Origin of the sequence: Arthrobacter sp. (genome assembly GCF_031179985.1) — a bacterium.
Lineage (GTDB): Bacteria > Actinomycetota > Actinomycetes > Actinomycetales > Micrococcaceae > Arthrobacter.
Window position 1 is genome coordinate 57,139 of sequence record NZ_JAPSHJ010000010.1, and the last position, 55,795, is coordinate 112,933.

The following is a 55,795-nucleotide window of genomic DNA, read 5'->3' on the forward strand; positions in this document are numbered from 1 at the left end:
GTTCATCCAGCGGCTCGTCGGCACCTTGCTGGGCAAGCCTGTCGTCAGCTTCGTCGCGGTGGGAAACATGGAAAGCGACCCACTCGTCCCCCCTCTGTTTTTCGGCTTCTCACCCGCAAAAACACTTCCCCAGAAGATGCTCCAGGCCGCCGCAAGACTCGCGTCAACCCAAATCGTCCTCCGGCCCGCGTGGATAAGTTATGTCCGGCAGCTGAAACACTACGGGCTCTCAAGCCGTAAAGGACTTTTAGCCGACGAGACATACCGATGGTCTGATGCCGTGATTCAAACCGGAACTGCTTCCCTTGATTTCCCCCGCAGAAACGTCAATCCCAAAGTCCGGTACGTCGGTGCGCTTCTGCCCTACCGGGTGGCGGGGGATGGTTCCGAAGCAACCATCCCCGCTGGGCGCTACGCCCATACCGCCGTGGTAACGCAGGGAACCGTGGACAACAAGGACCCCAATAAGCTGATGATTCCTGCGATAGAGGCGCTGAAGGACCGGGACGTCCTGATTGTTGTGGCCACCGGAGGCGTGGGAACAGCGGAGCTCAGGCAACGCTATCCGCTGAACAATGTGGTGGTGGAAGACTTCGTTGATTTCGACCAGATCTTTCCGTTAGCTGACGTCTTTATCACCAATGGGGGCTTTGGGGGAGTGCTGCTGAGTCTGTCCCATGGTGTGCCGGTGGTGGCTGCCGGGATCAACGAGGGCAAGAGCGACGTCAACGCGAGGTTGGAGTACGCGGGGGCGGGTATCAACCTGAAGACTGAGTCTCCCACTCCGTCGGCGATAGCAAAAGCGGTAGATGCCATACTCATCGACTCGGGGTGGAAGTCCCGTGCCCGCGCCATTCAGGAGCAGTTCGAGGCAGAGGACGGGGCTGGTGGGGCTGTAGAGGTCATCGAAGAAGTTGTCCGCTCAGCCGGCAAGGCCAGTTCACCGCACGCCTAGTCCTCTCTCCATCAACAGGCACAGTCTGCTCACAGGCATAATGGGAGCCATGCGACGGACGTTTTTGGGGATACTGGCCGCCTTCCTGCTCTTGGCTGCCACCGGCTGCAGCTTTCAGGCGAAGGATCCGAACTACGTCCCCCCGCCGCCCCTCGCTGCCCTTGAGCAGCTGAAACAGGCTCCGCTGGCAGACCCTGCGCCGTTTTCCTCGGGTGGGGACGTCATCAGTTTCACCACTCCTGACAGGAACGCCGCGTGCTCCCTGACGTCCTCGAAGGGGGAACACATCAATCTGCCCTACGAGCAGAACGGCTACAGCGACAGCGCCAACAATAAGTTCCCCACCGTCCCCGTAGCCCACTGCGAACTGGCTGTTTATCCCAAACCCGAGTTAACTGACGTGAAGGACGACTGCGCCGGCACAGGAGTCGGATACCTCGGCGGGGTAGCCTTGCTCACGCCGGAGAAGGCCGTGTACGGCGAGTGCCGCTCGGGCGTGACCCAGCTGGAATCCGAAGCCGGCCCCAAGGGCATACGAAGCGGTCCCATTTCGCAGCTTCCAGTCCTGGCTGAGGGCCAGAACATTGAACGCAACGGTTTGCGCTGCTCTGCCTACAACGACGGTGTCGCCTGCGGTAATCTCTCGGCGGGGGTCGCTTTCTTCGTTTCACGGGACCGTTACGAACTTATTTTGGACGGCGGTAAAACAGCTTCACCAAGCCCCGCCGAAGCCGGAAAAACCCCGTAATCCCGGACTTTTTCTACGTTCCATAGAATAGTGTCCTTACTCACTTAACCGGTACTCTGGAACGGGCTGGTCCCCGCGAAGGACTAGAGTTCCGAGAGGAGCACTGCGCCGTGTGGCTCGTTTCCAAGCTTGTCCCAGGGTGCTTTCAATCCGCAGCCCGGTAACCGCGAGTACGTGGGGTCCGGCTGTACAGAAACTACTTCGACGTAGAAGGACACTAAACCGTGGACCTGTTTGAATATCAGGCGCGCGATATGTTCGAGGCGCACGGTGTACCCGTGCTTGCTGGCATCGTGGCGCACACCCCTGAAGAAGCAAAGGCAGCTGCCGAGAAAATCGGCGGCGTAACTGTTGTTAAAGCACAGGTTAAGGCCGGTGGCCGCGGTAAGGCCGGCGGCGTCAAGGTTGCCAAGTCCGCCGATGAGGCGTTTGAGCACTCCACCAACATCCTGGGCATGGACATCAAGGGCCACACCGTCAACAAGGTGATGATCGCCCAGGGTGCTGACATAGCCGAGGAGTACTACTTCTCCGTCCTTCTGGACCGGGCCAACCGCAACTACCTGGCCATGTGCTCGGTAGAAGGCGGCATGGAAATCGAGCAGCTCGCCGTCGAACGTCCGGAAGCCCTCGCCAAGATCTCCATCGATCCCTCCGTCGGAATCGATCAGGCCAAGGCTGATGAAATCGTTGCTGCAGCAGGCTTCGCTGAGGAATTGCGCGGCAAAGTCGCCGCCGTCATCCTGAAGCTCTGGGATGTTTTCAAGAAGGAAGACGCCACCCTGGTGGAGGTCAACCCGCTGGTCAAGACCGGAGCGGGCGAGATCGTTGCCTTGGACGGCAAGGTGTCCCTGGATGAAAACGCCGGGTTCCGCCACGCCAAGCACGCTCTCCTTGAGGACAAGGAAGACACCGATCCCCTCGAGGCGAAGGCCAAAGAGCAGGACCTGAACTACGTCAAGCTGGACGGCCAAGTCGGCATCATCGGTAACGGTGCAGGCCTGGTGATGTCCACTCTGGACGTCGTAGCTTACGCCGGCGAAAACCACGGCAACGTCAAGCCCGCCAACTTCCTGGACATCGGCGGCGGAGCCTCCGCTGAGGTCATGGCTGCAGGCCTCGACGTCATCCTGGGCGACGAGCAGGTCAAGTCCGTGTTCGTGAACGTCTTCGGCGGCATTACAGCCTGTGACGCAGTTGCCAAGGGCATCGTCGGGGCACTCGCCGAACTGGGACACTCAGCCAACAAGCCGCTGGTAGTCCGCCTTGACGGCAACAACGTTGAGGAAGGCCGCCGCATCCTGGCCGAGGCCAACCACCCGCTGGTTACGCTGGCCGCCACCATGGACGAGGGCGCCGACAAGGCCGCCGAGCTCGCCTACGCAGCTAAGTAAGGGACTGACATGTCTATTTATCTGAACAAGGACTCCAAGGTCATCGTCCAGGGCATCACCGGCGGCGAAGGCACCAAGCACACCGCCCTGATGCTCAAGGCGGGCACCAACATCGTGGGCGGCGTCAACGCTCGTAAGGCCGGCACCACCGTGCTGCACGGCGACAACGAAATCACCGTGTTCGGCACCGTCAAGGAAGCCATGGCCGAGACCGGCGCTGACGTTTCCATCGTCTTCGTCCCGCCGGCATTCACCAAGAACGCCGTCGTCGAAGCCATCGAAGCAGGCATCGGCCTCGTCGTCGTCATTACCGAAGGCGTTCCTGTACAGGACTCCGCCGAGTTCTGGGCACTGGCACAGTCCAAGGTTGACGCCGAAGGAAACCAGGTCACGCGCATCATCGGCCCGAACTGCCCCGGCATCATCACCCCGGGTGAGGCTCTCGTCGGCATCACCCCGGCCAACATCACGGGCAAGGGTCCCATCGGCCTCGTGTCCAAGTCCGGCACCCTGACCTACCAGATGATGTACGAGCTCCGCGACCTCGGCTTCTCCACTGCTATCGGCATTGGCGGAGACCCGGTCATCGGCACCACCCACATCGATGCTCTGGCTGCTTTCGAAGCTGACCCCGAAACCAAGGCGATCGTCATGATCGGCGAAATCGGTGGCGACGCTGAAGAGCGCGCAGCTGACTTCATCAAGGCCAACGTCACCAAGCCGGTAGTCGGCTATGTCGCTGGCTTCACCGCTCCGGAAGGCAAGACCATGGGCCACGCAGGTGCCATCGTCTCCGGCTCAGCCGGAACCGCCCAGGCCAAGAAGGAAGCCCTTGAGGCCGCAGGCGTAAAGGTCGGCAAGACGCCGTCCGAAACCGCCAAGCTGTTGCGCGAGGTCTACGCAGCCCTCTAGGCACTCAAACCAGGCCCCACAGGCGCGAGGGACCCGTTGCGAGCTTGCGAGCGGTGGGAGCGCCTGGGGACACGACGGCGTCCGGCCGCCTTCCATGGGAAGGTGACGGACGCCGTCGTGCTTTAACTCCTGGTTCTTATCCGCCCAGGAGCCCGTCGAGCTGTTCGTAGCCTGCGGCGATGCCCGCTTCCATGCCGTCCTTGAGATAGCGCTCCCGGGACTCAAAGCTCGGATAGAGCGAGCGGCCGGTGAGCCGTGAACGCCCGTCCGGGAGGTCCTCGAAGGTGGAGTACTCCAGCGTCACGATGTCCCCGGGGTAGCCCTCGAATTCAAAGGTCTGCAGTACGAACTCATTCTTGCGGACAGTGTGGAAGACACCCCGGAAGGCGTACTCAATGCCGTCATCGCCGCTTTGGATGAAGCGGTAGCCTCCTCCGGACCGGCAGTCGAAGGCGTCAATCCTGGTATTCAAGCCACGTGGCCCGATCCACTGAACGAAGATCTTGGGATCGGAATGTGCCCGGAAGACAGCAGCTGCGGGGAAATCGAACTCGCGCTCATAGTCAACGTACGGGGAGTCCTCCGGGACAGTGAGCTTCAGCTGGTTGGTCATGCCCGAACCCTCCCTGAACCGGTGTTTCCGGCTGCCTCTGAACTGCCGAGGAGTTCATCCAGACGCTCGTAACCGTCGGACATACCGCCTTCCATTCCGGAGGCGGCCACGCCGTCACGGGCCTCCTGGCTGGGATATACCAAATGGCCCTTCAGCCGGCACCTGTTGCCGACCAGGTCCTCAAAAGTGAGGAACTCGATGCTGACTACGTCCGGATACCCGTCGAACTCGAAGGTCTGGATGGCGAACTCGTTCGCCCGCACCGTGTGGAAGATGCCGCTGAAGGCGTAGCTCACGCCGTCAGGCCCGGTGTGGTGGTACTTGTAGCTGCCTCCACTTCGAAAATCGTAGTGGTCAATCTCCACGCTGGTGCCCCGCGGACCGAGCCACTGAGCGATTAGCTCAGGGTCCCTGTGGGCCCGGAAGACGTCGGCCACCTGGAAATCAAACTCGCGTTCAAAGTCGATAAAGGGCACACCGTCCGGGACGGTGAGTTTCAGGGCATTACTCATGATCAATCCTTTGCCTGGTTGCCGCTCTCGGCGGCATTGGAGCGGAGCACGGCATCGAGGTTTCGGAACTGCCCTTCCCGGACCAGGCGGTACTGGTCAATCCATGCGGTAAGGGCCTCAAGCTGTGCGGGATTCAGGTGCACGGGCCGGCGCTGGGCATCACGGGTCCGGGTGACCAGCTGCGCCTGTTCGAGAACCTGGATGTGTTTGGAGATTGCCTGCTTGGTGATCTCAAATGGTTCGGCCAGTTCGTTGACCGTGGCAGGCCCCCGGCTGAGCCGGGAAATGATGCGGCGGCGCACCGGATCAGCCAAGGCGAGGAATGCCGAGTTGAGGAGTGCGTCGTCGCCGTCCATTCCGGTTTCCCACCTCCTTCCGTTCGCTCCTTCCGAAGCGTAATCAACTAATCGTTTTATCAACGTTGAGGTTGATTAAGCGTATGCAAAGAACGGGGGAACCGCAAGGCCGTTCATTCATTTTCTGTGAAAAAACAAGTTGTAAATATGTCAGTACAAACCTTTGACAGGACATTGGACATAGGGCAAAGTAGAGCGTGTAGTTCCGCTTCGGACGGGGCTGAAATTGCCGGAACCCTGGCTGCTGGAGGTACAGAGTTGAAACCAGAAAGGTCCGCGATTACCGTGACCCACGAACTGCTCACGATCGGGCGAATCAGCGTAGACATTTACCCGAACGACATTGGCGTTGACCTGGAGGATGTGACGTCCTTCGGGAAGTACCTCGGGGGCTCCCCTTCCAACGTTGCCGTTGCTGCGGCCCGCCACGGACGGCGCACTGCAGTGATCACGCGGACCGGCAACGATGCCTTCGGCAACTACCTCCACAGGGAACTCCGGAAGTTCAACGTTGATGATTCCTTTGTCCTCCCCGTCAACGAATGGCCGACGCCGGTAACCTTCTGTGCCATCAAGCCCCCGGACGACTTTCCCCTCTATTTTTACCGCTTTCCAACCGCACCGGACCTGCAGATCAAGGGTGATGAGCTGGACTTCGCCGCCATACAGGAAGCCGGGATTTTCTGGTCCACCGTGACGGGTCTCTGCCAGGAGCCCAGCAGGGAAGCTCACCTTCGGGCTCACGGGGCCAGGCCCCGCGCCGGGCTGAAAGCGGGACAGCACACCATCCTTGATCTCGATTACCGCCCGATGTTCTGGCCGGACGAGGCGACTGCCCGTGCGGAAATTGCCAAGGTGCTGCCCCACGTCACTGTAGCCATCGGCAATGACAAGGAATGCGCGGTTGCTGTTGGCGAGGGAACGCCGGACGAGCAGGCGGACCGCCTGCTGGCCGCCGGCGTCGAAATCGCCGTTGTGAAACTCGGCCCGGAGGGTGTGATGGCCAAGACACGGACTGAACGTGTGGTGTCCGCACCCGTGCCTGTTGTCACGGTTAATGGCCTGGGGGCCGGTGACTCTTTTGGAGGTGCCTTCTGCCACGGACTCCTCGCCGGCTGGCCCCTCCCTCAGATCCTGGACTACGCCAATGCGGCAGGAGCCATCGTGGCTTCCCGCCTCTCCTGCGCAGATGCGATGCCCACACCTGCCGAGGTGACCTCTCTGCTGTCGGAACGCGGCCGCCTCATCCCTGCAGAGTACGCAGAGAGCACCTACGCCTCAGAAGGAGTGTCACTGTGACTGTGGCTGCCGGAAACGTCACCGGGGCGGTCAACGACGATCCCCGCCGCTATGAGCACTTGAGCACCATCCGGCTTGAGGATCCTGAGGCAATAGCGCGTGCCGCAAAAACGAGGCGCCGCCACCCGGGCCCCAAGTACGGGAAACAGAACTTCATTGTGGCCGCCGATCATCCAGCACGGGGCGCCTTGAGCGTTGGTGCTGATCCAATAGCCATGGCCGACCGCCGCGAACTGCTGGACCGGCTGCAGATAGCCCTCGCCAACCCCGACGTCGACGGCATCCTCGCCTCGCCGGACGTGATGGATGATCTCCTCCTCTTGGGTGCCCTTGACGGGAAACTCATGTTCGGTTCGATGAACAGAGGGGGTCTGGCTGGTCTTGTTAACGAGTTCGACGACCGCTTCACCGGCCACACCGCAGCGGCCCTTGAGGCACTGGGCGCAGACGGCGGCAAGATGCTCACCCGGATCTGCCTCAATGATCCGGACACGGTATCGCTTCTCGAAGCAACAGCCCAGGCCATTGATTCGCTGGCAGAACGAAAACTGATCGCCATGGTGGAGCCCTTCCTCTCCCTGCGCGAGAATGGCCGGGTGCGCAACGATCTCTCCACCGAAGCCGTTATCAAGTCGGTGGCCATCGCCGGGGGACTGGGATCCACCAGCGCCTATACCTGGATGAAGCTGCCCGTTGTGGCCGACATGGAACAGGTCATGGCCGCCACCACTATGCCGACGGTGCTTTTGGGTGGCGATCCTGACGGAAGCCAGGATGAGATCTTCGCCAGCTGGGAGGCTGCGTTGTCATTGCCAAACGTGCAGGGCCTGACAGTCGGGCGCACCCTGCTGTACCCCCAGGACGGGGACGTGGCAGGCGCCGTAGCCACTGCCGCTTCCCTCCTCCGGAACAGCCGCCTCAGCCATGCCAGCGTTGGCACACCAGCAGAAGTAATGGAGTAACTCATATGGCAACAGCTACACGCAGAATGACGGTGGCGCAGGCCGTCGTCGAATATCTCTCCAAGCAGTACACCGTTGATTCCGTCGGGGGTGTTGACTACCGGGAGCGGCTGATCCCTGGAACGTTCGGAATTTTTGGCCACGGCAATGTTGCCGGTGTGGGCCAGGCCCTCAAGCAGTACCAGCAGCAGGATCCCCGCATCATGCCGTATTACCAGGGCCGCAACGAACAGGCCCAGGTGCACCAGGCCGTGGGCTACGCCCGGCACACCCGCCGACGCCAGACGTTCGCGGTCAGCACTTCGATCGGTCCGGGGTCTTCGAACCTGCTCACAGGCGCAGCTCTTGCCACCGCCAATCGGCTTCCGGTGCTGCTGTTGCCAAGCGACACGTTCGCCACGCGCGCTGCTGACCCGGTGCTGCAGCAGCTTGAGCAGCCTTACGCCTACGACATCACGGTCAATGACGCGTTCCGGCCGTTGTCGAAATTCTTTGACCGTGTCACCCGGCCGGAGCAGTTGTTTTCGGCGTTCCACCACGGGCTGCGGGTCCTTACCGACCCGGCCGAGACCGGCGCTGTCACCATTTCCCTTCCGCAGGACGTCCAGGCAGAGGCCGTGGATGTCCCGGAGGAGTTCCTGGCCGAGCGTGAATGGCGCATTCGCCGCCCCGATGCCGACGACGACGATATCCGCCGCGCTGCAGAGGCAATTAAAGCTGCCAAGCGTCCGCTGATCATCGCTGGCGGCGGGGTGCTCTACGCCTACGCCAACGAGGAACTCGCTGCTTTCGCTGAGCTGACGGGTATTCCGGTTGGCAACACGCAGGCCGGCGTCGGCGTCCTGCCCTGGGACCACGCGTTTTCATTAGGAGCCATTGGTTCCACGGGCACGACGGCGGCCAACGCCATCGCTGCGGAAGCGGACGTCATCATCGGGATCGGCACCCGCTACGAGGACTTCACCACCGCTTCGCGCACGGCGTTCCAGAACCCGGATGTGAAGTTCATCAACATCAACGTGGCACCCATCGATGCCTACAAGCACGGCACCTCGCTGCCGATCGTGGCTGATGCCCGTAAGGCGCTTGTCAAGCTGAATCAGGCCTTGGGCGGCTTCCGCATCGGCGCGGACCTGGAAACGTCCATTGCCGCCGAAAAGCAGCGCTGGGACACCACCGTCGACGAAGCCTTTGATACACGCTTCACCCCGCTGCCGGCCCAAAACGAGATCATCGGCGCCACCAACCGGGCCATGGAAGCCCAGGATGTGGTGATCTGCGCGGCAGGTTCCCTCCCGGGGGACCTGCACAAGATGTGGCGTGTCCGCGACCCGTTCGGGTACCACGTCGAATATGCCTACTCCTGCATGGGCTATGAGATTCCCGGGGGCCTTGGTGTGAAGCGTGCGGCGCTGGCCGAAGCCGCTTCGGGGGGAGCCGTCCGGGACGTGGTGGTGATGGTGGGGGACGGATCCTACCTGATGATGCACACCGAGCTGGTCACCGCCGTCGCCGAACGGATCAAGCTGATTGTGGTCCTGATCCAGAACCACGGCTACGCCTCCATCGGGTCACTGTCCGAATCCCTCGGTTCCCAGCGGTTCGGCACCCAGTACCGGGCGCTGGATGAGGAACAGCACAGCTTCGACGACGGCGACAGACTCCCGGTGGACCTGGCCCTGAATGCCGAAAGCCTTGGTGTGAAGGTCATCCGGATCGAACCGGGGGAGAAGGTCATCGCCGAACTTGAACAGGCCATCCGCGATGCCAAAGCCGCGCCGGAAAAGGGCGGACCCATCCTGATCCATGTGGAATCCGACCCACTGCTGGACGCTCCCGCCTCTGAATCCTGGTGGGATGTTCCTGTCTCCCAGGTTTCCGAGCTTGAATCCACCCGGCAGGCCTTCAAGACTTACACCCACCACAAGGCCCGCCAGCGCAAGCTGCTCGGCTGAATCCCCCTTCGAACTTTCCAGAACTCAAGGAAGAGCACCATGACTGCTATCACTGACCAGAGCACCACCACCATCAATCACTTCATCAATGGCGCTGAAACGCCGGGGATGGGTGACCGCACCCAGCCTGTTTATAACCCTGCGACCGGTGCTGTGAGCGGGGAGCTGCGGTTGGCGAACCGTGCCGATTTGGACGCGGCGGTTGCTGCGGCGCGGGTTGCGGCGGATTCGTGGGGGGATATTTCGCTGGCGAAGCGTACGGGGGTGTTGTTCAGGTTCCGTGAGCTGGTGGCCTCCCATGTTGATGAGCTGGCGGCGTTGATCACTGCCGAGCACGGAAAGGTCCTTTCCGATGCGAAGGGGGAGATCGGGCGTGGGCTGGAGGTGGTGGAGTTCGCGTGCGGGATCCCGGAGCTGCTCAAGGGTGATTATTCGGATCAGGTGTCCACCGGCATTGATGTGTTTTCGTTCCGGGAGCCGTTGGGGGTGGTCGCGGGGATCACGCCGTTTAATTTCCCGGTGATGGTGCCGTTGTGGATGGCCCCGATGGCGATCGCGACCGGGAACGCGTTCATTTTGAAGCCTTCGGAGCGGGATCCGTCGGCGTCGATGCTGATCGCGAAGCTGTGGAAGGACGCCGGGTTGCCGGACGGGGTGTTCCAGGTCCTGCATGGCGGGAAGGAAACCGTAGACGGGTTGCTGACGCACCCGGATGTGGACGGGATTTCCTTCGTCGGGTCCACCCCGATCGCGAAGTATGTCCACGAGACCGCCACGAAGCACGGTAAGCGGGTGCAGGCGTTGGGCGGGGCGAAGAACCACGCCATCGTGTTGCCGGACGCTGATCTGGATAACGCAGCTGACCACCTCGCCGCTGCCGCGTTCGGTTCCGCCGGGGAACGCTGCATGGCCATCTCCGTCGCGGTCGCGGTGGGGGACGCCGCTGACCTGCTGGTCAAAAAGGTCGAAGAACGCGCCCTGGCCGTGAAGGTGGACAACGGGACGGTGCCCGGGGCGGAGATGGGGCCGGTGATCACGCCGGAGTCCCGGGACAGGATCGTGCGGATCGTCACCGAAGCCGAACAGGCCGGGGCAGCGATGGTCGTGGATGGCCGGGACCTGGTGGTTCCCGGGCACGAGGACGGGTTCTGGGTCGGCCCGACCGTGATCGACCACGTCAAGGCGGAGATGACCGCTTACACGGAGGAGATCTTCGGCCCGGTCCTGGTCGTCGTCCGCGTCAACAGCCTGGACGAAGGGATCGCCCTGATCAACGCCAACCCCTACGGGAACGGCACCGCGATCTTCACCTCCTCGGGGGCGAACGCCCGGAAGTTCCAGCGCTCGGTTCACGTGGGCATGATCGGCATCAACGTGCCCCTGCCCGTCCCTGTCGCGCACCACTCCTTCGGCGGGTGGAAAGCCTCACTCTTCGGGGACAAACACATCTACGGCCCCGAAGGCGTCTCCTTCTACACCCGTGGCAAGGTCGTCACCTCCCGCTGGCCAGAACCCACCCACGCCTCCGGCGCCTCCTACAACTTCCCCTCCAACTAACCCCCACCGCACCCAACCACCATCGATTGCCGAGCAGATGCCCTTCTGAACCCCCAAAAGGGCATCAACTCAGCAACCGACGCAAAAGGAACAGCAATGACTGATAACAAGCTGATCATCGGCACCGCCCCGGACTCCTGGGGTGTCTGGTTCGCAGATGACCCCAAGCAGACTCCCTGGGAACGCTTCCTGGATGAAGTGGCGGAATCCGGCTACAAATGGATTGAGCTGGGCCCGTACGGCTACCTGCCGACAGACCCTGCCCGCCTCGCCGAAGAACTGAAGCAGCGGGACTTGAAAGTCACCGCAGGAACGGTGTTCACCGCCTTCCATCGAGGGCTGGACCAGTGGGAAACGGCTTGGGAGCCTGCCCGCAAGGTTGCCGAGCTCACTGCCGCAATGGGTGGTGAGCACATAGTGGTGATCCCGGCGATGTGGCGCGATGACGTTACCGGGGAAGCGGTGGAAAGCGGACAGCTGACGGACAAAAGCTGGGGCGATCTCTTCGAAGGCCACAACCGGTTGGGCAAGACGCTCCTGGAGGACTTCGGCCTGAAGCAGCAGTTCCACTCGCACGCTGATTCCCATGTCGGAGCGCAGGAGGACATCGAAACCCTCCTGGCATCCACCGACAGCGAGTACCTCAACCTGTGCCTGGACACCGGCCACGCTGAATACTGCGGTGCTTCCAGCCTGGAACTTATCAAGAATTACCCGGAGCGCATCGGCTACCTGCACCTGAAGCAGATCAACCCGGACATCCTGAAAAGGGTGAATGAGGAAAACATGACCTGGGCAGCCGCAAACCTGGCCGGCGTGATGACGGAGCCACCCGGTGGGCTGCCCGATCTCCGCGCAGTCATTGAGGCTGTCGAGGCTCTGAACCGGCCGATCTTTGGAATCGTGGAACAGGACATGTACCCCGTGGCCTTCGACGTGCCCATGCCCATCGCCAAGCGCACGCGTAATTACCTGCTCTCGTGCGGCTCACGCACCGCAGTCAACTAGCAACTTTCACTCAAAGGAACCAACAAATGACTGAAATCCTTCGCGTTGCCGTCATCGGCGCCGGGCGCATGGGCGCTGACCATATCCAACGTCTCAACCGCCGCATCAACGGAGCTGAAGTCGCCGCCGTCGTCGACGTCGACCTTGCACGTGCCCAGTCCACTGTGGCGGACATTCCGGGAGCCGTGGCGCTGGCAGATGCCGAGGAGGCTCTCAACAACGGCGACGTCAATGCCGTTCTGATCGCTACCCCCGGCTTCCTGCACGAGGACATCCTGCTCAAAGCGCTGGCCAAGGGTTTCCCCATCCTGTGTGAAAAGCCGCTGACCCCGGACGCCGCATCGGCCTGGCGGGTGGTGGAGGCCGAGCAGGAGCTGGGACTCAAGCGGATCCAGGTCGGATTCATGCGGCGCTACGACGCCGAATATGCTGCCCTGGGCAGCATGATCCGCAACCGCGATCTCGGCGAACTGCTGATGCTTCACCACCAGCACCGTAACCCGGACACCCCGCCGGGCTTCACCAACGAGATGCTGATCAACGACTCCGTGGTGCACGAGTTCGACGCCATCCGCTTCTTTACGGGCGAGGAAATCACCAGCGTGCAGGTCCGCATGGGGAAGGCAAGCAGGAACGCCCCGGCCGGCCAGCACGATCCGCAGCACGTTTTGATCGAAACTGAGTCCGGCGTCCTCGCCGATGTCGAAATCTTCGTCAACGCCCGGTTCGGCTATGAAGTCGCAACGCAAGCCACCTTCGAGGAGGGCATAGTCAGCATCGGCGGCGACCGCGGCCTGTACACGCGGACTGCCGGACGCTGGGGCGGCCAGGTGACCCCCGGCTTCGAAGAGCGTTTCGTGGCGGCGTACGACGTCGAAATCCAGTCCTGGGTGGATGCGGCGCGCCGCGGTGAACTCGGCGGCCCCTCCGCCTGGGACGGATATGCCACCGCCGCCTGCTGTGAAGCCGGCGTGGAAGCCCAGAAAAACGGCGAGAAAGTAGCGGTCAAGCTGAACGCGAAGCCGGCACTCTACAACTAGAACGTGCAGGAGCCACCGCTTTGAAAATCGCCCTTGATCCCACACCGTTCCATCACAGCCATAGCCTGCTGGAATTCCCCCGACTCGTGGCCGACCTCGGCTATCAGTACATGCAGCTGACACCGCACGCCGATTTCATCCCGTTCTTCAACCACCCCAAGGCCGACGACGAGCTGGTAGGCCAGATGCGGACGGCGTGCAAGGACGCCGGGATTGAGATCGCCTCGGTCCTTCCGGTGCTGCGCTGGTCCGGACCCGATGAAGATGCCCGTGAGGCAGCGGTCCGCTACTGGAAGCGCGTCATCCAAATCACGGTGGACCTCGGCGTGGGGACCATCAACACTGAGTTCAGCGGACGGCCGGAAAAGGCTGAAGAGTCCGAGCGCGCTTTCTACCGTTCCATGGAGGAGCTCCTGCCGATCATCGAACGCGAAGGCATCGACCTGCTCATCGACCCGCATCCGGACGATTTTGTTGAGGAAGGTCTCGCCGCCATCCGGCTGATCCGGGGCCTGAACTCCAAGAACGTGGGCCTGGTGTACGTCGCTTCGCACAGCTTCCACATGAAGGACGCTCCGCTGGAGATCATGCGCGCAGCAGGGGACAGGCTGCGCCTGGTCCATGTCGCGGACACCATGGACCACCACGCCTCGCATGGGTTGCGCTACATCACGAACCCGCCGGGAAACCCTGTCCGGGTACACCAGCACCTGAAAATCGGCGACGGCGACGTGAACTGGGACGAATTCTTTGGCGGTCTCAAGGAGATCGGGTTCCTGGACAGGGACAATACCGTGATGGTCTCCAGCGTCTTTGCTGAAGACGACGCAGCCGAGGAGGTTTCCCGCTACCAGCTGGAAACTATGAAGCAGTACGTGCAAAAGGTCAGCGCATAGCCCTTACACGCAAGGCGTGCAGCCGCGGCAGGGTGTCCACCAGCGGCTCGAGTTGAGGAACCTCCCGGGCTTTCCCCTGAAGGGGTCAGCCCCGGAGCGGTTCGGGCCGTTCAACCTCCGAATGGCAGCCGGGGATCCACGTCCTGGCCCTCCCAGGTCTGCCGGATCCAGCCGTGGTGGGGGTCATCGCTGATGAGCCAATCGCGGACCCGGCCGGGACCCGCCATGACGTTGAGGTAGTACAGGTCATAGCCCGGGGCGGCCATGGCAGGTCCGTGCCAGCCATAAGGGACCAGGACGACGTCGCCGGTGCGGACCTCCGCCGTGACGTTGATCGGACGCTCGTCCGAAGCATAGACCCGCTGGTAACCGAAAGCATCGGCACTGCCGTAGGCATGATCAGATCCACGGCCGGAACCACCGGCGGCTACCTGCGTCTCGAAATAGTAGATCTCCTCGAGGCGCGTTTCGCCGTCTTTCTCCTCGTCGTGCTTGTGGGGAGGGTAAGAGGACCAGTTGCCTGCGGGCGTAATGACCTCGCAGACGATGAAACGGTCCGCCTCCAGAGCCGCAGGCGTACCGAAATTATGAACCTGGCGCGAGCAGTTGCCGGCACCGCGGATTTCAACCGGTATTTCAGCAGCCGTAATATGCCTCGTCGGGTACTCGACCTTGGCCGGGGCAGTCGCAATTGCCACCCTCCCGCCGTCGGCCGTTGTGATGGTGACGGCGTTGCCGGTGCCTGAATACAGTACGTCGCTGGGTCCGCTGAACACGTTCGCCCGGCCGATCAACTCATACTTACTGCCGTTTACGGAAGCAGTGAAAGCACCGCTGAGCGGAATGACGATCCGCTCCTCCGCCGCTGCGGAAAGCTCGACGGCGGCGCCGGCGGCCAGGGTGGCCACCTTCAGCCCCGTATGTTCCCATCCTTCAACCGCGAGGGATGAGTCCGAGGTTCCGAGCGAGACGTCCCACTCACCTTCAGCAGCGGTTCCCAGTGGGTACACCCATTCGGCCATAAGTAAACTCTCCGGTTCGTGTCAGTCCTCGCTCAGCGCTGGACGAGGGTCATTTCAAAACTGTAGGAATCTGCCCGATAAACGTGATGACCCGTCTCAACATTGCGGCCGGTGTCATCCACGGCGGTGCGCTCCATGCTCACAAGTGCTGAGCCCACCTGTGTTTCGAGCAGGGGAGCCTGGTAATCGTTGGCCACCAGCGCCCCGATGCGCTGTGTTGCAAGGCGGAAATTAACGCCGGCGTTGCGCAGAATGGCGTACAGGCCCTGATCCCTCAGGAGGTCCTCAGTGATGGTGGTGATATCGTCGCGGACCCAGTTCTCCATCAATGCAAGCGGCTTACCACCTACCTTCCGGAGCCTCGTGAAGTGGTAGACCATGGCCCCGGCAGGCAAGTGCAGCGCTTCCCTGGTCGGAGCATCCGCTTCGATATGAGCGAACATCAGGACATCTGTTGTGGGCTTGCTGCCGTTGTTTCTGAGGTCGTCGTAAAGGCTGGACAGTTCAAGGGGGCGGCGGACCTGGCTGGACACCACCTGGGTCCCCACTCCGCGCTTGCGGACCAGCAGGCCTGAGCGGACCAGTTCATCCATGGCTTTGCGCATGGTGGGCCGGGAAAGGTTTAGCTGGGCAGCCAGGTCAATTTCGTTTTCAAGCCTGCTGCCGGGCTCCAACAGCCCGGAATGGATTGCTGACTCGATGCCTTGGACCACCTGGTGGTAAAGCGGCACCGGGGATGAGCGGTCGATACTGAGGTTTAGCTGCTTCGCCATATGAGCGCTCCCTTTTGCTGCGGCGTACCTGCCTTCAGGCGGCCACCCCTGTCAGGTTGCATGTTCGCTTGATAGGACATACTGCCTTTTCTGAATAATAGCAGGGAGCGCATGTGGTGAGGGTAATAACTGCAAGGGAAAGCGCTTTACTTCGTAAAAACATCCTAATGTCAGGACAAACTATTGACTTTGTTGCTGTCACTCACCAAGATCAACTACAGACGGCTAGCGGGCTGAGGCAACGGAGCTGAGGGCGAAGCCGAGCAAAGGAGATCAAACGTGAAGAGATTTTCGTGGCGGAAGGCTGTCCTGGCGGCGGCCGTTGTTCCATTATTGGCCGTAAGTGCCTGCTCGAGCACGGGAGGCAAGCCCTCCGATTCAGGGGATGCCGCGGCAGCCGGTCAAGTGGCTTCCACGGACAGGATCAAGATTGCCTTGATCACCCACGCCGCGCCAGGGGATACGTTCTGGGACATCGTCCGGAAGGGTGCCGAGGAAGCCTCTGCAAAGGACAATGTGGAGCTCCTCTATACCTCGGATCCTGAGGGTGGCCGGCAGGCGCAGCTGATTGAGCAGGCCGTGGACCAGAAGGTTGACGGTATTGCAGTGACCCTGGCCAAGCCGGATGCCCTGAAGGACGCCTTGAAGAAGGCCGCAGATGCAGGCATTCCCATTGTCAGCCTGAACGCCGGTGAATCAGTCTCCGCACAGCTGGGTGCCTTCACCCACTTCGGCTCGAACGAGAAACTGGCTGGCGAAGCCGTTGGAACCAAGCTGAGTTCCCTTGGCCTGAAGCACCCCGTTTGCGTGATCCAGGAGCAGGGACACGTTGGACTTGAGGCCCGCTGCGCCGGTGTGAAAGCCAAGGTGCCCGGTACTGAAATCCTGTACGTGACCGGAACTGACATGACCCAGGTTTCCTCCACTGTCACGGCCAAGCTTCAGGCCACAGCTGATGCCGACGTCGTTATTGGACTGGGAGCTCCCTACACCCTGACCATTCTGAAGGCCATTTCCTCGGCGGGCAGCAAGGCCAAGGTTGCCTCGTTCGACCTGAACGCGGAACTTGCCAAGAAGATCGCCGACGGCGAGATCGAGTTCACTGTGGATCAGCAGCCGTGGCTCCAAGGGTACGGCGCCATCGATTCCCTCTGGCAGAACAAGCGCGGCGGATTCAAAATCGGCGGCGGACAGCCTGTGCTGACCGGACCGGCCATCATCGATAAGGCTGCAGCAACAGACGCCCTTAAGTTCGCCGAAGCAGGCATCCGCTAGATCAAGCCTTCCAGCCTGGCCCGGGAGCTCCCGGGCCAGGCACTAAGGAGAACTATCATGACTCAGACTTTGATCCGACCGCCTGCCGTCGATGAACGCGTGGCCGTCCGCAATCCTCTCCAGAATCTGCTGGGGCGGCCCGAAGTGGGCGCGCTGGTTGGCGCCGTCGTACTGTTTGTCTTTTTTGCCCTCGTTTCCCAGACGTTCCTGCAGCCGAACGCCATAGCCACTGTCCTCTACGGCAGTTCGACCATTGGCATCATGGCCGTGGGTGTATCCCTGCTGATGATCGGCGGGGAGTTTGATCTCTCCACCGGTGTGGCCGTCATCAGCTCGGCCCTGACAGCTTCAATGTTCAGCTGGTACTTCTCCACGAACGTCTGGGTGGGCGTTATCCTTGCCCTGGTGGTGTCCGTGGGCATCGGTTATGTCAACGGCTGGATCCTGATGAGGACCAAGCTCCCCAGCTTCATCGTCACCCTGGCCACGTTCCTGATGCTGACCGGCCTGAATCTGGGCCTGACCCGCCTCATCGGCGGCTCAGTTTCGTCGCCGTCAATCTCCAACATGGACGGGTTCAAGTCCGCCCAGGCCATCTTCGCCTCCTCCGTCACGATCGGCAGCGTAGACGTCAAGATCACTGTGTTCATCTGGATTGCCCTTGTGGCCGTTGCCTCGTGGGTTTTGCTGCGCACCAAGGTGGGCAACTGGATCTTCGCTGTGGGCGGCGACGCCAACGCTGCACGCGCGGTGGGTGTACCGGTTAAGGGCACCAAGATCGGCCTCTTCATGGCAGTTGGCTTCTGCGGCTGGATCCTTGGCATGCACAACCTGTTCGCCTTCGACTCAGTGCAGTCAGGGGAGGGGGTCGGCAACGAGTTCCTCTACATCATCGCTGCGGTGATCGGCGGCTGTCTCTTGACCGGCGGTTACGGTTCAGCGGTAGGCGGCGCTATCGGTGCCTTCATCTTCGGGATGGCCAACAAGGGCATTGTGTACGCGCAGTGGAACCCGGACTGGTTCAAGTTCTTCCTCGGGCTCATGCTGCTGCTCGCCACCATCGTCAACCTGATCGTCAAGCGCCGCGCGGAACTTAAGTAGAGGGGTTTTCATCATGAACGCCAAGCAGATCGACCAGCAGCAACTGCTCAAGGACGAGAAGGACCCGCTGACCCACACCCCGGTGCACCTGCTCTCCCTGGAGAACGTCGGAAAGCACTACGGCAACATCGTGGCCCTCCGTGACGTCACCATGGCAGTGGACAACGGCCGCGTCACCTGTGTGCTCGGGGACAACGGTGCGGGCAAGTCCACCCTGATCAAGATCATCGCGGGCCTCCACCAGCACGATGAAGGCGTACTTCACATCATGGGCGAGGAACGGAAATTCGATTCACCCCGGGATGCACTGGACGCTGGCATCGCCACGGTTTACCAGGACCTCGCAGTGGTTCCGCTGATGCCCATCTGGCGCAACTTTTTCCTCGGCTCGGAGCTGACTTCCGGCTTCGGTCCGTTCAAGAGCCTGGACGTCCAGAAGATGAAGGACATCACCAAGAAGGAACTCGCGGAGATGGGCATCGACCTGCGCGACGTGGAACAGCCCATCGGCCAGCTATCCGGCGGTGAACGCCAGTGTGTCGCGATCGCCCGGGCGGTGTACTTCGGCGCGAAGGTCCTGATCCTGGACGAGCCTACCGCCGCTCTCGGCGTCAAGCAGTCCGGCGTGGTGCTGCGCTACATCCTGCAGGCAAGGGACCGGGGCCTGGGCGTCATCTTCATCACGCACAACCCGCACCACGCCTTCCCCGTCGGTGACCGGTTCCTGCTGCTCAAACGCGGCAAATCAATCGGCTACTACGACAAGAAAGACATCACTCTCGATGAGCTGACGGCGCAAATGGCTGGCGGCGCCGAACTCGCCGAGCTTGCCCACGAGCTGGAACAGCTCGGCGGCCACAGCGATGTGGTAAAGGAAGTCCAGGCTGAAGTCGCGGGAACGTCGCGATAGCCTTGCTGACCAACTAAAGACCGGCCTCGCAGACCGGACCCGCACTAGAACCCCGGACAGACCCGCAGGAGCAGGATGAAGAGCATTACGTTAGGACTCGTTGGGGTGGGGCGCATTGGCGTGATGCATGCCAACAACATCGCGTCCCTGAACGAGGGATCCGACGGTCCTGTTGCCGGAGTTGAGGTGCGGCTGAAGGTCACGGATGTCGCCGCCGACCATGCCAGGTCAGTGGCGGCCGGACTGGGTGCCGGGTTCGTACCCACCGTCCAAGAGCTCCTTGATTCGGGAATTCACGGCTTGGTCATAGCTACCGGTACTGCCACGCACCCCGGCCTCATCCGGGCCGGGGTGGAGGCTGGAATACCTGTGTTTTGCGAGAAGCCGGTGGCCATGAACGTTCCGGACTCAGTGCCGGTGCTGGAGCACATCAGGCAGAATCGGGGAGTCGTCCAGATCGGGCACCAGCGCCGGTTCGACGCCGGATACGTCGAAGCGAAACGTGCATTCACAGCAGGGGAACTGGGCTGGATCCACTCCTTGCGGGCAGTCACGTGCGACATGAGCCCGCCACCCGTGGAGTTCCTGGCCACTTCCGGCGGGCTTTTCAGGGACTGCTCAGTCCACGACTTCGACATTCTCCGCTGGTTGACGGGCAGGGAAATCGTCGAGGTGTATGCCAAGGGATCGAACAACGGCGACCCCGCCATCGGCGCGGTGGGGGACGTGGACACAGCTCTCGCTTTGGTGACGTTCGACGACGGCACGGTAGGAACGGTGTCTGCCTCACGCTACAACGGGGCCGGCCATGATGTCCGCCTGGAGATTCAGGGCTCCGCGCGATCAGTCATGGTTGGCCTGGATGGCCAGGCAGCGCTGGCATCCGCGGAGCCGGGGATCACCTTCCCATCGGGAACACCGCACAAAACCTTCGCCGAGAGGTTCCATCAGGCTTATCGCTCCGAGTTGGCTGCCTTTGTGGAGGTCATCCTGGGCAAGCGGGAGAACCCCTGCACTCCTGAGGACGCCGTTGCTGCTTCACGGGTAGCCGATGCTGCCCAGGCCTCCCTTGAATCGGGGATGCCGGTTACGGTGGCGCAGGAAGTGGACCGCTAGAGGTCTGGGCACCCGGACCTCCCGGCACGCTAGGCTGGCTCCATGGACGCCCACGGCAGCTTGAATCCGAGCCCGCGGACGCTGGACGTTGACAGCCTGGAACGCTTCGACAGGCTAGTTACCGGCGCCCGTTCCATGGGTATCAGTGGAGCATCCAGCCAAGGCGCCGCCGGATCGATGCCACGCTCGCTGCAGCCCTTCATGACCACTCAATCGGGGAGGCCCTCGAAGCGTTCCGGCGCAATGGTACGAGCGCAGGCCAAGTGACCGTCGGGTGATGGGAGGGCACGCCGCCCAGCGTGGAACACCTGAATTCGCGGCGGCGGGAACGCTCGGACGCCTACTCGCCCGCAGCGGTCACATCGTAGCCACCGGGGGCGGCCCGGGCGCCATGGAGGCAGCCAACATGGGGGCCTATCTCAGCGACATTCCGGAAGCAACCTTCGGTAAGGAGCTTGCCAGCATGGCGGTCGTTCCCGGATACCGGCCCTCGGTCTCCGCCTGGGCGCGGGTGGCGGCGGCCGTCGTCGAACGCCATCCGGACGGGACGCCGTCTTTGGGGATTCCCACCTGGTTCTACGGCCACGAGCCGCCCAACTACTTCGCCACCCATATTGCCAAGTACTTCGCGAACGCGATCCGGGAGGCGATCCTCCTTGAGTTGTGCGACGGCGGCATCGTGTTCCTGCCCGGGTCCGCCGGTACAGTCCAGGAGATTTTCCAGGATGCGTGTGAGAACTACTATGGGGCGCCCGAGACCATCAAGCCCATGATTCTGGTGGGCCGGGCGCATTGGCAGGAACGGTATCCCGCCTGGCAGTTGCTGGCCGGCCTGGCTGAGGGCCGAGAGATGGCTGCCAAAGTGCATCTGGTGGACACAGTGGAGGAAGCACTTCAGATCCTGGAGGCTTACTGACACCGGAACAGGGCCCTAAATCAGTGCTCACAGCATTCTGGTGCAGGGTGCCTCCGCAAGCCTGGCCAGCCCGGTCAGGTCACCCGGCCCGAAGTCCCTCAGCGGTGTTCCGTGCTCGAACATCAGTTGGGAAGGGTCGGGAACGTGCCCGAGGCCCAGGACGTGAGCGAGTTCGTGGAGGATGATGGCGATAGCCCGTGCACTTCCAGCCGTGGTCCTGATGATTTTTCGAACTTGTGGAGCATCAAGCGAGACCTGCCCGCTGACGTAGCCCACGTGCCCGGACGAATGCTTCACTCGGGTGCTGCCGCCGATCCCCACCGTGTCCCCGCTGAGTTGGGGAACTGTTTCAGGATCCGTCCACGAAATGAGGACGGGCGCCCACATGTTCCCATAGCGGTCGGGCTGGAAGCTTGAACGGTCCATTGCTGGCCGCTCATCCACGTGCCCGTCAAAAACAAAACGGAAGCCGGAGGCCTCGCTGATCCGCCGTACCGCGGCCTCAACCAGAGCGCTTGAGCCCGGTGGCGCCGCTTCGGCATTTACCACATAGTGGATGGGCCGGCACGGGGAGTAGCTCACGGGCATGCCTTTGTTGGAATGGAGGAAAACGTAGGAACTGCTGAGCTCGGTCAAAGGTGCAGGGGCTCCCAACGGCTCGGGACCTTCGTCCCGGCCTGGCGTTGGTGCACTGCGCTGGCCCACCATCGGGGCCCAGCCGGAAGAACCGGAATCCAGCCCGAGCAATGTCAGGGGCCTGAAATCGCCGTAGAGAAACACGCCGACGGCAATGAACATAACCGTTGCGGCAAAGAAGGCGACCAGCCGGGTTCCCCAGTGCGTTGCCGGTTGGCGCAAGTGTTGAGCGGAAGGGTCTGACGGCCCGGATGGTGTGTGAATTTTTGAGGACCCCCTGCCTTCTGGGCGGCTGACGGAGGTGGCCGGAACTGATGGTTGGAGTCAGCCTAGGCCCAGCGGGACCCGGCGTCTACAGGTCCTTGCGGCACTGCGTCTGACCCAGTTCCCTCAGGCCGCTCAGGTCTCCCGCCGCAAGCCCGTCAGGAGTGCCGATCTCCGGATACATCAGCTGGACAGGGTCATCCACGTGTTCCAGTCCCATCACGTGCCCGAGTTCATGGAGAATAACGGCCGTCGCGTACTGGGCACCGTCCGGGCGTTCCAACTCAAGGTCAATCTGGGGAGCATCCAGTTCCAGACTGCCCGTGACAAATGATTTCGGGCCGCCGTTGAAGCTGTAGTGTGTGCTTCCACCCGTCCCGATCACTTGGCCTTTGAGCTTGGGAGCGGCTTCCGGTGTTGTCCAGGAAATCAGCAAGGGGGCCCAGCGGTCTCCATAGGCGGCAGGCTGATACGGGTCACGTTCACCCGAAGGTTCTTCGGCCGTTTCGCCGTCATGGATGAAGGTGATTCCTGTTGCCAAGCCTATGGTGCGGATGGCGTCATGAACGAGGTGGGCGGCGCCCTCAGGAGCAAGGGTTTCATTCACAACGTAATGCAGCGGCCGGCAAGGCGAATAGCCCACCGGGCTGCCGTCGTCGTTCAGAACCAGGAACTTGTAGGACTCGCTGGTAACGGACTGCAATTCCGGGACACCCAGGGGCGCGTCACTTTCCTCGAGCCCTGGAGGAGGCGTGTCGGCCGGCCTGGCTACTCCCGCAGCTTCGGTCTGTTGCACGGGTGCCGTAGAAATGGGCTCAGACCGAGAGTGCGTCCCGGAATCCATGCCCAACAGTCCCGTCACCCGGGGATCGTCGTAAACCAGCCCGGCCACCAGAAACGCCGTCGCGGCGATCAGCATAGTGACCAGAACGTTCCGGAGCCAGTGCCCGGCCTTCCGGAGGGGACTCCGGTGCTTAGGCGGTGGGTGATGTGTCATGCGCCGGAGATTGTCCCCGTTCGAAGGTCCGTCCATTACGTCGCCGCCTTAGGTCACTGCCGCGCCGAAGGCCAGGCCCAGGAGGTAAGTGACGGCGGCTGCACCAAGGCCGATGGCCAACTGGCGCAGTCCTCGGGACGCAGGGGAGGTGCCCGAGAGGAGGCCCACGATGCCGCCTGTCACCAGCAGCGCCAGGCCCACCAGCATGCAGGCCGCCACAAGGGCAGCCACACCTGTCAGGCCAAACACGAACGGCAGGATGGGCACCACGGCCCCGGAGGCGAAGAAGCAGAAGCTCGAAGCGGCTGCACTCCAGGCCGTGCCTACGGCTTCATGCTGATCTGGGGCCTCGCCGCTCTCAGGATGGAGCGACAGGCTCGGATCGCAATCACACGACAGCATGCCCATGCGTTCCTTGACTCTGTGTTCGGCAGCCTCACGGGACATTCCCCGGGCCAGGTACACCAGCAGGAGTTCGTTGTGTTCGATGTCGAGCGACGGGGCGGCGGCCAGGGTGATCTGGGTGGGCCGGGTGGCTGCGAGGAGTTCCCGTTGGGACCGCACTGAAATAAACTCGCCCGCCCCCATGGAGAGTGCCCCCGCAAGCAATCCGGCAACGCCGCTGAGCAGCACCACCTGGCTGCCCACGCCCGAGGCAGCCATACCCATGACCAGGGAAAGGTTGCTGACCAGCCCGTCATTTGCCCCAAAGACTGCTGCCCTGAAGGTGCCGGCCAGCCGGTTTCGTCCACGCGTGGCAAGGCCCCGAACTACTTCTTCGTGGATCTGTTCATCCGCTGCCATGGCAGCAGTGGCGGAGGGATCCTCGGCATACGGAGAACGGCCTTCAGCACGCTGGGCGAGGGCAAGGACGAACACTGAGCCGAAATGCCTGGCCAGGAATCCGAGGATCTGGCTCCGGAATGATGCCGGCCGGGGTTTGCCTGCATGGCCGCCGAGCAGTCTGAGCCAATGTGCTTCGTGGCGGCCTTCAGCTTCCGCGAGAGCCAGCAGGATGGACCGTTCTTCACCGCTGCGGTTTTGGGCGAGGTCACGGTAAACGGCGGCCTCGGCCCGCTCGTCGGCGAGGTACTGCCGCCACCGTTTGAGATCGGCGGGGCTGGGGGTTCCGGCCGCTGAGGGCAGTGGATCGGTGGGGTGATCAGATTTAGCGTGCTGAGACACGAAGGCTCCTGGGCTTGACGAGGCATGGTTCGGCCTCATTGCCTCTCCAGCGTACCCCGCATTTCCGCGGATTTTCGGCCGGTAATCCTTAGGGTGAAGTTTAGGAATGCCTCAAAATCACGGCACGGACCTGGCCGTGTTGGTGGGCTTCCTCCCGCTATTGACCCCCTTGTGCCGTCGGTGTTGTGATGTTTTTACAGTCCTATTGACCGATGTCCTACTACACGGAGGTTGCACTATGGATTCCACTGAACCAGTTCCCAACAACCAGCCCGTCAGGCCGACTGTCGAATCCGATCCCGCCTATGATTTCGCCGAGGACGTACCTGTGGAGGAATGGGATGTGGAGGACGATGCCCTGGACGAAGAGGAACGAGTGGTCCCGCTGGACACGGACGACGACTTCCGTGAGCCGGACTTCGAGGAAGACTGACAGCTAACCACGGGGTTTAAACCACGACGGCGATACGTCCCGGAGGTTGGGTCCCAACCTGGGAGGTACCGCCGTCGTGCATTTTGCCTCTGTTGTGGGAGGACGTTTAGGAGACGGCGTCCGGGATGGCGGGTTTCAATGCCGCCGGAATGGCCTCTTCCTCTTCTGCACGCCCGGCGACCCTCGCGAACCAGTTCCTCATCACATGGGGATCAGTGGGCTTGGTCAGCAGCGATACTGCGATGTAGACGACGGCTGAAGCGATCAGTCCGAAGTAGATGGGCTCGTTGGCGTAGATCCCGTCCAACGGCGCGGCGGCGTTGATCTCCAGGATAATCATTGTTCCCAAGGTAACGACCGAACCGACGGCCATGGACGCGGCGGCGGCAACTCCTGTACCGCGATGCCACACCAACCCGCCGAGGATGGCAACCAGCAGACCGCCTACGAGGATGTCGTACGCGATGGTCAACGCTGCCACCACATCCTGGGTGATGATGGCGATGAGGATGGCAACAACCCCCAGCGCCAGTACCCACATGCGGTTCGCCTTGACGTCGTGCTCAGGATTCTCGCTGTCCTCGGTGTTGATGTCCTTGCCAAACCAGCTGGCAACGAAGGGGAGTACGTCGGCACGGGCCACCGTTGCAGCTGCAATGAGAGCCCCGGAAGCCGTGGACATCATGGCCGCGACAGCCGCTGCCAGGACCAGTCCGCCGATGCCGATTGGCAACAGGTTGGTCGCCACCTCCGCATAGACCACGTCCTTGCCGAGGTTCGCGACGTCGATCTCCGGCAGAGCGACGCGGGCGCCCAAGCCGATCAACGCGCCGGCCGCGCCGTAGAGGATGCAGTAGACGCCTGCAGTGGCGCCGCCCCAACGCGCAACCTGGGGTGTCCTGGCGGTGAAGACGCGCTGCCAGATGTCCTGGCCGATAAGCAGGCCAAGGGTATAAACCACGAAGTACGTGATGATGGTTTGGATGCCGATGCCGTCGATCTGGAAGAAGCTGTCTTCCACGCGGCTGCGGATGCCGTCCAGGCCACCCGCTGCATTGAGCGTGAACGGGAGCATAAGCAGGAAGATGCCCACTGTCTTGATCACGAACTGGACCTGGTCAGCCAGCGTGATTGACCACATCCCCCCAATCGTGGAGTAGACCAGCACAATAGCGCCCCCGATGGCGATGGCAAGAGCCCTGTCCCAGCCGAAGAGCACGACGAAAATTGTGGCGTAGGCGCCGGTGGACGTGGCGCAGAGCATCAGGGTGTAAGCGAGCATCACTATCCCGGATGTCTGTGTGGCGCGGCTGCCATACCGCAATGTCAACATCTGGGACACGGTGTAGATCTTGAGTTTCTGGATGGTTCCGGCGAAGAGCAGGCTCAGGAGCAGGACCCCGGAACCGATGGCAACCACAAGCCACATTCCGGAGATGCCGAACCTGTAACCCAGGCCGACACCTCCCACCGTCGAAGCGCCACCGAGGACCACAGCGGCCATAGTGCCGGTGTAGAGGAAGGGGCCCAAGCGGCGCCCGGCTACGAGGAAGTCGCTGTTGTTCTTGGTGCGGGACTTTCCCCACCAGCCGAAAGCCAGCATGGCGACAAGATAGGCCACCACGATGGCGATATTGATGAAATTTGCATCCATAAGAAGGGCTCCTTGGAGCTGCCTGGAGGTTCCTCTTCGAAGGCAAATTGCCGAAGTAGAAAGAACCGCTGCTTGGAGGGGAGGCACGAGGAGTGCACGCAGTTCGCGCGGAGACGGGGTTTGTCTCTGCAGCTGACCGCCTTGGTATTCCGGACGGATGGCCGGGGTTTTCGCTTACGCGCCTGGCTTGGCAATTGCCCTGGACCAACTGGGTTTGCTAATAGACAACACTTGTTGCATGAAAGAGTAAGCTGTGACGTGGGTAACGGTCAAGGCGCGCACTTAACGGGTGGCGAATTGCTGCGTCACACTCGTTCCTGACCGCTAGGATGACTCCTGAGATGGGCCGAGCGGCCAGCCGTGAAAGGTTCAGAAATGAAGGCTCTACCAGTTGAACCGAGCAATATTCCGGTTGCCATCGGTTCAAGGATCCGTGCAGCGCGTCAGTCCCAGCGGCTCACCATCGAACAAGTCGCAGACGCCACCGGGCTGACCAAAGGCTTCCTGAGCCGGGTTGAGCGCGACCTGACCTCGCCGTCAGTGGCCTCCCTGGTGACTCTGTGCCAGGTGCTTTCAATCTCCATCGGTGATCTGTTTGCAGCCCCGGAAACCCACCTGACCAAGAAGGACCACGGCCCCCGGATTTCCCTTGGTGGCCAAGGCATAGTGGAGCGGCTCCTTACGGCTCGCTCCGAGCGGCGGATTCAGCTTATCCAGGCTGTGATCGAGCCCCGAGGGCGCGGCGAATCCGAGCTCTACGCCGTTGATTGCGACGTTGACGTGCTCCATGTCATTAGGGGAACCATCAAGCTGATCCTCACCAACGAGGAGTATGAGCTCAGCTCGGGGGACACGGTAACCTTCCCTGGCCGCGAGCCGCATACCTGGGTTAACCCCACCGATGAACCCGTGGAAGTGCTCTGGATCCTGGTTCCTGCCGCCAGCCGCTAGTTCCCGCCCCGGCCCTCGCGCCCGTCCTTCGCTGCGTTCCCGCCCAGTTACTGGTGCTGGATTGGTGTGTTGCGCGGGAAACGCCGGCGAATCCGACCCGGTGCAGGGAGTAACTGGGCGGGAAGGATTACGGAGCGAGTTTCAGCGGATGATCCGGCCTGTGAGTACTGCGCGAATTTCCGCCAGGATTCTCTGGGGTTCGTTCCAGACGTGCTCGGGCATGTAGCGGAGCACTGGATACCCGCTCAGGGTCGAGGCGTTGTTTCTGCCAACATCCCTGCGCATTGCCTCCCGTGAAGAGTGGTAGGCAAACCCGTCAACTTCCACGATGAGGAATCCTTCGATCAGGAAATCCACTCGGCCAATGCCTTCGAGGGGTACCTGAAGTTCCACATGCCACCCCTGGCCTGAAAACAGCTGAAGCGCCTCGACTTCGATCAATGACTCGCACCTCGGATCCACGAGCCGAAGTGCCGATCGGGCGGTTCCGGACCGGTCTGCAGTCAACTCGGACTCCAGGAGCGCGAGGGGTACGCCGTGAAGTCGCATCCCGGAAGCGGCCAGGGCGGTAGACACCGGAACGGGAAGACAGCACAGCGCGTGCAGGATGACGTCTTCGACGGCGGCCAGCGGGGTGGGGCCCGACGTCGGAAAACGCTCGGTCCGGTGCCGGACAAAGCCCTCGCCGTGGCCATGATTACAACTGAGGTGCAGCCTGTCGGGGGCGCGCCGCAACCATAGGCCGTAGTGCTTTGCAGCGCTCACGCAGCTGACCCTTGCATTGTTCCTGACGGCCGCCAGGAAATCCGGGTCGCAGCCGGGAAGCGCCACGACTCCCCGCTTGGGCCGTTGCGCCCCTGCCGATACGAGGAACGCAAGGTCGCTGCGGCTGAAACCGGCCTTCGTCAGTTGGTGGATTCGGGCCACGCCGCCCATTTCCTTGAGGTAACGGACGGGATCCATGCCTCAAGGAGACCGGGGGAGGTGTTGATTCGAAAGTGCCGGAGCCCGCTATGTGCATAAACCCTCCCACACGTTTGCCTGAGCCCAAACCTTCCCGCCCAGTTACCGACGGCCCGAACGCGTGTCCCGGCCAAACCGCCGTCGAACTCCTGCTGAAGGATTCAGTAACTGGGCGGGAGCGTCGAAGGGGCGAACCCAGCCGGAATCGTAGGGGCTGCAGGCCGTAAACATTTGGTGCACATAGGACAACTTCAAGTGTATGATGACAGTCACAACCAGTGATCCATCCTCGAAGGAGAGGCATTCCTTTGGAAGAGCTCCGCATTGAAGCAAATGGCAACATCGGACCGATCGATTCGGCCCGGATTCCGCGCTATGCGGGGGCAGCCACCTACGCCCGCCTGCCGCGGCTGGACCAGATTGCCGCCGCCGATGTCACGGTTGTCGGCGTACCGTTCGACTCAGGAGTGTCCTACCGGCCGGGCGCACGGTTCGGCGCTAACCATGTTCGAGAGGCCAGCCGTCTTCTTCGCCCGTATAACCCCGCTTGGGACGTGAGCCCCTTCGAGAACATTCAAGTGGCGGACGCCGGGGACATGGCTGTGAACCCCTTCAACATCAACGAGGCCATCGAGACCATTCAGCACAATGCCCTCGATCTCACAGCCCGGGGGAGCAAGCTCGTTACTCTCGGCGGAGACCACACCATCGCGCTTCCGTTGCTGAGGGCAGCGGCGGAACGTGCCCGCGCCCCCCTCGCCATGCTCCACTTTGACGCACACCTGGACACCTGGGACACGTACTTTGGCGCCGAATACACGCACGGGACGCCGTTCCGCAGGGCCGTGGAGGAGGGCATCCTCGATACCGAAGCCATCAGCCATATTGGTACCCGTGGTCCGCTGTACGGCAAGAAAGACCTTGACGACGACCACCGCTTTGGGTTCGGCATCGTCACCTCTGCGGACGTCTACTACCAAGGCGTGCTGGAGACGGTGGCAAAGGTCCGGGACCGAATCGGCAACCGCCCCCTGTACATCTCCGTGGACATCGACGTCCTCGATCCCGCCTTTGCCCCAGGCACGGGCACCCCGGAAGCCGGCGGCATCTCAAGCCGGGAACTGCTGGAAATCCTTCGCGGGTTCCGTGGAATGAACCTCGTAGGAGCCGACATTGTCGAAGTCGCTCCGGCCTACGACCATGCGGAGATCACAGGAGTCGCCGCCAGTCATGTGGCCTACGAACTGGTGACGCTGATGGCAGACAACGCCGTCGAAGGGGACCGCTTCGGGGCCGCCAACGGGTACGCCCAGCAGGCCCTCGGCCAGGAATCGCGCAGGCCAGCCGGCTTCGCGCCGTCGTCCACCGAGGAGTACGCACAGTGACCGGTACGGAGGCGCCAGTCCGGAACGGCGGCGATCTCGTCGTCGAAACCCTCGAGGCGCTCGGCGCCAAAACCGTATTCGGCATTCCAGGCCAGCACGCCCTGGGCCTCTTTGATGCCATGGGCCGCGGAAACCTGCATTTCGTCTCCTCCCGGGTTGAGAACAATTCTGCATTTGCAGCTGACGGTTACTCGCGGGCAACCGGAGAAGTAGGCGTTCTCTTCCTCTCCACCGGTCCCGGGGCGCTCATGTCACTGGCAGGCCTGCAGGAAGCGTATGCAACCGGGGTTCCTATGGTGGTGGTTGCGAGCCAGATTCCTCTTGAAGGGCTCGGGGCCAGGCGCAAAGGCATGCTTCATCAGCTTGACGACCAGAAGGCGTCGGCTGCCAACGTCACCAAGAGCCAACGGCTCATCCAGCATGCCTCGGGGATCCCATCGGCCATTCAGGACGCCTGGACGGAAGCCATTTCCTCCCCGCAAGGGCCTGTTTGGCTGGAAATTCCGCAGAACGTCCTGCTCGATCCCATCATGGTGCCTCCGGTTGAGGACGCGCTCGCCGAGGCAGCTGATAATCCGCCGCGCGTGGAGCTGATCCGTGAGGCAGTGAAATGGCTGGCGACGGCGAAACGTCCCGCCATTATTGCCGGCGGCGGTACCCGGCGTGGCAGGGCCGAGAAAACCCTGCTGGCCCTGGCTGAAAAGCTTCGGGCTCCCGTGATCTGCACTCCGGGCGGGAACGGAGCTTTCCCCTGGAGCCACCAACTCTCCCTGCAGTCCTGGATCGAGGACCGCTACGTCACCGACGTCCTCGAAGACGCCGACGTGCTGATTGTCATCGGCTCGTCCCTTGGCGAAGTCACGTCGAACTACTTCACTTTCGAACCGCGCGGCCGCATTATCCAGATCGACGCCGAACCCCGGGTCCTCGAATCCAATCGCCCGGGCCTGGGGATCCGCGCCGACGCCGGGCAGGCCCTCACCGCCCTGGACGAAGCCCTGCAACGTGCCGGCGTCTCCGTCACACCCGACTGGCACGGTTCAACCCCAGAGGACCTGGTGCGGGAGACGCTGGCCAAAGTCATGGCACGCCTGGAATCCCAGGACCTCACCAAAGAGCTCACCTTCATGGCTGATATCCGTGAGGCCGTCCCGGCGGATATGCAGACCTTCTGGGACATGACCATTTCCGCTTATTGGGGTTGGAGCTGTTGGGACGCCAAGGATGGGCAATTCCACTCCGCCCAGGGAGCCGGTGGCCTCGGCTTTGGCTTCCCGGCCGCCATAGGTGGTTCTGTCGGCCTGGCCACAACAGGGCGATCAGGATCGGCGGCGCGGGTACTTGCTGTTTCGGGCGATGGTTCAGCCATGTATTCCATCTCTGAGCTCGCCACCGCCAAACAGCACAATGTGCCGGTTACGTGGTTGATCGTCGACGACGGCGGTTACGGCATCTTGCGTGAATACATGATCGATGCTTTCGGGAAAGCAACCGCCACGGAGCTAGCACGGCCCGACTTCGTTAAACTTGCCGAGGCATTCGGTGTTTCTGCCACCCGTGTTGAACCGCAGGGAGTGGGGGACGCTTTGAAGGCAGCTTTTAATGCAGAGGGACCGAACGTCGTCGTGGTTGAGACCCTGCTCAAGATGTTCGCCCCCACCCACCTGGACCGGTAGCTCCGGCGGAATCGGCAGGAATGGGCTAGGTGGCAACTGGGGAAGCCACTACCACTACGTTTTTGCCCCAGAAGTCTGCTGTGTAGCAGCTGATGAGGACCAGCCGATTCGGAACAATCTCCCAGATGGGGCTGTCTTTGAGCGTGTCCTTAAGGTAAGTGGTGACCCAGTCGACTTTGTAGCGAACCGTCCCCGTTTCGGTCAACACGTCAAACTCCTGCCTTGGAGCCGAAGCGTAACTCAGCTGATTAAAGGGAGCCTCCCGGTCTTCCCAACTGTGTCCAATGATGTAGGTCGTGTTCGTGGATCCTGCTCCCGGAACACCAAAGGGAGCCAGCCAGTAGCCGTCCATCGTTTGTGGTGGAACGAGCGTGCGGGAGACCTTCTCGTCCTGGCTTGGCTCCAGGGAATGGACTGCTACATCTATCCCCGCGAGGGGGTAGACGATGCGGGTAGGGCGGGCAGCAGCCGGAAGTACGCTTGCAGGATGAACCGGAGCGGCTGCCGGGACGGATGCGGCGCCTTCTGACGCTGGGCTTTCTGATGCCCGGGGCGGTGTCGCGCTCCGGGAACTAAGCGCAATGCCCTCGGGTTTGCTGACGCTGCCTGTTCCGAGGGAGCCACCTGCAGATACGAAGCCCGGCAATAATGTCAGGGCGAAGAGGCCGAGGACTGCCGACACGAGCAACAGTATTTCTCCGCGATTCAGCCACCTTCCCTTACGTCCGGCGGGAAGGGGTGGGTGCCTGCCGTGCTCGCCGAAAGTCACTCGGCTTCTCATTTCCCGGGGGTACTGACGGGCACCGCACCTGTTGATGCGATGCCCGTTCGCTCCGTCGCTGGTCAGTATTACGGGCCGGTATTATTCGGCAACCGTCTGGTTAGCTGTGGCTGGCTCTCGCCGTCGAAGGGCAACTATTCCAGCAGCTGCGAGCAGGAGCGCGATGCCACCGATCCAGGCAGCCATTCCGGTTTCCGTGTCACTGGCAACAGCTTTATTGGCAACAGCTGTTTGGGCATTGAATCCAGGGTTCACTGCCGGAGGAGCTGCGGCTGCGCCCGCTGGTGGTGCTGCTGCCGCTCCTGCCGGCGGCACAGCCGGTGGAACTACAGGCGGCACAACTTTCGGCGGCTCAATTGGTGGCATGTCTGCCGGGCATCCCGCTGCGGGGGCTGGAATGATATCTTCGCCCTCCTGATGGTTGCGGTGGGCAGGAAGTGCATTCTCATCGATGGTGATGACCACAAACGGGTTAGTGGCGGACCCGGTTGCATGGCAAATGGTCACCTTCTTACCATCTGTTGGAGGAGGGGTTTCTGGTCCTGGAGGCGGCGTAGTGCCTGACGGGCATCCCGCTGCCGGGGCCGGAATGATGTCCTCGCCCCATTGATGATCCTCATGGGCGCTGACCGCACTTGTGTTGATCGTTATCTCTTCATAGGGGTGAGTTTCAGAGCCGGTAGCATGACAGATTGTGATCTGCTCCGAGGTTGCATTGGCCGGCGCCGTTGCGCCAAGGAAAGTTAGGCCTACGATCCCCATCGTTGCAAGGAACCGTTTCATGGTTGATCTCCATCTGAGACCGACTAATGAAACTGATGACTCCGCGCGAGCTGCGGGCCTTTCCCCCGTTCAAGAGGGTTATGGGATCAGCGCACCTCGCGAGATTCATCAGCATGCTTACGATTTGAGGCTATGGGGATGCTGAATCAGAAGTCCCGAGTAGTGAGTACTCGTCTTTCCAGCATCTGACTACCTGGAACCAACCGGAGTACTCGCATACGCCCTGAAATACTCCATTCGGATGATCTTTTCCGAAGAATGTTTCGTGCAGGCAACAGATTTCGTAGAGTGGGGACGCTAATACTGTCAGCCCTGGCTGCTATTACTTCTCTTATCCAATCTGTGCTCTTCTTCTTTAAGGACCCGTGGGCATGCTCCTCACTCTCGTACGGCGCTATTCCAAGCCGTATTTGCCATACATCATTGCCGTCATCGCGTTTCAACTGGCATCAACCATCGCCGCCCTGTACCTCCCCAGCCTCAACGCACAGATCATTGATGAAGGCGTGGCACGCGGGGATACGGACTACATCTGGCGTACCGGCGCCTTGATGCTGGGCGTCGCGTTGGTACAGGTTGCTACTGCAATAGCGGGGGTGTACTACGGCTCCAAGGCGGCCATGGCAATCGGCCGCGACCTTCGGCGTGGGGTTTTCCGGAAAGTCAGCAGTTTCTCGGCAAAGGACGTCAACGTTTTCGGTGCGCCTACGCTGATCACCCGTGGCACCAATGATGTCCAACAGGTGCAGATGCTGGTCCTGATGGGTCTGAACTTTATGGTGGCCACGCCCATCATGTGCATCGGCGGCATCATCATGGCACTCCGCGAAGACCTCAACCTGTCCTGGCTTGTCTGGGTTTCAGTTCCTGTCTTGATTCTGGTGGTGGGCTACCTCGTGGTTCGCCTGATGCCGCTCTTCCGCTCCATGCAGACGAAGATCGACCGCATCAATGGAGTCCTCCGCGAGCAGATCATCGGCATCAGAGTGGTCCGCGCCTTCGTCCGGGAACCGCATGAGGCAGAGCGCTTTGGAGACGCCAACAAGGAACTCACCGATGTTTCCTTGAAGATCGGTGCCCTCTTCGTCCTGATGTTCCCGGCCATCGGCATGATCCTGCATATCTCCACTGCCGCTGTCCTCTGGTTCGGCGGCCAGCGGGTGGAGGCAGGCGAAATGCAGGTAGGTGCACTGACAGCCTTCCTCCAATATCTCCTACAGATCCTGATTGCTGTGATGATGGGTACCTTCATGGCCATGATGATTCCGCGCGCCTCAGTCTGCGCTGACCGCATCGGCGAGGTGCTCGACGTCGAGCCGTCCATCCATGAGCCCCTTAGCCCTGTGGCGCCAACCCACAAATCCGGCCGCGTCGAATTCCGCGACGTTTCCTTCGCCTATCCCGGGGCCGAGGAACCAGTCCTCAGCAACATCAGCTTCACGGCTGAGCCAGGGAAAACGCTGGCCATCATCGGTTCAACCGGTGCGGGCAAGACCAGCTTGTTGTCCTTGCTGCCCAGGCTTTACGACGTCGGGTCCGGTGAAGTGCTGCTCGACGGCGTGCCTGTCACCAACCTGCACCGCTCCGAAATTACGGACAGGGTAGCCATGGTGCCGCAGCGTCCCTACCTGTTCTCCGGCACCATCGAGCACAACCTGCGATTCGGCAAGACCGAGGCCACCGATGAGGAACTATGGGACGCCCTGACGGTAGCCCAGGCGGCGGACTTCGTGAGGGACAAGAAGAAAGGTCTTGGCGCCAGGATAGCCCAAGGCGGCACCAACGTCTCCGGTGGCCAACGGCAAAGGTTGTGCATCGCCAGGGCACTGGTGACGGAACCCAAGGTCTTCCTCTTTGACGATTCATTCTCGGCGCTTGACGTAGCAACGGACGCCCGACTGCGCCGGGCCCTGAAAGCGAAAACGGCCGATGCCACAGTCATCATTGTTGGCCAGCGCGTGTCCACCATCGCCGATGCCGATGAGATTCTGGTGCTGGACAGGGGCCGCATCGTGGACCGTGGCACCCACGATGAACTGCTCGAAAACTCCACCACCTACCAGGAAATTGTTGAGTCCCAGCTGAGCGCGGAGGAAGTGGCATGAGCACCAACGAGAAACTGTCCACCCGCCATGGCGAGGAAGATCCGGCCCTGCCGGCGGATGCACCAGTAATGGATGCGTTGGAAGACGACGATGACTTTGTCGAGGAAGAGTTTGTACCAGGCGAGGCCGACGGCGGCATGTTCGGATCCGTTCCGGCCAAGAAGCCTGAACATTTCTGGCCCTCGGCGAAGAGGCTGATGGGCCTGTTGAAGCCCGAGGCTGCCGGAATTTACCTGGTCTTGGCCATGGTGACCGTAGCTGTGGTCCTGAATGTGGTTGCCCCGAAGATCCTCGGCCAGGCCATGGACGTGATCTTCAGCGGTGTGGTCGGAAAAGAACTTCCTTCCGGCGTCAGTAAGGACCAGTTCGTCGAAGGATTGCGGAGCCAGGGCCAGGACAACTTCGCCGACATGGTCAGCAGGATGGAACTCGTACCCGGAGTGGGCATCGATTTCCAGAAACTCGCTTTCCTGATCAGCCTCGTCCTGGTGATGTACTTTGTGGCCAATGTGTTCCTCTGGCTGCAGGGGTATGTCCTGAACGTCCTGGTCATGAGGGTCGTCCGGAAGCTTCGAGACGATACGGAGAAGAAACTGAACAAGCTCCCGCTGAACTACTTCGACACCCGGCAGCGCGGAGACCTCCTTTCAAGGGTGACCAACGACGTCGACAACATCCAGCAGGCACTTCAGCAGGCGTTTGCCCAGCTGATCAGCTCACTCCTGACCGTTATCGGCATCGTAATCATGATGTTCATTGTGTCGTGGCAGCTTGCCCTGATTGCCCTGGTGGCTTTGCCCCTGTCAGGCGTGGCTGCGGGAATCATCGGCAGCCGCAGCCAGAAGCTCTTCGCTGCGCAGTGGAAAAACACCGGCCAGCTCAATGGCCAGATCGAGGAGTCTTTCTCCGGTCACGACCTCGTGCGGGTCTTCGGCCGTGACGCTGACATGCTGGACCGCTTCGATGAGCGGAACGAGGCTCTTTACAAGGCAAGCTTCGGGGCGCAGTTCGTCTCCGGAATCATCTTTCCGGTGATGCAGTTCATCTCCTACCTGAGCTACGTCGGCATTGCGGTTGTCGGCGGCCTTCGCGTGGCTTCGGGAGGAATGACTCTGGGCGATGCCACGGCATTCATCCAGTACTCGCGAGAATTCACGCAGCCGCTGGGGCAGATGGCGGGCATGGCCAACATGCTGCAGTCCGGCGTCGCCTCTGCCGAGCGGGTCTTTGAGCTGCTCGACGCCGAGGAACAGGATGCCGAGACAGCTACGGAGCACCTGCCGGCGAAGACAGACGGTCACGTCGAGTTCCGCAACGTCACCTTCAGCTACACTCCGGACAAGCAGCTCATCGAGGATCTGTCCTTCAACGCAGAGCCGGGCCACACAGTGGCGATCGTGGGGCCCACCGGTGCCGGCAAGACGACCCTCGTGAACCTTGTGATGCGCTTCTACGAACTGAACAGCGGCAGTATTTCCCTGGACGGCGTGGACATCACGCATTTGAGTCGGTCCGAGCTGAGGTCCAAGGTGGGCATGGTTCTCCAGGACGCCTGGCTGTTCGGGGGAAGCATCTACGACAACATCAAGTACGGGAACCTGGACGCCACAGATGACCAGGTGATGGAAGCAGCCAAGGCAACTTTCGTTGACCGGTTCGTCAGGGCGCTGCCCGAGGGATACGACACCGTCATCGACGAGGAGGGCAACAACGTCAGTGCCGGTGAGAAGCAGCTCATCACCATCGCAAGAGCCTTTGTTGCCAATCCGTCGCTGCTCATCCTGGACGAGGCAACGAGCTCGGTGGATACCCGCACCGAGGTCCTGGTGCAAAAGGCGATGGCAGCTCTCCGGACTGACCGTACGAGCTTTGTTATCGCGCACCGCCTGTCAACCATCCGCGACGCCGACACCATCCTGGTGATGGAAGCCGGCCGGATTGTGGAGCAGGGCAACCACCAGACGCTGCTGGAGCTCAAGGGCGCCTATTACCGCCTGTACATGTCGCAGTTTGCTGGTGAGGATGCCGAAGAATCGGCCTTCACCGCTGAGTCGGCAGCGGTGCGCAGCTGACCGCCGCGGAAGCCCGTCGCCTCGAGGTACTTGTACCCATGAGATGGGGGGACATGGACGCGTATGGCCACATCAACAACGTGCAGGTGGTGCGCATGCTGGAGGAGGCACGGATCGCGGCCTTCGGGCCGCCCCGTGGAGCCGGCCTGCCCGGAATCGAACCCCAGGTTGCCCTCTTCAACGACGTTGAGGAGGGAACCCTGGCCTTGGTGGTGGAGCATCGGATCCGCTACCTGCGTACCCTCGAATACCGGAATGTGCCCGCGGTGGTTCAAGTCTGGATCGGTGCCGTCAAAGGCGCCAGTTTCGATATCCACTACCTTGTGCAAGATCCCGTCACTCGCGAGGATTGTGTCAAGGCCACCACCCACCTGGCCTTTGTGGATGAGGCTAGTGGCCGGGTGTTGAGGCTTACTCCCGATCAAAAGCAAAGGCTTGCTCCATTCGTCCATTAGCTTTAACGTCCCATTCAGAACCTGAAGAGGAGCCGAAGATGGCAAGCAAGAGACGGGCTGACATGAAATCGTCCAACCGGATGAAGTGGAAGGACATGCCGCCCCAGGCGCGCTTTGGGACGGTGGTGGTGGGAGTCATCCAGCTCACTCTGCTCCTTGCCGCACAGCGTGACATCTCCCGGCGTCCAGCTGAGCAGATCAGGGGCAGCAAGACGATGTGGAGGCTTGCCACGTTAATCAATTTCATCGGCCCGGGAAGCTATTTTGCCTTCGGCCGGAAGAAGTTACCGACAGTAAAGTAGTCAACTGGCGGGCAAGTGAAGCCGTGTCGTCTCCGACTCGCCGCTGCGGCTTCTGAAATAAAGAATTTATGGTGCTGACACCCAGCTTAAGGCTGTAAATTTGTCGAATGACCCCTGCCCTAAAGACTTCCATGCCCCGTGCCCTCGGTATCTCCAAGGAGATCGAAGATGCCGCCTGGTTCGTTCTTGGGGCAGGCCTGCAGGGGAGACCTTCGGCCTTGGACGGCCTCACGCTGACCTGGACAGCTGACGCTGCCTCTGAGCTCCTGGCACGCCTGGAACGCGGCGTTTCAGACTCCAAGGCACCCATGATGACCAACCTTCGGGAGAACCTGCAGGACGCTTCCCGAAACGCCAAGCAGTTGGCCGTGGAATTGCTGTTCCTCCAGTCCCTGCCCCTGGCACACGAGGTCAAGTCGCTCAAGGTCAAGCGCGCACGGGTTGCCGAAGCAGCTTCCTGGCTGGAGCCGCCGCTGGAGTTGCCCATCGAGCTGTACCAGGGCATGACGGACCATGGCGTCATTCGGGACCGTACGGCCGAATTCAACTGGACAATCTGGGACCACCTGAAGTGGCTCTGCCGCTTTGTGCAGCACGTGGACCAGCAGCCAACAGCTGTTATCGCCGACGCGCTCCAGGACCCCCTGTCCTTCCACCAGCTTGCGGTCGGAACGCCTGAGGATCAGCCGGCTATCCGTAGAAGCATCGAATACCTCGCCTGGCCCAGCTACTTCGAACCCGTTGTGGCTGATGTTGAGCGCCAGGAAATCAGGGACGCCTTCGCGTCTCTCGTAGGCGGGGCCAAAGGTGACAGCGATGAGGAAATCACCGCCGACATTCACAGGATCCGCCTGCATTTGGACGATCAGGCCGGGCAGCGCATCGACTGGTACTCCCGGCAGCTCGTGAGTCAGTGGCGAAAAGTCGGAGACCCTGGGCGCCGGGCCTGGCTTCTGCGCACCCACCACGACAACAGCGAGCTCCTCAGCTCCTGGCAGGGCGATGAGAAAGTGACTCTCGACGTCGAACACCTCCGCCTGCTTGACGCCGGCGTTACGGCAGGGCTGGTTCAGCATGCTGTGGATGAGGACTACAAGCACCTTGGCTACGTGGAACGCGAAGATACCAAGACTGCGGTCTTTGGTTTCCTGAGCGTCATGAAGCCCGGCGACCTTGCCCTCTACCAAAGTTCCGGTAGTGTCCGGATAGGCGTGGTGCTCGGCGAACCGGAACAGGACGACGACAACCGGCGGATGCACCGGAAGGTGCGTTGGTTCGACGAAACGCACACCATGACCGGTCTTCCCCGCCATGTCCAGCGGCAGCTCGCTGCTTCAGGAATCATCGTGGACGTGACCCGGGTGATCCAGGCCCTGCAGGCGCTGTTGCCGGCCGAGGCGGAAGCCGGGGACGACGACGCCGCACCGGCCGCCGTCGTCGATCCCGTTCCGGAGGGATTCCGTCCGCTGACGCCGGAATTCGCCGCGTCGCTGCATATGGACCTGGAACCGCTGCAGGAGATCGCTGAACTTCTCGAGGAAAACCGGCAGTTGGTCCTTTACGGCCCGCCCGGGACGGGTAAGACCTACCTGGCCAAGCACCTCGCCGCGGAGCTGGCCGGGGACACCACCGACGAGCGTGTGAAGCTTGTGCAGTTCCACCCCTCCTACGCCTACGAGGACTTCTTTGAGGGTTTCCGACCGGACAAAACCGACGAGGGGCAGGTGTCCTTCAAGCTGGTGGCCGGGCCCTTGCGGCGGCTGGCCGAGGAGGCTGCCAAGCCAGGCAACGAGACCAAGCCGTACTTCCTGATCATCGACGAAATGAACCGCGCAAACCTGGCCAAGGTTTTCGGCGAGCTGTACTTCCTCCTGGAGTACCGTGACGACCGCATCTACCTGCAGTACAGCCCCAACGAGCCCTTCACTTTGCCGGACAACCTCTACATCATCGGCACCATGAACACCGCTGACCGCTCGATCGCGATGATGGACGCCGCCATCCGCCGTCGTTTCTCTTTTATTGAACTGCACCCGACAACTGAGCCGGTGAAGGGCACGCTGCTGCGCTTCCTGCAGTCCCGCAAGCTGGATACCACTCCGGCCCTGCTTCTGGACGCGCTCAACGAGGCCATCGACGAGTGGGACCGTGACCTGATGATTGGGCCCTCGTACTTTATGAAGAAGGCTGCCCAGACGCCTTCGGGGCTTCGCCGGATCTGGAAATACGAGCTGATGCCGCTCCTGGAGGAGCACTATCACGGCCAGCTGAACCGGGCTCAACTGGAAGAGCGCTTCGGCCTGGACCAGCTCCTGGGGCGTCTTGCAGACCGCTGAGCGCACGTTGGAGACTGCCAAGCCGACCACGCAAACTCAGCAGACCGGAAGGGGCATCCAAAAACCGCGGCACATAATCCTGGATGAGCTGTCCGGCGGCGTCGTCGACAAGCTCGACCCCGCCAGCGCTGCGTTCATCAACTCCAGCGGTTTGGCCAAGGCGTCGCCCATGGGCCTTGGCCTGTATCGGATCGAACCGGTGGGAATGGTGGGGTCGGTCCGGACCGGCACGGTTCAGTTGGATGTAAGGCCTAAAGACCGGCTGGGTTTGAGCCGGCTCCTTTTCCTGCTGAGCTACGCGGGCAATCAGGGCTTCCGTGACGATGCCGTAAACGCAGTCGAGGACTCGGAACTCTGGAGCGCTCTGGCCGAATCCCTCGCCCAACTGGCGGAGCGCGCACTGACCCGCGGCCTGCTGCAGGGTTATCTGAACGTGGACGAATCCCTGCGCACAGTGAAGGGACGGATCCGGATTTCGGACCAGATCTCGCGCCGCCCGGGGATGTTGGTGCCGCTTGAAGTCTCCTACGACGAATTCACTGAGGACATCCCGGAAAACCGGATCCTCCGGGCTGCCCTGGACCGCATGTCCAAAGTCCCCGGGGTGCGTTCGGACGTGTTGAGCAGGCTGCGCCAGCTCAAAGGAAAGCTCGACGCCGTTACCCGGCTTCAGTCTGGCGCTCCGCTGCCGCGCTGGCGGGCAAGCCGGATGAACATGCGGTATCACGCTGTACTCCGCTTGTCTGAAGTCATTCTCAGGAATGCTTCGGCCGAAGCCGGAGAGGGAGACCAGCATACTGCCGCTTTTGTGGTGGACATGTCGCGGGTTTTCGCCGACTTTGTGGGGACCGCCCTTCGGCAAGCCATGGCTGCCTACCCTGGGGAAACCAGGCTGCGGTACGATGCCATGCTCAACGAGGCAGTCAGGGACTCTGACCGGCTCACGGTCACTCCCGACGCCGTCCACTTACTGGGCGGCCGGCCGGTGGCGGTCTACGATGCAAAGTACCGCGCGGCGTCGGACATTGGGGCGTCAGTATCAGCGGACCACTTCCAGATGCTGGCCTACTGCACAGCACTGCAGGTGCCCACGGCCTGGCTCGTCTACGCGGGCCAAGGCGAAATTAAGCTGCGCCGGATCCTGAACACCGATATTGACGTCGTGGAGTATCCCATTGACCTGTCCTTGCCCGCGCCTAAGATTCTGGCTTCCATTGCGGACCTTGCCCGGGAATCGTGGGGCGATGTGGTGCGGCAGTCATAGCGCGCTTGAGCTCAGCCGACGGTTGGGGTCAGCCCGCTTGAGGTCAGTCGACGGTTGGGGTCACCTTATTTTTGAGGCAATTTTTCGGGCTGCTTGGCTCCGGCTGCGGAGGGACATGAGGTGCTGCAGTAGCGCGCGCTCTGGATTTCCGGCGTTAAGGCTCAGACACAGCCTGAGCCTCTCCCGGATTTCGGAACCCTCCGGCTCAGTCTCGCCGAGGATCGACTCGATGATGTCCGACGCCTGATGGCGAAGGGTTTCAACATCAACGAATTTGTCCGCTGCTCGGGGGTTGGGGTTACCGGTGCCGGATCCGCTCTTAGGCGTTACTGCTTTGGTCATCCGTTTTCGAGGCATCGCATACTCTCCTAGGTCAGTTCTACCTTTGGGGAGACCACCTGCCGGTTGAATAAATGGTACCGGCAGGAGTGCGTTCTGTCTCCTGTGAGCTTGCCTGGAAACTTGCTCTGAGGAGGTTTGCACGGGCGGTCTAAACAGGGGCTTACACCGGGACTCTGAACGTGAAGGTGCTTCCTTCGCCCAGGGCACTTTCAAGCTCGATCGTGCCGCCGTGGGCTTCAATAATTGCCTTGCTGATAGACAGCCCCAAACCCACCCCTGGGATGGTGGTTCTGCGCACAGTGCCGGACCGGAAGAACTTGGTGAAGGCATGGGCCTGGTCATGCTCACTCATCCCCATCCCGGTGTCCCTGACCTCACACACAAGATACCTGTCGTCCGGGCGCAGGGAGACCACCACCTCACCCCCGTTAGGGGAGTATTTGATGGCGTTGGAGACCAGGTTGTCCAGGACCTGCGAGATCCTGCCCGAGTCCACGTGGGCGTCCATCGTTGGCGGAGTTTTCGCGAGGAGCCGCACGCCCGAGTTGTCTGCACGCGGGATGGCAGCACTCACGCTTGCCCGCACCAACTCTGCCATGTCTGCCGGACGTGGACTGACGATGAGCTGTCCCCTCCGGCTGGAGAGCAGGTCCGAAACGAGGGACAGCAGGCGCTCTGAGTTGCGGCGGATGATCTTGAGCGGGTAGGTCTCCGCTTCCGTCAGCTTCCCCTCGTCCATCAGGATTTCCACGTACCCCAAAATCGACGTCAGCGGTGTCCGGAATTCATGCGAGACGTTGGATACGAAATCGTCCTTTGCCGCCAGCGCGTTAACGAGTTCGGTCACGTCCCCGAAAACCACCACGGAGCCCGCAAAGTTGCCGTCCCGGTCCTTCATGGCCCGCGCGCTCGTATTCATGGCCCGCTGGTCATGGCCCTTCCCCAACCAGACCAGATAGTCCGTGAACGTCTCTCCCTTGACAGCACGGCGGACCGGACGGGACTCGGCCGGCACAGGGGTGACGCGATCAGCTTCGAAGACCAGCAGCTGCGTTTCATCCGGATCGCTTATGTCGGGAGGAGTGGCGAGCCTGTGGTGCGCGCGCTGCTTGCGGTTCATCAGGATGTCGTGACCGTCGGCGTCGACGGCGACGACGCCCAGATGGACGGTTTCCAGCACAGTGTTGAGGATGTCTTCCTGCCGGGTGCTCGCAGCAAGGGCAGCGCTCAGCTGTTTGTCTTTCGCCTTAAGATCCCGTTGCTGCCGCATCATGCTGAGCGTCAGGACACTGACGGAAATGCCGATCCCCAGGGTAACCACTGGCAGCAGCAGGGAGCGGGCAAAGTCCTGCCCATTGAATTGCCCGTGCACAATCAGCGGAACCCAGATGATCGCAAGAGGAGCAAAGAAGGATGCGGCGATGGCCGAGCGGGGATACAGGCCGGAGGCGCACAGCCAGATGACAGGGAGGACCGCCATCAGACTAATTCCAGTGAGTCCTTCCCGGCCTCCCTCCCGGCCCAGTCCAATGGAAACGAAATCGAGTAACGGAATGATGAGGAAGCTGGGGTAGGGGAGCCGCTCCCAAGGCACGGCGTAACAAAGAACCAGAATGACAGCCTGTGAAACCAGAAAGCTGACGAAAAGCGGATGGGCCAGGGACGACGGAAAATAGGCAATAACCAGCACAGCAGTAAGGGCCGTCGTCACTGACAACGGCATTTGATGGAGGCCCACACGGCCACGCAGGGAGTACTTATGGAAAGGCCGCCTCAAAGACATTAGGCGCCCTGATGGGATATTCCACGTTTTGTCTGTACTCACGCGCATAATGCCGAATTAAGGCGGTTATCTGCATTCATAACAACAGGGTATCCGCCGCGAGCTATACTGCAGACGGGGCTAGCGGACTGAGGGGGCTGCGATGAGCGAATCACGTGTAGGTCTTGTCATTGAAGACGATGAGGACATTCGAGGACTCGTGCGTGTCGTCCTGGCGCAGGCAGGGTTCGATGTGCACGCTGCCAGTACCGGTTCAGAAGGCGTTGAGGCGGCCAAAAGGCTGAATCCAGCAGTTATCACCTTGGATCTCGGCCTGCCCGATATCGACGGTTTCGAGGTTGCCCGGCAGATCCGCCAGTTCTCTGACGCCTACATCGTGATGCTTACCGCAAGGGCGGAAGAGCTCGATACCCTTATCGGCCTTGAATCCGGTGCTGATGACTACCTGACCAAACCATTCCGGCCAAGGGAACTGCGTGCGCGTGTCGCTGCGATGATGCGGCGGCCCCGTTCAGATGCTCCCGCGTCTGAACCGGCGGCTGCACCCTCCACTGAACAACTGATTGTGCACAATGGCCTGGAGCTGAGCTATGAAGCACGAACGGTTGTTGTGGACGGCGTGGAGCTCAACCTGACCCGGACCGAATTCACACTCTTGTACGCGCTGTTGGAAGCAGGACGGCGCGTTCGGACAAAATCCGAGCTGGTGCGCCGGCTTCGCGACGAGCCGTACGACGTCGGCGGGTACATTTCCGACGCCGACGAACGGTCCGTTGAGGTGCACATGGGAAACCTGCGCAAGAAACTCGGCGACACTCCGCAGAACCCCCGCTGGCTGCAAACGGTCAGGGGCATTGGTTACAGGCTTGCTCCATCCCAGGAATGATTCCTCTTTAGGCGCCAGCTGACAGGAACCTTAGCCAGCTGACAGGAACTCGTCCAATCGATGTTCCAGTCGGGTCAGGTTCTTGAGCTCGCATTCCCATAGGGTGAGCACATCCCAACCTGAGGCTTCCAGCTGGAGGCGTTGTTCGGCGTCGCGCTTTCTCGTCGTGTTTCGCTTGGTTTCCCAGAAGTCTGCATTGGCCTTCGGCGCATGTTGGCCTACGCGGCACTCATGAAAGTGCCAGAAGCAGCCGTTGATAAAGATGACCTTGCGGCGACTGGCAAAAACAAGGTCGGGCCGGCCGGGCAGCTTTCCGCCGGAGGCCATCCCGTGAAGGCGGTAGCGGTACCCCTTGGCGTGAAGAAACCGGCGGACCAGCATTTCCGGCTTGGTGTTTTTGCCTCTGATCCTGGACATGTTCCAGCTACGCCGTTCAGGTGTCAGCCGATCTGCCATGGTTCCAGTCTAGGTTTCCCGGGGCTCTCCTCGCGTTCTCACAGTGGTGCGATGCAGATGGCTGCAGAGCGATCCTCATCGTGGTCTCGCAGGTCCGTTTCCAGTTTCTGTATGTTCGCGAAATGTAATTTGTTGACGCTGGGGCGATCCTTTGCAGGGCCAATTCTGCGGTCACGGACGTTTTATGGCATTGTCCCGCTGGACATGACTTTTTATTTGGGCGCCATGGTGGTAGAAAGCTACTTCAGGTGCCTGTGGATAACTTCGACTTGGTAAATGTCACCTCAGCTACCCTTTAAGCATTGTTCGGACCACGTGTCACGAAAACATCGGGGGACAGCTGCTCATGACTGCTCGCAATTCCGTCCACATGCGTCTCTGTGTCCTAGCCGCAGCGGCAATTACCGCCGGTGCGTTGGCACTCTCCGCATGTGCTGGCGGCGCCCCTGGCGGATCCGGAACGCCCTCCACCCCCGCGCCTTCCCAGTCAGCACCGGCTCCAAGTCCTTCGCCGACTCCCAGTGCTGTCTACAAACCGGCTGACGCCAAGGGCAAAGCGCAGAACGTCCCGCTGCCGGTTATGCCCGAGGCAGCTAAGGCGGAGACTAAGGAAGGGCTGGAAGCGTTCGCAAAGTACTGGTACGCGCTGATGAATTATGCGTATGAAACAGGAAACCTGGAACCTATCAGGGCTTTGTCGGCTCCCGCCTCCTCGTGCGCCATGTGCGACAAGATCTTTCCAGCTGTTGAAAAATGGAACAGCGAAGGACGCTGGGTTGAGGGTGCAAGCATCGAAGTTCATGCACTCCAAACGAAGTTTACGAAGACAAATGCAGGAGAGTATCAAGTTGCTGTCCAGTCCCAACAGCGTGCAGGAACGCTCCGCAACGCGGATTCAACCGTGGGTCAAACCGTCCAGGAAACGAGCATGCTCGGTGACCTGCTCGTAGCTAAATTCATCAGCGGCGGATGGTTAGTCACCAACGTAGACAGATTAGGCGGATAGTGGGTGGATTCCTTGGGGAGGAAAGCGCTGTCATTGCTAATCGTCGTTACATTCTTGGCTTTCGCCTCGCTTGGATATCTCCCAGTCGCGAAGGCTGAAGAAGGAGATTCTGATCTGTCGTGGAATGGACCCGGAATCGGGGTCTGGCGATTCGATCCAGGATCAGGGGTTTGGGTGGATTCACCGAGCGCTATCCCGGACGACCCCAACATCTACAAATTTGAGTACCTTTGTCTGGACGACGGGAAGAACAACTACGACGTCGCCTGTCTTGCCGGTGCCCCTGAATGTGACAAGGGAGAATTGGGGAGGCCTGTACGTTGGTTCTCATCGCTTCGAGTCTTCGAGCCACCCATGTGGTCGCCCATCCGGCCAGACCGGTGCGTTTACACAGAAGATCCAGCGGATGTCTTAGGCCAGATTGCTGCTCAAATTCAGACCAAGTTTGAACAATTGCCGGTTGTGGCAGGAACCTCGGGGATCCAGCCCAATCCGCACACTCTGAAGGGCGCCGAGACCAACTTCTATGCAGAAGCGGCGGAGCAGACTTTCACCGTCGATATGCTCGGGCAGAGTGTTGCGATCGTCGCTAAACCGGTGCGGTACCGATGGGATTACGGGGACGGCGCGAGCCTAGGGCCCACCACCTTGATGGGAGGTCCTCTGCCCGAAGACCGTTGGGGCGAAAAGACCCGGACCAGCCACGTTTATACGCAAACAGGGGACTTCCAAGTTGTCCTGACCACCTACTTTCAAGGCACCTATTCGGTGAACAACGGCCCTGCTTTGCCTATCCCTGAGGAGGGCCAGTTCAGTGCCCCTCCGCAAACGATCAGCGTGTGGAGGTCCATCACTCGCAACTACGCTGACGACTGTATCGACAATCCCCAAGGCCAAGGCTGTCCTGGCGTTCCAAGCATCCCGTAGTCCTTTGTTGGGCGGGAAAGTGATCTGCGTCTCACCTGGAATAGTTGCTTGTGCAAACAAGTTGCGAACGGTGGACACTCTTCACAACCAAAGGATTTGCACATGTTGTTTTCTCCGCTGGCTCTTGGCGAGCTCGAACTGCCCAACAGGCTCGTAATGGCACCTCTGACCCGCGTCCGCGCAGGAAAAGAGGGTGTTCCAGGACCTCTAGTGGCGGAGCATTACCGCCAGCGGGCCTCATTGGGGCTCATCGTCAGCGAGGGAATCTACCCCAGCCATGCAGGCCAGGGATACTCGGGCCAGCCCGGACTCGTTACTGAAGCGCAGCAGGCAGGATGGGGGAAAGTGACCTCAGCCGTTCACGCCGAAGGAGGCCGCATCTTCGCCCAGATCATGCACGCCGGCAGGGTCAGCCATGAAGCCGTCAACGGCGGGTATGAAGTGATCGCTCCGAGCGCCATCGCGATCGAAGGCGAAATTCATACTCCGCTGGGCAAGCTGGCCTACCCAAAGCCCCGCGCGCTGGGAACAGGGGAGCTGCCTGCAATTATCCAGGAGTTCGTACAAGCGTCAGTGAACGCTATTTCAGCAGGCTTCGACGGCGTCGAGCTTCACTCCGCCAACGGATACCTTCTTCATGAATTCCTCAGCCCGGCATCCAACCAGCGCGATGACGTTTACGGTGGCTCTCCAGAGAACCGTGCCCGCTTCGTCATCGAGGTTGCCCAAGCTGTGGCTGCTGTAGTCGGTGGCGACCGCGTGGGTATCCGCATCTCTCCGGAACACAATATCCAGGGCGTTCTGGAAACGGACGGAGCCGATGTCCTGGCCACGTATGGAGCGTTGGTTGATGCGATCGAGCCGCTGAACCTCGCTTACCTGAGCATCCTCCACCAGGATCCTTCAGGGGGGTTGACTCAGGGCCTCAGGAAGCGCTTCGGGGGGCCGTTCCTGGTTAACTCCGGCTTCGGCATGGTCACCACCCGCGATGAGGCTATGGGGCTGGTGGCAGACGGTCATGCCGATGCCGTCGTTGTCGGTCGTCCGGCTATCGCCAACCCTGACCTGGTCCGCCGATGGCGTGAAGGCTTGCCCGTGAACGAGGCAAACCCCGCGACCTTCTACGGTGATGGTGCCGAGGGCTATACCGATTACCCGGCGTACCAGAACTGACATCCAGCAGCAGTGGCAGCGGGGTATCGCAAACGGTTGCACCGTGATGGTGCATCTAGCTGTGTGCGGTTCCCCGCTGGCACAAGCCGATGAATCCGCCAAGTTGCGCCAGACCCTCCGGATGGGAGGGGAGGTAGTTCGTCAGCTGGGGAGATCGCACCACTACGGCACGCCACTGGGCTCTGGAAACCGCAACGTTGATCCGGTTCCGGGATAGCAGGAACTCGATGCCCCTGGGAGCGTCAGCGACGGCTGAACATGCCATGGAGACGATCACCACGACGGCTTCCTGCCCCTGGAACTTATCCACGGTCCCAACCCGAACCGCTCTGAGCCCGGCGTCGTCCAGGGCATCCCGGATCACGTTTACCTGCGCGTTGTACGCCGCGACCACCAGAACGTCCGCTTGGCCGAGCAGGCGGATCCCGGCGCCGTCGTCGTGCCATTTAAGCCCCAGGTGCCGCTGGACTTGTTGGACTACTGCTGTCGCTTCCTCGGTGGAGGACGTGGTGTTTCCGGTGTGGGGGACAAAAACGGTCTCGATTCCGGCCGGAACATCGTCGAGCATGCGCTGATCCGCTGCCGGTGAGGATTCCAGTCGTCCGTCGTAAGAGAGCTCTGAGACTGCCCTGCACAGCTCTGTAGTCATCCGCCAGGAGTCCGCAAGGAAATACCCCAACTCGGGCGGCAGCGTCGCGTGGCCGTCGGAAATCCATCCCAGCGCGGACTCGTTGACGGGCTCAGGATGAGTTCCCTGACTTACCTGGGGAAGCTGCTGGGGGTCGCCGAGCAGCAAAAGCCGGGGGCTGGCCTGGGCCACCGCCAAGGTATTGGCGAGCGAGAACTGACCTGCCTCGTCTATCACCAGCAGGTCCAGCGAACCGGCGGGGACCGTGACCCCGGTCATCGTCCACGCAGTTCCGCCGACCAGCGCCCCATCGGGGGAACTGAGGAGCCTCTCCACGTCGGCGGCACCGCGGTTGTCCCACGGAAGGGACTCGCTGTGCTTGACGTCTTTGGCCACTTTTCGCGGGTCCACTCCCGCTTTTTGCACGGCGGTCCGCATGAGGTTCTCGATCACGGCGTGAGACTGAGCAACTACTCCCACCTTCCATCCACGGGCAACCAACCGGGCGATCACGTGGGAACCAACGTGCGTTTTGCCGGTGCCGGGAGGGCCTTGAACGGCCACATAGGAGCGGTCAAGGTCCAGGACAGCATCGGTGATGGCATCGATGAAACGGTCCGGGCCTTCTCCGACTTCCGGCAGAGCGGCACCGTTCCGAAGGCGTGGTGGAGTCCTGCGGACCAGATCCAGGCCCGGATGCTTAGGGAAACGGGGACGGCCTTGCTTGCTGTCCAACAGTGTGGCGGCGACCTGGTCAGCCAAGGATTCCAGAGCCTGCTCCAGGCTTTTGGTGGCGAGAGGCTGGTCCTCGGTAAGGGCGATAGGTACCGCAGGGTAGGGGTCGATTTTCCGATGAAGCTTATCCCGGATGATGACCACATCCTGGCCGTCTTCATGCCCCAATTCCAGGATTTCCGTTCCGAACCATCCGCCGCGCCCGGCGCCGTCTTTTCCGGTTCCTTTCAGCCCCGCAGGGAGTGGGCGATCGTACATTCGGAACCATGTGCTGCCGACCCGCAGATCGGACCCTGCACTGACATTGCCCGTGAGCTTCACTCTGCGTTCGGGCAGCTTAATTCCCTCTTGACGCCAGTCGTCCAAAATTTCCGCACGCTCGACAAGGAAAACATTCCGGTCGTGGTGATGACTTTCGGGACCGTTCTCGCAGCGGTCGAAATGGGCCCACCAGAATGACTTCCGCTCGCGACGGTGATAGCTGACAGCTGCCGCCACCATAGCCACGGCATGGCTATCGGCGTCGGGCCCGGTGTCCTCGATGACGCCGGCAGCCTTGCCGGCCTGTACCCGGGATTTTGCCCACTCATCCAGAAAGGTGTGCAGGACGACTTCCGAACTCCTAAGGCCAGACCCTGGCGCGTCTGCCTCACTTTTTCGTTTGTGTTTTGACGAGTGATCCGCCTGAGAGGACTCAGCTAAGAAACCTGCCGGTGGGGATACATCAGGTTCGATGCCACGTTGCCGGGCCAGGCCGAGAAGCCAGTTCCTCAGTTCCAGCGTGGAAACACAATCGTAGTGGTTGTAGTCGGAAATTCCGGCGAGGATTTCGGCAGCAAGATCGTCCAACCCGTTGTCGCGTGCTTCGCAGAAGTCGGCGTAAGCAACCACAGAAGCTCCGGCATCAGTGACGTCTCCGGAACGGAGATTGTTGCCCATGTACAGGGGTTCAAGTTTCTTGATGCTGTAGGAGTTCTCGGAGATGCGGATGCTGTTGCGGACCGTCTGGTAGAGATCCACCAAGAGCCCCTCGCGGAGCCACTGATCCACGATCCCTTCACCGGCGACATGCATCACTGAGAGTTTGCGCAGCGCCGTTTTTTCATAGGCGGCGTAATGGTAGACGTGCATGTCCGGATATTTGGCCAGTCTGTCTTGAACATAGTCAAGGAAGTCCAGGAAGGCCTGTTTTTCGGCGGCTCGGGTGTGGGCCCAGAAGGGCCGGAACACTTCAGCCGCGCCGGGCTTGACCGGCGCTTCAACCACACCGAACAGATACTCCAGCCCCCAGATGCCGGTTGCATCTTCTTGCCACAGGGGGTCTCCCTCAAAGTCAAAGAAGATGTCGCCCTCGCTGGGAGGTGGCAGCTCCCTCAAGGTGTTTTCCGGCGTCACTCGGTAGCTCAGCGCGTGTTCTTCGCCGCCCTTGACGTAGCGGACGGTTCCGTCCACTAGACCGAAACCGGCTTGCATCCGCGCCTGATCCTGCAGCCGCAGGAGCGGGGGATTGGCGTCTGGAAAATCTGCTTCGGCGAGCTGATGCACAGTGAAGATACCCTGCTCATGAAGTTTCTTGCGCTGGCTGGAGCTCATTCTGGCCACCAGCAAGACGTCGTCCGTCGCCTTCACCTGTTCCTGACAGTAATCGCACCTTCCACAGGCAACGACTCCAGGTGGCCCCCAGCTCACGGGGGCCGAGGCAGCCCGGTGTTTGCCAACAAGTTCCAGGAAGCGCTCACGCCGCTCGCGGAAAACCGGGAGGATGTCCGCGAGCTTGTGGCTGCTGCGCACGTTCTCAAAGCTGCCATCAGCAGTGACCACTGTGGCGCCAAGGACAAGCGTGACAAGGGGATCGGGTTCGAGACCTGCTCCCAGCAGTTGATCACCATAGGCCGCCAACTGGAGCAGTGCCGTGACTTTTGCGTGCCGGGCGAGCTTGGTGTCGTATACGGCGTAGCGGCCATCAGGCTGCTTCACCAGAAAGTCGGAGCGCCCGTGGAAGGTGCCATCAAAAAAAGCAGCCTGGAAAACGACGTCGGCGCCTGATTCCAGCGCGGCGATGGACTCTGCATGTTTGGCCAGCAGCGTGGCGCGGTCCATTTCAGCGGCGGGCTCGACGTCGTACACGCCGCGTTGCTGGGAAGGGTCCCAAGGACCGAATTCTTCAATGAACTTGTCCAGAACTTTGTGTTCATGAAGGTCGCCAAGCTTCGCTGTTCGCTCCAACATCGCGTCGGTCGGGAAGATAGCGCTGGGGGAGCGCCCGAGTTTTTCGTCGAGTTTCCGAAGCAGCTGATATTCGCACGTGGCCGCTGTCACGAGGTCGCTCGCGGAGAATACCAGGTCCTGTTCCCGCCCGGGAACTTCTGGTTCAAGAAGAAACACGCTGTCCCCGCTCCTCGTTGATGCATCGTGGCATTTGCTGCCATCTTTTGGCGCCGGCTCGGGCCGGCTTGCAAGATTCCGCTGACTCCGTTGCCTGACGTTCTGTTGCCAAGCTATCAAAGGCGGCCGACATTATTGCCTCGGGATCAGCAGCTCTGTTGCGACCCGGTCCAGAGAGGTAGGGTCTGAGGCATATGACTGACCAGCAGCCCTCCGTCAAGCAGCCTTCCCTCAACCAGCCCGGGGCACCAGCGCGCCCGGCCGCCCCTTTGGCCGACGGTCCCGCCTTCGAAGCAGCCGTCCATGCCGCCGTGCAGAGCTTGCGAGAAGGCGGAATTCCAATCGGTGCGGCCTTGGCGAGGGGAGGCGAAGTGATTGCCAGCGGCCACAACGAACGAGTGCAGAAGGGCGATCCCATAGCCCACGGCGAGATGTCAGCCCTTCGCGCAGCTGGCCGCCAGAAGAATTACCGGGATACCACGCTATACACCACCCTTGCCCCATGTGCGATGTGTACGGGAACCATCATTCAGTTCAAGATTCCGCGGGTTGTGGTGGGCGAGGCCCGGACCTTCCCGGGGGAGTTTGAGCTCCTGCGCTCCCGCGGCGTCGAGGTGGTGGTTCTGGATGATCAAAGGTGCATCGACATGATGGTCGCATTCCAGCAGGAACATCCGGAGCTCTGGGCCGAGGACATCGCTGAGTAGGCTGCCTGGATCCTGCACGCGCCTCACAAAGCAACTTCTTTGAGCACGCCTGAGGAGGCTCTCATGGCCCGTCGACTTGGTGAGCGCCCCGGCGTAGGCTGGACCTGTCGGCGCAAGCCGGGGGCCTGCGTCGATATACCAATCGATGAAGGAGGACCAATGAGTGCAGTCCGTGAATTCATGACTACAAACGCCAAATGCATTACGGAAAATCAGTCCCTGGTGGATGCCGCCCGCATGATGATGGACCTTGACTGCGGTTCGTTGCCGATCTGTGGTGATGACGGCAGGTTGAAAGGCATGATCACCGACCGGGACATCGTGCTCAAGTGTGTTGCTGCTGGCCGTGATCCGGGCGAGATGATGGCCCGTGAGCTCGCGACCGGCAAGCCCCACTGGGTCGACGCCGACGCGAACATTGACGAAGCCATCGAAATGATGGAAAAGTACCAGATCCGGCGCCTCCCGGTTATTGCCGACCACAAAATGGTAGGCATCATCAGCCAAGGCGACATCGCCCGCAACTACTCCGAGGAGAAAGTGGGCGAACTGGTGGAGCACATCTCGGAACGCAAGCGGATGCAGTCCAGCAGCTCGTAAGGCAGACAACTCATAGGTAAACCAGCGCCACGGAGACCACTCTGTGGCGCTTCTTTTGCTAGCAGGACGCCCTCGAAGGACCTGCCTGACAAAATGTCGGCGGGGTAAGGCAAAATGATTCGGGTGAACCAGCAACAGCAGCCACCGTCTCCTTCCGCTTCGCCTGACGCCGCGATTCATACCCAGATCGCCCAGGAACTCGGGGTCAAGCCCTGGCAGGTGCAGGCTGCTGTGGAGCTGCTCGACGGCGGATCAACGGTCCCGTTCATCGCCAGGTACCGGAAGGAAGCCACAGGGACGCTGGATGACACGCAGCTCCGTGAGCTTGAGGAACGCCTCCGGTACCTACGCGAACTGGAGGACCGCCGTCGCGCTGTCCTGGAGGCGATAACTGCCCAAGGCCAGCTGACTCCGGAACTGCAGGCCGCCGTCGTCGCGGCTGACACCAAGTCCCGGCTGGAGGACATCTATCTGCCGTTCAAGACCAAGCGGCGCACCAAAGCGCAGATCGCCCGGGAAGCTGGGCTGGAGCCGCTGGCCGAGTCCCTGCTGAAGCGGCCCGAACTGGATCCCGAGCGCGAGGCCGGTAGGTATCTGAACGCAGAGCACTCCATTGATGATGCCGCTGCAGCGCTCGCCGGAGCCCGCTCCATCCTGGTGGAACGTGTCGCGCAGGATGCCGATCTTGCCGCTACTCTCCGGGAACGGCTCTGGGTCCAGGGCCGGATGGTATCCCGAGTCCGGAAGGGCAAGGAGTCAGAGGGCCAGAAGTTCGCAGACTACTTCGAGTTCTCCCAGGCCCCCTCCGGCATGCCTTCACACCGGGTACTGGCGCTCTTGCGGGGCGAGAAGGACGGCGTCCTGGACCTCGATCTCGCCGAAGCAGAACCCTCCGACGACGACGCCTTCGCCGCTGCGCGCGGCCGTTACGAATCCGCTGTGGCCAGGTTCCTCGGGGTTGCTGATCGTGGCCGTCCCGCGGACTCTTGGCTCATCCAGACCGCACAGGTGGCATGGAGGTCCCGCGTCCTTGCCCGGCTGACGGCCGACCTTCGGACCCGCATGTTTGCCGCCGCCGAAGATGAAGCTGTTCGGGTGTTCGCCAATAACCTCCGGGATGTCCTGCTCGCTGCGCCTGCCGGCAACCGGTCCACGCTGGGCTTGGACCCTGGACTCCGTACGGGCGTGAAGGTTGCGGTGGTGGATGGCACCGGGAAGGTGGTAGCCACGGAAACCATTTATCCCCACGCTCCGGCGCGCAAGTGGGACGAGTCATTGGCAACCCTTGAGCGCCTGGCTTTGAAGCACGACGTCGAACTTATCGCCATCGGCAACGGAACAGCATCCCGGGAAACGGACAAGTTGGCCACTGAACTCATCAAAAGGGTGGGTGCCGGCACAGGTAAGAAACCGCAGAAACTTGTGGTGTCTGAGGCCGGGGCTTCCGTTTATTCCGCATCCGCCCTCGCCGCGGCCGAACTGCCCGGGATGGATGTCTCGCTCCGCGGTGCCGTGTCCATTGCGCGGCGGTTGCAGGATCCGCTGGCCGAGCTCGTGAAGATCGAGCCGAAGGCGATCGGCGTCGGGCAGTACCAGCACGACGTCACGCCCGCCAAGCTGGACCGGAGCCTCGATGCTGTGGTGGAGGACTGCGTCAACGCGGTGGGTGTGGACGTCAACACGGCCTCGCCTGCTTTGCTCAGCAGGGTAGCCGGAGTGGGTCCGCTGCTGAGCGAGAACATCGTTGCCTACCGGAACGAGAATGGACCGTTCGCGAAGCGCAGCGAGCTCAAGAAAGTCCCGCGGCTAGGAGCCAAAGCCTTCGAACAGTGTGCCGGGTTCTTGCGGATCAGTGGCGGACCTGAGCCTCTTGATGCCTCAAGTGTTCACCCCGAGGCCTACCCTGTGGCGCGCAAGATCATGGCGGCCGCCGGTGTGAAAACGGCTGCTTCCGCTGCCGGCAGCGGCACTACCGTTGGCGCCGGTTCATTGGCGACTATCAACGCCCAGGACTTTGTCGAGGGCGCTTTCGGGTTGCCCACGGTGCAGGACATCATCTCGGAGCTGGAGAAGCCAGCGCGTGATCCGCGGCCCGCCTTCGCTGCTGCAGCCTTTGCTGATGGGATCGAGAAGATTTCGGACCTCCGGCCCGGCATGGTGTTGGAGGGGACAGTCACCAACGTGGCAGCCTTCGGCGCCTTTGTTGATGTGGGAGTGCATCAGGACGGTTTGATTCACGTCTCCGCGCTTGCGAATCGGTTTGTGTCAGACCCCCGTGAAGTGGTGAAGTCCGGCCAGGTTGTCCGCGTGAAGGTATTGGAGGCCGACCCCGAGCGGAAACGTATCTCGCTTACCCTAAGGCTCGACGACGAACCGGCCCCCGCTCGCCCTGCCTCCGGCAGCAAGCCCGCCCAAGCCAACAAGCAGGCGTCGTCCGGCCGGCCAGTTCAGGGCGGCGAACCCGCCCAGGGCGGCAAGCCGGCCCAAGCCAACAAGCCGGCCCAATCGGGCCCGCCAGCACAATCCGGTAAACCCGCCCAATCCACTAAACCGGCACCCGTGAACACGGCGATGGCTGAAGCCTTGCGGAAGGCCGGGCTCGGGA

At 61.4% G+C, this 55,795-nt stretch carries 48 protein-coding genes and 1 pseudogene; 33 read left to right on the forward strand and 16 right to left on the reverse strand.

Features of this window, described 5'->3' with window-relative positions; genetic code table 11:
- From RIN13_RS07070 to sucD, 4 genes are all read left to right on the forward strand, one after another.
- Positions 1–955: nucleotide disphospho-sugar-binding domain-containing protein (locus RIN13_RS07070; RefSeq protein ID WP_309106623.1), on the forward strand; the 955-nt coding region annotated here is incomplete at its 5' end.
- A 40-nt stretch (positions 956–995) separates the two neighbouring features.
- On the forward strand, positions 996–1,703 hold the full coding sequence (locus tag RIN13_RS07075) for a hypothetical protein (protein ID WP_309106624.1): 708 nt from the start codon (positions 996–998) through the stop codon (positions 1,701–1,703).
- A 224-nt stretch (positions 1,704–1,927) separates the two neighbouring features.
- Positions 1,928–3,097 (forward strand): ADP-forming succinate--CoA ligase subunit beta, encoded by a 1,170-nt coding sequence (gene sucC / locus RIN13_RS07080; RefSeq protein WP_309106625.1) that lies wholly within the window; start codon positions 1,928–1,930, stop codon positions 3,095–3,097.
- 9 nt (positions 3,098–3,106) lie between these two features.
- Positions 3,107–4,009, forward strand: coding sequence for a succinate--CoA ligase subunit alpha (gene sucD, locus RIN13_RS07085; RefSeq protein ID WP_309106626.1), 903 nt, complete (start codon positions 3,107–3,109; stop codon positions 4,007–4,009).
- Between the two features lie 136 nt (positions 4,010–4,145).
- Here the strand turns inward: sucD and RIN13_RS07090 are convergent, their stop codons facing one another.
- From RIN13_RS07090 to RIN13_RS07100, 3 genes are read right to left on the reverse strand one after another with little or no spacing between them, the layout of a single operon-like run.
- Positions 4,146–4,622, reverse strand: coding sequence for an SRPBCC family protein (locus tag RIN13_RS07090; protein WP_309106627.1), 477 nt, complete (start codon positions 4,620–4,622; stop codon positions 4,146–4,148).
- Positions 4,619–5,134, reverse strand: coding sequence for an SRPBCC family protein (locus RIN13_RS07095; RefSeq protein ID WP_309106628.1), 516 nt, complete (start codon positions 5,132–5,134; stop codon positions 4,619–4,621). The genes RIN13_RS07090 and RIN13_RS07095 overlap by 4 nt, the downstream gene beginning before the upstream one ends.
- 2 nt (positions 5,135–5,136) lie before the next feature.
- Complete coding sequence (locus RIN13_RS07100; protein ID WP_309106629.1) at positions 5,137–5,490, reverse strand: metalloregulator ArsR/SmtB family transcription factor; 354 nt, start codon at positions 5,488–5,490, stop codon at positions 5,137–5,139.
- A gap of 285 nt (positions 5,491–5,775) precedes the next feature.
- Between RIN13_RS07100 and iolC the strand changes: the two genes are divergently transcribed.
- The 7 genes from iolC (at position 5,776) to RIN13_RS07135 (ending at position 14,207) form a co-directional block, all read left to right on the forward strand.
- Positions 5,776–6,789 carry a 5-dehydro-2-deoxygluconokinase gene (gene iolC / locus RIN13_RS07105; protein WP_309106630.1) on the forward strand — a complete coding sequence of 338 codons (1,014 nt, stop codon included), beginning with the start codon at positions 5,776–5,778 and terminating at the stop codon, positions 6,787–6,789.
- A complete protein-coding gene (locus RIN13_RS07110; RefSeq protein ID WP_309106631.1) occupies positions 6,786–7,751 on the forward strand; it encodes a deoxyribose-phosphate aldolase in 966 nt (321 codons plus the stop codon). The genes iolC and RIN13_RS07110 overlap by 4 nt, the downstream gene beginning before the upstream one ends.
- Before the next feature lie 5 nt (positions 7,752–7,756).
- Positions 7,757–9,706: a 3D-(3,5/4)-trihydroxycyclohexane-1,2-dione acylhydrolase (decyclizing) gene (gene iolD, locus RIN13_RS07115; protein ID WP_309106632.1), complete on the forward strand. Its 1,950-nt coding sequence runs from the start codon at positions 7,757–7,759 to the stop codon at positions 9,704–9,706.
- 39 nt (positions 9,707–9,745) lie between these two features.
- A complete protein-coding gene (locus RIN13_RS07120) occupies positions 9,746–11,263 on the forward strand; it encodes a CoA-acylating methylmalonate-semialdehyde dehydrogenase (protein ID WP_309106633.1) in 1,518 nt (505 codons plus the stop codon).
- A 96-nt stretch (positions 11,264–11,359) separates the two neighbouring features.
- Positions 11,360–12,271: a sugar phosphate isomerase/epimerase gene (locus tag RIN13_RS07125; RefSeq protein WP_309106634.1), complete on the forward strand. Its 912-nt coding sequence runs from the start codon at positions 11,360–11,362 to the stop codon at positions 12,269–12,271.
- A 26-nt stretch (positions 12,272–12,297) separates the two neighbouring features.
- Positions 12,298–13,311: a Gfo/Idh/MocA family oxidoreductase gene (locus RIN13_RS07130; RefSeq protein ID WP_309106635.1), complete on the forward strand. Its 1,014-nt coding sequence runs from the start codon at positions 12,298–12,300 to the stop codon at positions 13,309–13,311.
- A gap of 20 nt (positions 13,312–13,331) precedes the next feature.
- Positions 13,332–14,207 (forward strand): sugar phosphate isomerase/epimerase family protein, encoded by an 876-nt coding sequence (locus tag RIN13_RS07135; RefSeq protein ID WP_309106636.1) that lies wholly within the window; start codon positions 13,332–13,334, stop codon positions 14,205–14,207.
- Between the two features lie 110 nt (positions 14,208–14,317).
- Here the strand turns inward: RIN13_RS07135 and iolB are convergent, their stop codons facing one another.
- Positions 14,318–15,229 (reverse strand): 5-deoxy-glucuronate isomerase, encoded by a 912-nt coding sequence (gene iolB, locus RIN13_RS07140; RefSeq protein WP_309106637.1) that lies wholly within the window; start codon positions 15,227–15,229, stop codon positions 14,318–14,320.
- Positions 15,230–15,261: 32 nt separating this feature from the next.
- On the reverse strand, positions 15,262–16,002 hold the full coding sequence (locus RIN13_RS07145) for a GntR family transcriptional regulator (protein WP_309106638.1): 741 nt from the start codon (positions 16,000–16,002) through the stop codon (positions 15,262–15,264).
- 279 nt (positions 16,003–16,281) lie between these two features.
- On the opposite strand from RIN13_RS07145, the gene RIN13_RS07150 reads away from it, so the two are divergent.
- The 5 genes and pseudogenes from RIN13_RS07150 to RIN13_RS07170 form a co-directional block, all read left to right on the forward strand.
- The gene (locus RIN13_RS07150; protein ID WP_309106639.1) at positions 16,282–17,277 is read left to right on the forward strand and encodes a substrate-binding domain-containing protein; all 996 of its coding nucleotides are present in this window, start codon (positions 16,282–16,284) and stop codon (positions 17,275–17,277) included.
- Between the two features lie 57 nt (positions 17,278–17,334).
- Positions 17,335–18,378 (forward strand): ABC transporter permease, encoded by a 1,044-nt coding sequence (locus RIN13_RS07155; RefSeq protein ID WP_309106640.1) that lies wholly within the window; start codon positions 17,335–17,337, stop codon positions 18,376–18,378.
- 13 nt (positions 18,379–18,391) lie between these two features.
- Positions 18,392–19,288, forward strand: a complete 897-nt coding sequence (locus tag RIN13_RS07160) for an ATP-binding cassette domain-containing protein (protein ID WP_309106641.1) — start codon at positions 18,392–18,394, stop codon at positions 19,286–19,288.
- Positions 19,289–19,363: 75 nt separating this feature from the next.
- A complete protein-coding gene (locus tag RIN13_RS07165) occupies positions 19,364–20,404 on the forward strand; it encodes a Gfo/Idh/MocA family oxidoreductase (RefSeq protein ID WP_309106642.1) in 1,041 nt (346 codons plus the stop codon).
- A gap of 140 nt (positions 20,405–20,544) precedes the next feature.
- Positions 20,545–21,320 (forward strand): annotated as a pseudogene (locus RIN13_RS07170) (LOG family protein); the annotation flags it as partial.
- Positions 21,321–21,347: 27 nt separating this feature from the next.
- On the opposite strand, the gene RIN13_RS07175 reads toward RIN13_RS07170, so the two are convergent.
- The 3 genes from RIN13_RS07175 to RIN13_RS07185 all read right to left on the reverse strand — a co-directional run bounded on the left by RIN13_RS07175 (position 21,348) and on the right by RIN13_RS07185 (position 24,402).
- A complete protein-coding gene (locus tag RIN13_RS07175) occupies positions 21,348–22,178 on the reverse strand; it encodes a peptidase M10A and M12B matrixin and adamalysin (RefSeq protein WP_309106644.1) in 831 nt (276 codons plus the stop codon).
- 130 nt (positions 22,179–22,308) lie between these two features.
- Positions 22,309–23,217, reverse strand: coding sequence for a matrixin family metalloprotease (locus RIN13_RS07180; RefSeq protein ID WP_309106645.1), 909 nt, complete (start codon positions 23,215–23,217; stop codon positions 22,309–22,311).
- A gap of 48 nt (positions 23,218–23,265) precedes the next feature.
- Positions 23,266–24,402 (reverse strand): VIT1/CCC1 transporter family protein, encoded by a 1,137-nt coding sequence (locus RIN13_RS07185; protein WP_309106646.1) that lies wholly within the window; start codon positions 24,400–24,402, stop codon positions 23,266–23,268.
- Between the two features lie 238 nt (positions 24,403–24,640).
- Here RIN13_RS07185 and RIN13_RS07190 point away from each other — a divergent pair, with 238 nt between their 5' ends.
- Positions 24,641–24,835 (forward strand): hypothetical protein, encoded by a 195-nt coding sequence (locus tag RIN13_RS07190; protein WP_309106647.1) that lies wholly within the window; start codon positions 24,641–24,643, stop codon positions 24,833–24,835.
- A gap of 106 nt (positions 24,836–24,941) precedes the next feature.
- Here RIN13_RS07190 and RIN13_RS07195 read toward each other — a convergent pair whose 3' ends face one another.
- Positions 24,942–26,489 (reverse strand): sodium:solute symporter, encoded by a 1,548-nt coding sequence (locus RIN13_RS07195; protein WP_309106648.1) that lies wholly within the window; start codon positions 26,487–26,489, stop codon positions 24,942–24,944.
- 375 nt (positions 26,490–26,864) lie between these two features.
- On the opposite strand from RIN13_RS07195, the gene RIN13_RS07200 reads away from it, so the two are divergent.
- Positions 26,865–27,440: a cupin domain-containing protein gene (locus tag RIN13_RS07200; RefSeq protein WP_309106649.1), complete on the forward strand. Its 576-nt coding sequence runs from the start codon at positions 26,865–26,867 to the stop codon at positions 27,438–27,440.
- A gap of 141 nt (positions 27,441–27,581) precedes the next feature.
- Here the strand turns inward: RIN13_RS07200 and RIN13_RS07205 are convergent, their stop codons facing one another.
- A complete protein-coding gene (locus RIN13_RS07205; protein ID WP_309106650.1) occupies positions 27,582–28,403 on the reverse strand; it encodes a DUF559 domain-containing protein in 822 nt (273 codons plus the stop codon).
- A 308-nt stretch (positions 28,404–28,711) separates the two neighbouring features.
- On the opposite strand from RIN13_RS07205, the gene speB reads away from it, so the two are divergent.
- Together speB and RIN13_RS07215 are read left to right on the forward strand one after the other, a co-directional pair.
- Positions 28,712–29,788 (forward strand): agmatinase, encoded by a 1,077-nt coding sequence (speB, locus tag RIN13_RS07210; protein ID WP_309106651.1) that lies wholly within the window; start codon positions 28,712–28,714, stop codon positions 29,786–29,788.
- Entirely contained in the window at positions 29,785–31,464 is a 1,680-nt protein-coding gene (locus tag RIN13_RS07215; protein ID WP_309106652.1) for a thiamine pyrophosphate-binding protein, read from the forward strand. The genes speB and RIN13_RS07215 overlap by 4 nt, the downstream gene beginning before the upstream one ends.
- A gap of 25 nt (positions 31,465–31,489) precedes the next feature.
- Here RIN13_RS07215 and RIN13_RS07220 read toward each other — a convergent pair whose 3' ends face one another.
- Positions 31,490–32,146 (reverse strand): class F sortase, encoded by a 657-nt coding sequence (locus RIN13_RS07220; protein WP_309106653.1) that lies wholly within the window; start codon positions 32,144–32,146, stop codon positions 31,490–31,492.
- A 180-nt stretch (positions 32,147–32,326) separates the two neighbouring features.
- Positions 32,327–32,752, reverse strand: a complete 426-nt coding sequence (locus tag RIN13_RS07225) for an LPXTG cell wall anchor domain-containing protein (RefSeq protein ID WP_309106654.1) — start codon at positions 32,750–32,752, stop codon at positions 32,327–32,329.
- Positions 32,753–33,399: 647 nt separating this feature from the next.
- Here RIN13_RS07225 and RIN13_RS07230 point away from each other — a divergent pair.
- The 6 genes from RIN13_RS07230 to RIN13_RS07255 all read left to right on the forward strand — a co-directional run bounded on the left by RIN13_RS07230 (position 33,400) and on the right by RIN13_RS07255 (position 41,562).
- Positions 33,400–35,133 carry an ABC transporter ATP-binding protein gene (locus tag RIN13_RS07230; protein WP_309106655.1) on the forward strand — a complete coding sequence of 578 codons (1,734 nt, stop codon included), beginning with the start codon at positions 33,400–33,402 and terminating at the stop codon, positions 35,131–35,133.
- Positions 35,130–37,205 carry an ABC transporter ATP-binding protein gene (locus RIN13_RS07235; RefSeq protein WP_309106656.1) on the forward strand — a complete coding sequence of 692 codons (2,076 nt, stop codon included), beginning with the start codon at positions 35,130–35,132 and terminating at the stop codon, positions 37,203–37,205. Before RIN13_RS07230 ends, RIN13_RS07235 begins: the two co-directional genes overlap by 4 nt.
- Positions 37,206–37,243: 38 nt before the next feature.
- Positions 37,244–37,660 (forward strand): thioesterase family protein, encoded by a 417-nt coding sequence (locus RIN13_RS07240; RefSeq protein ID WP_309106657.1) that lies wholly within the window; start codon positions 37,244–37,246, stop codon positions 37,658–37,660.
- Between the two features lie 38 nt (positions 37,661–37,698).
- Positions 37,699–37,962 (forward strand): hypothetical protein, encoded by a 264-nt coding sequence (locus RIN13_RS07245; protein ID WP_309106658.1) that lies wholly within the window; start codon positions 37,699–37,701, stop codon positions 37,960–37,962.
- Between the two features lie 107 nt (positions 37,963–38,069).
- Positions 38,070–40,298 carry an AAA family ATPase gene (locus tag RIN13_RS07250; RefSeq protein ID WP_309106659.1) on the forward strand — a complete coding sequence of 743 codons (2,229 nt, stop codon included), beginning with the start codon at positions 38,070–38,072 and terminating at the stop codon, positions 40,296–40,298.
- 7 nt (positions 40,299–40,305) lie between these two features.
- Positions 40,306–41,562 carry a restriction endonuclease gene (locus RIN13_RS07255; RefSeq protein WP_309106675.1) on the forward strand — a complete coding sequence of 419 codons (1,257 nt, stop codon included), beginning with the start codon at positions 40,306–40,308 and terminating at the stop codon, positions 41,560–41,562.
- A gap of 60 nt (positions 41,563–41,622) precedes the next feature.
- Here the strand turns inward: RIN13_RS07255 and RIN13_RS07260 are convergent, their stop codons facing one another.
- Both RIN13_RS07260 and RIN13_RS07265 read right to left on the reverse strand, forming a co-directional pair.
- Positions 41,623–41,919 carry a hypothetical protein gene (locus tag RIN13_RS07260; RefSeq protein WP_309106660.1) on the reverse strand — a complete coding sequence of 99 codons (297 nt, stop codon included), beginning with the start codon at positions 41,917–41,919 and terminating at the stop codon, positions 41,623–41,625.
- Between the two features lie 145 nt (positions 41,920–42,064).
- Positions 42,065–43,687 carry a HAMP domain-containing sensor histidine kinase gene (locus RIN13_RS07265; RefSeq protein ID WP_309106661.1) on the reverse strand — a complete coding sequence of 541 codons (1,623 nt, stop codon included), beginning with the start codon at positions 43,685–43,687 and terminating at the stop codon, positions 42,065–42,067.
- Positions 43,688–43,829: 142 nt separating this feature from the next.
- On the opposite strand from RIN13_RS07265, the gene RIN13_RS07270 reads away from it, so the two are divergent.
- Positions 43,830–44,573, forward strand: a complete 744-nt coding sequence (locus tag RIN13_RS07270) for a response regulator transcription factor (RefSeq protein WP_309106662.1) — start codon at positions 43,830–43,832, stop codon at positions 44,571–44,573.
- A 30-nt stretch (positions 44,574–44,603) separates the two neighbouring features.
- On the opposite strand, the gene RIN13_RS07275 is transcribed toward RIN13_RS07270, so the two are convergent.
- Positions 44,604–45,029: a very short patch repair endonuclease gene (locus RIN13_RS07275; RefSeq protein WP_309106663.1), complete on the reverse strand. Its 426-nt coding sequence runs from the start codon at positions 45,027–45,029 to the stop codon at positions 44,604–44,606.
- 346 nt (positions 45,030–45,375) lie between these two features.
- Between RIN13_RS07275 and RIN13_RS07280 the strand changes: the two genes are divergently transcribed.
- From RIN13_RS07280 to RIN13_RS07290, 3 genes are all read left to right on the forward strand, one after another.
- Complete coding sequence (locus tag RIN13_RS07280) at positions 45,376–46,035, forward strand: DUF6318 family protein (protein ID WP_309106664.1); 660 nt, start codon at positions 45,376–45,378, stop codon at positions 46,033–46,035.
- A 174-nt stretch (positions 46,036–46,209) separates the two neighbouring features.
- Complete coding sequence (locus RIN13_RS07285) at positions 46,210–46,962, forward strand: PKD domain-containing protein (RefSeq protein ID WP_309106665.1); 753 nt, start codon at positions 46,210–46,212, stop codon at positions 46,960–46,962.
- Positions 46,963–47,064: 102 nt separating this feature from the next.
- Entirely contained in the window at positions 47,065–48,135 is a 1,071-nt protein-coding gene (locus tag RIN13_RS07290) for an alkene reductase (protein ID WP_309106666.1), read from the forward strand.
- A 55-nt stretch (positions 48,136–48,190) separates the two neighbouring features.
- Here RIN13_RS07290 and RIN13_RS07295 read toward each other — a convergent pair whose 3' ends face one another.
- Positions 48,191–51,883: a TM0106 family RecB-like putative nuclease gene (locus tag RIN13_RS07295; RefSeq protein ID WP_309106667.1), complete on the reverse strand. Its 3,693-nt coding sequence runs from the start codon at positions 51,881–51,883 to the stop codon at positions 48,191–48,193.
- Between the two features lie 194 nt (positions 51,884–52,077).
- On the opposite strand from RIN13_RS07295, the gene RIN13_RS07300 reads away from it, so the two are divergent.
- From RIN13_RS07300 to RIN13_RS07310, 3 genes are all read left to right on the forward strand, one after another.
- Entirely contained in the window at positions 52,078–52,590 is a 513-nt protein-coding gene (locus RIN13_RS07300) for a nucleoside deaminase (protein WP_309106668.1), read from the forward strand.
- Positions 52,591–52,749: 159 nt separating this feature from the next.
- Entirely contained in the window at positions 52,750–53,190 is a 441-nt protein-coding gene (locus RIN13_RS07305; protein WP_309106669.1) for a CBS domain-containing protein, read from the forward strand.
- A gap of 114 nt (positions 53,191–53,304) precedes the next feature.
- On the forward strand, positions 53,305–55,795 hold a 2,491-nt coding region (locus RIN13_RS07310), incomplete at its 3' end, for a Tex-like N-terminal domain-containing protein (RefSeq protein ID WP_375164738.1).

Bases quoted from the DNA above. Each gene is read 5' to 3' on its own strand.
- RIN13_RS07075 (WP_309106624.1), top strand. From the start codon at position 996: ATGGGAGCCATGCGACGGACGTTTTTGGGGATACTGGCCGCCTTCCTG.
- sucD (WP_309106626.1), top strand. From the start codon at position 3,107: ATGTCTATTTATCTGAACAAGGACTCCAAGGTCATCGTCCAGGGCATC.
- RIN13_RS07090 (WP_309106627.1), bottom strand. From the start codon at position 4,622: ATGACCAACCAGCTGAAGCTCACTGTCCCGGAGGACTCCCCGTACGTT.
- RIN13_RS07095 (WP_309106628.1), bottom strand. From the start codon at position 5,134: ATGAGTAATGCCCTGAAACTCACCGTCCCGGACGGTGTGCCCTTTATC.
- RIN13_RS07100 (WP_309106629.1), bottom strand. From the start codon at position 5,490: ATGGACGGCGACGACGCACTCCTCAACTCGGCATTCCTCGCCTTGGCT.
- iolD (WP_309106632.1), top strand. From the start codon at position 7,757: ATGGCAACAGCTACACGCAGAATGACGGTGGCGCAGGCCGTCGTCGAA.
- RIN13_RS07120 (WP_309106633.1), top strand. From the start codon at position 9,746: ATGACTGCTATCACTGACCAGAGCACCACCACCATCAATCACTTCATC.
- RIN13_RS07125 (WP_309106634.1), top strand. From the start codon at position 11,360: ATGACTGATAACAAGCTGATCATCGGCACCGCCCCGGACTCCTGGGGT.
- RIN13_RS07130 (WP_309106635.1), top strand. From the start codon at position 12,298: ATGACTGAAATCCTTCGCGTTGCCGTCATCGGCGCCGGGCGCATGGGC.
- iolB (WP_309106637.1), bottom strand. From the start codon at position 15,229: ATGGCCGAATGGGTGTACCCACTGGGAACCGCTGCTGAAGGTGAGTGG.
- RIN13_RS07145 (WP_309106638.1), bottom strand. From the start codon at position 16,002: ATGGCGAAGCAGCTAAACCTCAGTATCGACCGCTCATCCCCGGTGCCG.
- RIN13_RS07155 (WP_309106640.1), top strand. From the start codon at position 17,335: ATGACTCAGACTTTGATCCGACCGCCTGCCGTCGATGAACGCGTGGCC.
- RIN13_RS07160 (WP_309106641.1), top strand. From the start codon at position 18,392: ATGAACGCCAAGCAGATCGACCAGCAGCAACTGCTCAAGGACGAGAAG.
- RIN13_RS07165 (WP_309106642.1), top strand. From the start codon at position 19,364: ATGAAGAGCATTACGTTAGGACTCGTTGGGGTGGGGCGCATTGGCGTG.
- RIN13_RS07180 (WP_309106645.1), bottom strand. From the start codon at position 23,217: ATGACACATCACCCACCGCCTAAGCACCGGAGTCCCCTCCGGAAGGCC.
- RIN13_RS07190 (WP_309106647.1), top strand. From the start codon at position 24,641: ATGGATTCCACTGAACCAGTTCCCAACAACCAGCCCGTCAGGCCGACT.
- RIN13_RS07195 (WP_309106648.1), bottom strand. From the start codon at position 26,489: ATGGATGCAAATTTCATCAATATCGCCATCGTGGTGGCCTATCTTGTC.
- RIN13_RS07200 (WP_309106649.1), top strand. From the start codon at position 26,865: ATGAAGGCTCTACCAGTTGAACCGAGCAATATTCCGGTTGCCATCGGT.
- RIN13_RS07205 (WP_309106650.1), bottom strand. From the start codon at position 28,403: ATGGATCCCGTCCGTTACCTCAAGGAAATGGGCGGCGTGGCCCGAATC.
- RIN13_RS07230 (WP_309106655.1), top strand. From the start codon at position 33,400: ATGCTCCTCACTCTCGTACGGCGCTATTCCAAGCCGTATTTGCCATAC.
- RIN13_RS07235 (WP_309106656.1), top strand. From the start codon at position 35,130: ATGAGCACCAACGAGAAACTGTCCACCCGCCATGGCGAGGAAGATCCG.
- RIN13_RS07240 (WP_309106657.1), top strand. From the start codon at position 37,244: ATGAGATGGGGGGACATGGACGCGTATGGCCACATCAACAACGTGCAG.
- RIN13_RS07245 (WP_309106658.1), top strand. From the start codon at position 37,699: ATGGCAAGCAAGAGACGGGCTGACATGAAATCGTCCAACCGGATGAAG.
- RIN13_RS07250 (WP_309106659.1), top strand. From the start codon at position 38,070: ATGACCCCTGCCCTAAAGACTTCCATGCCCCGTGCCCTCGGTATCTCC.
- RIN13_RS07260 (WP_309106660.1), bottom strand. From the start codon at position 41,919: ATGCCTCGAAAACGGATGACCAAAGCAGTAACGCCTAAGAGCGGATCC.
- RIN13_RS07265 (WP_309106661.1), bottom strand. From the start codon at position 43,687: ATGTCTTTGAGGCGGCCTTTCCATAAGTACTCCCTGCGTGGCCGTGTG.
- RIN13_RS07270 (WP_309106662.1), top strand. From the start codon at position 43,830: ATGAGCGAATCACGTGTAGGTCTTGTCATTGAAGACGATGAGGACATT.
- RIN13_RS07275 (WP_309106663.1), bottom strand. From the start codon at position 45,029: ATGGCAGATCGGCTGACACCTGAACGGCGTAGCTGGAACATGTCCAGG.
- RIN13_RS07280 (WP_309106664.1), top strand. From the start codon at position 45,376: ATGACTGCTCGCAATTCCGTCCACATGCGTCTCTGTGTCCTAGCCGCA.
- RIN13_RS07290 (WP_309106666.1), top strand. From the start codon at position 47,065: ATGTTGTTTTCTCCGCTGGCTCTTGGCGAGCTCGAACTGCCCAACAGG.
- RIN13_RS07300 (WP_309106668.1), top strand. From the start codon at position 52,078: ATGACTGACCAGCAGCCCTCCGTCAAGCAGCCTTCCCTCAACCAGCCC.
- RIN13_RS07305 (WP_309106669.1), top strand. From the start codon at position 52,750: ATGAGTGCAGTCCGTGAATTCATGACTACAAACGCCAAATGCATTACG.